Origin of the sequence: Brachyspira suanatina (genome assembly GCF_001049755.1) — a bacterium.
Classification (GTDB): domain Bacteria; phylum Spirochaetota; class Brachyspiria; order Brachyspirales; family Brachyspiraceae; genus Brachyspira; species Brachyspira suanatina.
The window spans coordinates 115,343-173,013 of the sequence record NZ_CVLB01000001.1; the positions used below are offsets into that span (position 1 = coordinate 115,343).

50 protein-coding genes and 1 rRNA gene (1 of these 51 cut by a window edge) are annotated in these 57,671 nt (G+C 28.3%); 31 read left to right on the plus strand and 20 right to left on the minus strand.

From position 1 onward, the window contains the following. The 3 genes in view from BRSU_RS00495 to BRSU_RS00505 are tightly spaced (at most 44 nt apart) and all read left to right on the plus strand, a layout consistent with a single transcriptional unit that may run on beyond the window. Window positions 1-764, plus strand: partial view of a TolC family protein gene (locus tag BRSU_RS00495; RefSeq protein ID WP_048593300.1) — the 3' portion only. The gene continues 634 nt to the left of window position 1, outside the view; only the last 764 of its 1,398 coding nucleotides appear in the window; its start codon lies beyond the left edge, outside the window; the stop codon is at window positions 762-764. 7 nt (window positions 765-771) lie between these two features. Continuing rightward, complete coding sequence (locus tag BRSU_RS00500) at window positions 772-2,001, plus strand: efflux RND transporter periplasmic adaptor subunit (RefSeq protein ID WP_157031436.1); 1,230 nt, start codon at window positions 772-774, stop codon at window positions 1,999-2,001. 44 nt (window positions 2,002-2,045) lie between these two features. Then, window positions 2,046-5,186 (plus strand): efflux RND transporter permease subunit, encoded by a 3,141-nt coding sequence (locus BRSU_RS00505; protein ID WP_048593302.1) that lies wholly within the window; start codon window positions 2,046-2,048, stop codon window positions 5,184-5,186. A gap of 385 nt (window positions 5,187-5,571) precedes the next feature. Here the strand turns inward: BRSU_RS00505 and BRSU_RS00510 are convergent, their stop codons facing one another. The 3 genes from BRSU_RS00510 to BRSU_RS00520 all read right to left on the minus strand — a co-directional run bounded on the left by BRSU_RS00510 (window position 5,572) and on the right by BRSU_RS00520 (window position 7,910). After that, window positions 5,572-6,210: a hypothetical protein gene (locus tag BRSU_RS00510; RefSeq protein ID WP_048593303.1), complete on the minus strand. Its 639-nt coding sequence runs from the start codon at window positions 6,208-6,210 to the stop codon at window positions 5,572-5,574. Window positions 6,211-6,356: 146 nt separating this feature from the next. Continuing rightward, a complete protein-coding gene (locus tag BRSU_RS00515; RefSeq protein ID WP_048593304.1) occupies window positions 6,357-7,001 on the minus strand; it encodes an outer membrane beta-barrel protein in 645 nt (214 codons plus the stop codon). Between the two features lie 378 nt (window positions 7,002-7,379). After that, window positions 7,380-7,910, minus strand: coding sequence for a hypothetical protein (locus tag BRSU_RS00520; protein WP_048593305.1), 531 nt, complete (start codon window positions 7,908-7,910; stop codon window positions 7,380-7,382). Between the two features lie 311 nt (window positions 7,911-8,221). Between BRSU_RS00520 and BRSU_RS00525 the strand changes: the two genes are divergently transcribed. From BRSU_RS00525 to smpB, 11 genes are all read left to right on the plus strand, one after another. Beyond that, on the plus strand, window positions 8,222-9,766 hold the full coding sequence (locus BRSU_RS00525; protein WP_048593306.1) for an acyl-CoA carboxylase subunit beta: 1,545 nt from the start codon (window positions 8,222-8,224) through the stop codon (window positions 9,764-9,766). Window positions 9,767-9,796: 30 nt separating this feature from the next. Beyond that, the gene (locus BRSU_RS00530) at window positions 9,797-10,117 is read left to right on the plus strand and encodes an OadG family protein (RefSeq protein ID WP_014489046.1); all 321 of its coding nucleotides are present in this window, start codon (window positions 9,797-9,799) and stop codon (window positions 10,115-10,117) included. 89 nt (window positions 10,118-10,206) lie between these two features. Then, window positions 10,207-10,608, plus strand: coding sequence for a biotin/lipoyl-containing protein (locus BRSU_RS00535; protein ID WP_048593307.1), 402 nt, complete (start codon window positions 10,207-10,209; stop codon window positions 10,606-10,608). A 15-nt stretch (window positions 10,609-10,623) separates the two neighbouring features. After that, window positions 10,624-11,751, plus strand: coding sequence for a sodium ion-translocating decarboxylase subunit beta (locus tag BRSU_RS00540; protein WP_048593308.1), 1,128 nt, complete (start codon window positions 10,624-10,626; stop codon window positions 11,749-11,751). 185 nt (window positions 11,752-11,936) lie between these two features. Further along, window positions 11,937-13,202, plus strand: a complete 1,266-nt coding sequence (locus BRSU_RS00545) for a M16 family metallopeptidase (RefSeq protein WP_048593309.1) — start codon at window positions 11,937-11,939, stop codon at window positions 13,200-13,202. A gap of 138 nt (window positions 13,203-13,340) precedes the next feature. After that, window positions 13,341-14,696 carry a signal recognition particle protein gene (ffh, locus tag BRSU_RS00550; RefSeq protein ID WP_048593310.1) on the plus strand — a complete coding sequence of 452 codons (1,356 nt, stop codon included), beginning with the start codon at window positions 13,341-13,343 and terminating at the stop codon, window positions 14,694-14,696. Between the two features lie 22 nt (window positions 14,697-14,718). Continuing rightward, on the plus strand, window positions 14,719-15,078 hold the full coding sequence (gene rpsP, locus BRSU_RS00555) for a 30S ribosomal protein S16 (RefSeq protein WP_020064809.1): 360 nt from the start codon (window positions 14,719-14,721) through the stop codon (window positions 15,076-15,078). Between the two features lie 32 nt (window positions 15,079-15,110). After that, complete coding sequence (locus tag BRSU_RS00560; RefSeq protein WP_008726607.1) at window positions 15,111-15,353, plus strand: KH domain-containing protein; 243 nt, start codon at window positions 15,111-15,113, stop codon at window positions 15,351-15,353. Next, window positions 15,350-15,859, plus strand: a complete 510-nt coding sequence (gene rimM / locus BRSU_RS00565; protein ID WP_048593311.1) for a ribosome maturation factor RimM — start codon at window positions 15,350-15,352, stop codon at window positions 15,857-15,859. The genes BRSU_RS00560 and rimM overlap by 4 nt, the downstream gene beginning before the upstream one ends. 139 nt (window positions 15,860-15,998) lie before the next feature. Continuing rightward, window positions 15,999-16,676 (plus strand): DUF305 domain-containing protein, encoded by a 678-nt coding sequence (locus BRSU_RS00570; RefSeq protein WP_083997849.1) that lies wholly within the window; start codon window positions 15,999-16,001, stop codon window positions 16,674-16,676. Window positions 16,677-17,179: 503 nt separating this feature from the next. Further along, window positions 17,180-17,668, plus strand: a complete 489-nt coding sequence (gene smpB / locus BRSU_RS00575) for an SsrA-binding protein SmpB (protein ID WP_048593312.1) — start codon at window positions 17,180-17,182, stop codon at window positions 17,666-17,668. 5 nt (window positions 17,669-17,673) lie between these two features. Here smpB and BRSU_RS00580 read toward each other — a convergent pair whose 3' ends face one another. The 4 genes from BRSU_RS00580 to BRSU_RS00595 all read right to left on the minus strand — a co-directional run bounded on the left by BRSU_RS00580 (window position 17,674) and on the right by BRSU_RS00595 (window position 20,311). Next, window positions 17,674-17,955, minus strand: coding sequence for a hypothetical protein (locus BRSU_RS00580; protein WP_048593313.1), 282 nt, complete (start codon window positions 17,953-17,955; stop codon window positions 17,674-17,676). A gap of 3 nt (window positions 17,956-17,958) precedes the next feature. Then, complete coding sequence (locus BRSU_RS00585) at window positions 17,959-19,188, minus strand: hypothetical protein (RefSeq protein WP_048593314.1); 1,230 nt, start codon at window positions 19,186-19,188, stop codon at window positions 17,959-17,961. Window positions 19,189-19,419: 231 nt separating this feature from the next. Then, entirely contained in the window at window positions 19,420-19,686 is a 267-nt protein-coding gene (locus BRSU_RS00590; protein WP_048593315.1) for a co-chaperone GroES, read from the minus strand. Between the two features lie 112 nt (window positions 19,687-19,798). Further along, window positions 19,799-20,311 carry an adenine phosphoribosyltransferase gene (locus BRSU_RS00595; RefSeq protein WP_048593316.1) on the minus strand — a complete coding sequence of 171 codons (513 nt, stop codon included), beginning with the start codon at window positions 20,309-20,311 and terminating at the stop codon, window positions 19,799-19,801. A 144-nt stretch (window positions 20,312-20,455) separates the two neighbouring features. Here BRSU_RS00595 and xylB point away from each other — a divergent pair, with 144 nt between their 5' ends. From xylB to BRSU_RS00610, 3 genes are all read left to right on the plus strand, one after another. Beyond that, window positions 20,456-21,970, plus strand: coding sequence for a xylulokinase (gene xylB, locus BRSU_RS00600; RefSeq protein WP_048593317.1), 1,515 nt, complete (start codon window positions 20,456-20,458; stop codon window positions 21,968-21,970). A gap of 95 nt (window positions 21,971-22,065) precedes the next feature. Continuing rightward, the gene (locus BRSU_RS00605) at window positions 22,066-23,517 is read left to right on the plus strand and encodes a hypothetical protein (protein WP_157031438.1); all 1,452 of its coding nucleotides are present in this window, start codon (window positions 22,066-22,068) and stop codon (window positions 23,515-23,517) included. A gap of 288 nt (window positions 23,518-23,805) precedes the next feature. Continuing rightward, window positions 23,806-24,444: a hypothetical protein gene (locus BRSU_RS00610; protein WP_048593319.1), complete on the plus strand. Its 639-nt coding sequence runs from the start codon at window positions 23,806-23,808 to the stop codon at window positions 24,442-24,444. Window positions 24,445-24,945: 501 nt separating this feature from the next. Here the strand turns inward: BRSU_RS00610 and BRSU_RS00615 are convergent. The 5 genes from BRSU_RS00615 to BRSU_RS00635 form a co-directional block, all read right to left on the minus strand. Further along, complete coding sequence (locus BRSU_RS00615; protein ID WP_048593320.1) at window positions 24,946-26,544, minus strand: peptide ABC transporter substrate-binding protein; 1,599 nt, start codon at window positions 26,542-26,544, stop codon at window positions 24,946-24,948. 569 nt (window positions 26,545-27,113) lie between these two features. Further along, window positions 27,114-28,454: an adenosylmethionine--8-amino-7-oxononanoate transaminase gene (bioA, locus tag BRSU_RS00620; RefSeq protein WP_048593321.1), complete on the minus strand. Its 1,341-nt coding sequence runs from the start codon at window positions 28,452-28,454 to the stop codon at window positions 27,114-27,116. Window positions 28,455-28,508: 54 nt separating this feature from the next. Further along, window positions 28,509-29,174, minus strand: coding sequence for a dethiobiotin synthase (gene bioD / locus BRSU_RS00625; RefSeq protein ID WP_048593322.1), 666 nt, complete (start codon window positions 29,172-29,174; stop codon window positions 28,509-28,511). 34 nt (window positions 29,175-29,208) lie between these two features. Continuing rightward, a complete protein-coding gene (gene bioB, locus BRSU_RS00630; RefSeq protein ID WP_048593323.1) occupies window positions 29,209-30,210 on the minus strand; it encodes a biotin synthase BioB in 1,002 nt (333 codons plus the stop codon). Window positions 30,211-30,227: 17 nt separating this feature from the next. Then, complete coding sequence (locus BRSU_RS00635; RefSeq protein ID WP_048593324.1) at window positions 30,228-31,211, minus strand: biotin--[acetyl-CoA-carboxylase] ligase; 984 nt, start codon at window positions 31,209-31,211, stop codon at window positions 30,228-30,230. 367 nt (window positions 31,212-31,578) lie between these two features. Here BRSU_RS00635 and BRSU_RS00640 point away from each other — a divergent pair, with 367 nt between their 5' ends. The 4 genes from BRSU_RS00640 to BRSU_RS00655 all read left to right on the plus strand — a co-directional run bounded on the left by BRSU_RS00640 (window position 31,579) and on the right by BRSU_RS00655 (window position 34,400). Then, window positions 31,579-32,034 carry an Hsp20/alpha crystallin family protein gene (locus BRSU_RS00640; RefSeq protein WP_048593325.1) on the plus strand — a complete coding sequence of 152 codons (456 nt, stop codon included), beginning with the start codon at window positions 31,579-31,581 and terminating at the stop codon, window positions 32,032-32,034. Window positions 32,035-32,148: 114 nt separating this feature from the next. Continuing rightward, window positions 32,149-32,595, plus strand: coding sequence for an Hsp20/alpha crystallin family protein (locus tag BRSU_RS00645; RefSeq protein WP_014489025.1), 447 nt, complete (start codon window positions 32,149-32,151; stop codon window positions 32,593-32,595). A 229-nt stretch (window positions 32,596-32,824) separates the two neighbouring features. Continuing rightward, on the plus strand, window positions 32,825-33,034 hold the full coding sequence (locus BRSU_RS00650; RefSeq protein ID WP_245158018.1) for a hypothetical protein: 210 nt from the start codon (window positions 32,825-32,827) through the stop codon (window positions 33,032-33,034). Between the two features lie 409 nt (window positions 33,035-33,443). Next, a complete protein-coding gene (locus BRSU_RS00655; protein WP_048593326.1) occupies window positions 33,444-34,400 on the plus strand; it encodes a D-2-hydroxyacid dehydrogenase in 957 nt (318 codons plus the stop codon). A 15-nt stretch (window positions 34,401-34,415) separates the two neighbouring features. On the opposite strand, the gene BRSU_RS00660 is transcribed toward BRSU_RS00655, so the two are convergent. After that, entirely contained in the window at window positions 34,416-35,402 is a 987-nt protein-coding gene (locus BRSU_RS00660; RefSeq protein ID WP_048593327.1) for an aminotransferase class I/II-fold pyridoxal phosphate-dependent enzyme, read from the minus strand. Between the two features lie 314 nt (window positions 35,403-35,716). On the opposite strand from BRSU_RS00660, the gene xerD reads away from it, so the two are divergent. Both xerD and BRSU_RS00670 read left to right on the plus strand, forming a co-directional pair. Continuing rightward, on the plus strand, window positions 35,717-36,649 hold the full coding sequence (xerD, locus tag BRSU_RS00665; protein ID WP_048593328.1) for a site-specific tyrosine recombinase XerD: 933 nt from the start codon (window positions 35,717-35,719) through the stop codon (window positions 36,647-36,649). 30 nt (window positions 36,650-36,679) lie between these two features. Beyond that, the gene (locus BRSU_RS00670; RefSeq protein WP_048593329.1) at window positions 36,680-38,953 is read left to right on the plus strand and encodes a hypothetical protein; all 2,274 of its coding nucleotides are present in this window, start codon (window positions 36,680-36,682) and stop codon (window positions 38,951-38,953) included. A gap of 243 nt (window positions 38,954-39,196) precedes the next feature. Here the strand turns inward: BRSU_RS00670 and BRSU_RS00675 are convergent, their stop codons facing one another. Further along, window positions 39,197-39,565: a heavy-metal-associated domain-containing protein gene (locus tag BRSU_RS00675; RefSeq protein WP_048593330.1), complete on the minus strand. Its 369-nt coding sequence runs from the start codon at window positions 39,563-39,565 to the stop codon at window positions 39,197-39,199. Between the two features lie 162 nt (window positions 39,566-39,727). Here BRSU_RS00675 and BRSU_RS00680 point away from each other — a divergent pair, with 162 nt between their 5' ends. Next, window positions 39,728-40,345, plus strand: a complete 618-nt coding sequence (locus BRSU_RS00680) for a hypothetical protein (protein ID WP_048593331.1) — start codon at window positions 39,728-39,730, stop codon at window positions 40,343-40,345. Window positions 40,346-40,432: 87 nt separating this feature from the next. Here BRSU_RS00680 and BRSU_RS00685 read toward each other — a convergent pair whose 3' ends face one another. The 4 genes from BRSU_RS00685 to BRSU_RS00700 all read right to left on the minus strand — a co-directional run bounded on the left by BRSU_RS00685 (window position 40,433) and on the right by BRSU_RS00700 (window position 45,697). Continuing rightward, window positions 40,433-41,884 (minus strand): HD-GYP domain-containing protein, encoded by a 1,452-nt coding sequence (locus BRSU_RS00685; RefSeq protein ID WP_048593332.1) that lies wholly within the window; start codon window positions 41,882-41,884, stop codon window positions 40,433-40,435. Window positions 41,885-41,970: 86 nt separating this feature from the next. Continuing rightward, window positions 41,971-42,348 carry a YkgJ family cysteine cluster protein gene (locus tag BRSU_RS00690; RefSeq protein WP_048593333.1) on the minus strand — a complete coding sequence of 126 codons (378 nt, stop codon included), beginning with the start codon at window positions 42,346-42,348 and terminating at the stop codon, window positions 41,971-41,973. Window positions 42,349-42,351: 3 nt separating this feature from the next. After that, a complete protein-coding gene (locus tag BRSU_RS00695) occupies window positions 42,352-44,952 on the minus strand; it encodes a LysM peptidoglycan-binding domain-containing protein (RefSeq protein WP_048593334.1) in 2,601 nt (866 codons plus the stop codon). Between the two features lie 4 nt (window positions 44,953-44,956). Then, entirely contained in the window at window positions 44,957-45,697 is a 741-nt protein-coding gene (locus BRSU_RS00700; protein WP_048593335.1) for a hypothetical protein, read from the minus strand. Between the two features lie 786 nt (window positions 45,698-46,483). On the opposite strand from BRSU_RS00700, the gene BRSU_RS00705 reads away from it, so the two are divergent. Further along, window positions 46,484-47,998 (plus strand): 16S ribosomal RNA (locus BRSU_RS00705). Window positions 47,999-48,194: 196 nt separating this feature from the next. After that, entirely contained in the window at window positions 48,195-48,926 is a 732-nt protein-coding gene (locus BRSU_RS00710; RefSeq protein ID WP_048595110.1) for a GntR family transcriptional regulator, read from the plus strand. Window positions 48,927-48,938: 12 nt separating this feature from the next. On the opposite strand, the gene BRSU_RS00715 is transcribed toward BRSU_RS00710, so the two are convergent. Further along, the gene (locus BRSU_RS00715; RefSeq protein WP_048593336.1) at window positions 48,939-51,641 is read right to left on the minus strand and encodes a YidC/Oxa1 family membrane protein insertase; all 2,703 of its coding nucleotides are present in this window, start codon (window positions 51,639-51,641) and stop codon (window positions 48,939-48,941) included. Window positions 51,642-51,805: 164 nt separating this feature from the next. Here BRSU_RS00715 and BRSU_RS00720 point away from each other — a divergent pair, with 164 nt between their 5' ends. Next, complete coding sequence (locus BRSU_RS00720; RefSeq protein ID WP_048593337.1) at window positions 51,806-52,480, plus strand: hypothetical protein; 675 nt, start codon at window positions 51,806-51,808, stop codon at window positions 52,478-52,480. Window positions 52,481-52,518: 38 nt separating this feature from the next. After that, window positions 52,519-53,082 carry a 16S rRNA (guanine(966)-N(2))-methyltransferase RsmD gene (gene rsmD, locus BRSU_RS00725; protein WP_048593338.1) on the plus strand — a complete coding sequence of 188 codons (564 nt, stop codon included), beginning with the start codon at window positions 52,519-52,521 and terminating at the stop codon, window positions 53,080-53,082. 88 nt (window positions 53,083-53,170) lie between these two features. Here rsmD and BRSU_RS00730 read toward each other — a convergent pair whose 3' ends face one another. Further along, entirely contained in the window at window positions 53,171-53,602 is a 432-nt protein-coding gene (locus BRSU_RS00730) for a PepSY-like domain-containing protein (RefSeq protein WP_048593339.1), read from the minus strand. Window positions 53,603-53,887: 285 nt separating this feature from the next. Here BRSU_RS00730 and BRSU_RS00735 point away from each other — a divergent pair, with 285 nt between their 5' ends. The 3 genes from BRSU_RS00735 to BRSU_RS00745 all read left to right on the plus strand — a co-directional run bounded on the left by BRSU_RS00735 (window position 53,888) and on the right by BRSU_RS00745 (window position 57,556). Further along, a complete protein-coding gene (locus BRSU_RS00735; protein ID WP_048593340.1) occupies window positions 53,888-54,889 on the plus strand; it encodes an FAD:protein FMN transferase in 1,002 nt (333 codons plus the stop codon). Window positions 54,890-54,981: 92 nt separating this feature from the next. After that, window positions 54,982-55,962 (plus strand): acetylxylan esterase, encoded by a 981-nt coding sequence (locus BRSU_RS00740; protein ID WP_048593341.1) that lies wholly within the window; start codon window positions 54,982-54,984, stop codon window positions 55,960-55,962. A gap of 130 nt (window positions 55,963-56,092) precedes the next feature. Further along, entirely contained in the window at window positions 56,093-57,556 is a 1,464-nt protein-coding gene (locus BRSU_RS00745; RefSeq protein WP_048593342.1) for an AlbA family DNA-binding domain-containing protein, read from the plus strand. Window positions 57,557-57,671: the final 115 nt, after the last annotated feature.

Consider the following 57,671-nt stretch of genomic DNA (forward strand, 5'->3'; position numbering starts at 1 on the left):
AAGTACAATATGAAACTACAAAACCTCAAGTTATAACTTTAAGCAATCAATATCAAAGTTTGAAATTAACATTTATTAGACAAATAGGATTAACTAATATTGCTGATGAGGTAGATTTAGTAGGAAATATATTGGATGCTACTAATATAGCATTGCCTGATATGGCTTATGATGATTTACTTACTGTTATAATGAATAATAATATAGAATTAAAAAATATGGCTAGTAATTTAGAGATGTTAGAGTATAATAGGAAAGTAGCAAGAAGTTATTTATGGCCGACTTTATCAGCAAATGCTAATGTAGGTATTACTACTGTAGATAAAATAAAAATGGAGAATGGTACATTTAAGAAAAATAGACAAGGTGAATTTAATTGGGGAGTTGGTTTTTCTCTTAATTATAGTCTTGATTCTCTTTTGCCATTTTCTTCTACAGCAAAAAATGCCGAAGAAATTGAACTTAGCATAAAGCAAATGGAAGTAAGCTATGATGAGTTAAGAGATACTATAGAAATAAACAGCAGAGATTTAATTTCCACTGCGAGATCTCAGGCGGTGAATTTACAGTCGCAGGCAGAAAATGCCAGAACAGCAGCTTATGCTTTACAGATGGCTCAAAGACAGTATCGCGGAGGTACAATATCTACACTTGAACTTAATGATGCTGAAATTACATATTTGAATGCTCAGCTTGCATATTTACAGGCTATATATGATTATTTTTCAAGCACTTTACAAATACTAAAACTTTTGGGAGCTTAAGGAGATTATGATGAGAAGAATAAGTATTATAATATTATCAATCGTTTTAATTTTATCTGTTTCTTGTAAGAAAGCAGCAGTAGATTTGAAGAAAAAAGAAAATCCTATAAGTGTATTGGTAGCAGCACCTATAAAACAGCCTTTAGAGGAATATCTGGATTTATCAGCAGAGATTAAAGCTATCAAAGAGGTAGAAATATCATCTGATGTACCAGGAAAAATCGCTAATATATTAAAATATGAAGGAAGTTTTGTTAATAAAGGCGATACAATAGCGTTAATAGATAGATTTGTAATAGGTGCTAATTATGCTTATGCTCCTGCAAGAACTCCTATTTCCGGATATGTTACAACTACATATATGGCAGTAGGTGCCTCAATAGCTGCTTCTACTCCTATAGCAAATGTTGCTGATATTAGCCAATTAGAAGTAGAAATACAAGTTCCTGAACGTTCTATCGCCGGAATAGAATTAGGACAAAAAGTAATTATAAGAGTTCCTTCAGCTCCTAATAAAGAAATAGAAGCTACTATTACTAAAAGAGATTATGCAGTTAATCCTTCTACTCGTACCTTGATGGTAAAAGCTTTAATAGATAATAAAGAAAGACTTCTATTACCTGGAATGTTTTCTGATGTATCAATACTTTTGAATTCTGCTGATAATGTATTTGTTATACCAAACAGTGCTATGTTCAGCGATGATTTAGGTAAGAATTATATATATGTTGTTAAAGAAGATAATTCAAATAACCCTCCATCAGAAGTTCAGGTAGCAAATTCAACTAATGTAAAATATAGAGCATATACAAGAGAAGTTAATGTATTATTCACTTCTAAGGATAAAGTAGCTTTAAGCGGCGGACTTGAAGAGGGAGAAGAGGTTGTAATGTTCGGACGTGAATTCTTAAAAAATGGATCATTAGTTAATAGAATAGAAAATGACCCTACTATTTTAGAATATATTACTCCTCCTACAGCAGTTGCTTCAGCTGATACTAATATAACACAAAAAGTACAGCAGTCTGCAGCAAAACCAGCAGCAAATACAAATACTACTGTAAAAAATAATACAGCAACTCAAAAACCAGCTACTACTGCAAAACCAGCTGCTACTGTAAGAAATAATACACCTGCTGCTACAAAGCCTAATACGGCAACTACAGTAGAAAAACCAAAACAAACTGAAACAAATACTTCTAATAATGATGATGCTATATATTCAATTGGAGGTTAATTTTTCTTATTATGGTTATAGTTTTAATTAAATAAGGAGCGATTATGAGAAGTTTTATTGAATTAATAGTAAAAAGACCCGTAGCTGTTTTTATGGGTATAGTTGCTGTTGTTATACTTGGTGTTGTTAGTCTTTCAAGGCTTCCTGTCGACTTTTTACCTGACATGGAATTGCCTTTTATTAGTATTAGGACAACTTATGATAATGCTGGTCCTGAAGAGGTAGAAAAATCTGTTTCTAGGATCATAGAATCAGCTGTTTCTTCAGTTAATAATATTAAAGAGGTAAGTTCCTCTTCAGAAGAGGAAGAATCAAGAGTTTTTATAGAATTTAACTGGGGAAGTGATTTAGCTTCTGCCACAGCTGATATTAGAGAGGCAATAGACAGAATAAGAAAATCTTTGCCTGATGATGCTGAAAGCCCTGCCGTTTATAAATTCTCCACAGATAATATTCCGGTTATGGAAATATCTTTCTATGGTACAGATAATTTATCCGCTTTATACAATTTAGTTGATAATCAGATATTAACTAGTATAGAACAGGTTGGCGGTGTTGCTATGGCTGAGATTAGAGGAGGACTTAAAACTCAGATTAAAGTTGATGTTGATATGAACAGACTTCAGGCTTACGGACTTGATATCAACTCTATAGTAAGCACATTAGCTATGGAGAATCAGAATATATCAGGCGGTGAAACTTATGAGGGAGTTTATAAATATACTTTAAGAACTACAGGTGAGTTCAAAACTGTTAATGATATAGGAAATGTTGTTGTGGCATTAAAAACAAATAGTACTCCTATAAGACTTAGAGAATTAGCTACAATTTATGAAGGTTATGATGAAGACGGCGATGTAATGAAAGTAAATGGTACTCCTGCCGTTAACGTTTCTATAAATAAAGAATCAGGTGCAAATACTGTTGCTGTTTCTGATGGTATAAAGAAAAGATTAGATTCTCTCAATTTACCTGAAGGTATAAAATATGAGGTATTATTCAATAGTGCTGATAATGTTAATAATGCAATAAAAGGGGTTCTTGATACTGCTTGGCAGGGAGGATTATTTGCTGTTATTATTCTTATGATATATTTATGGAATGTAAGAACTGTACTTATAATAGCTGTATCAATTCCTATGTCTATAATTGTTACATTTACTTTGATGTACTTCTTTGGAACTACTTTGAATATCATATCGCTTTCAGGACTTGTACTTGGTATTGGTATGATGGTTGATAACTCCATTGTTGTACTTGAGAATATATTCTTCTATAGGAATAATGGTTATGGTAAATATTCATCTGCTATAGATGGTACTTCTACAGTGGCACTTGCTATATCTGCTTCTACTCTTACTACAATAGCAGTATTTTTACCTTTCCTTTTCGTTGAAGGTCAAACTGGACAGATGTTCAGAGACTTATGTATTACAGTTACTGTTTCTATGATAGCTTCTTTAGCTGTTGCTTTGACAGTTGTTCCTATGCTTGGTGCAAGACTTGTAACTACTAAAAAATCTAAATTCTTATCTAAATTTGAGAATTTCTTTGATAAATATTTCCATTCTAAAGTGAATTATATATATGAAAAAGTATTAACTTTCTCTGTTCATCATAAAAACAGAGTATTAATTCCTGTTATAACTATAGTATTTGCTGTTATAGTAGTAGGATTAATATTCATAGGTAAGGAAGGATTCCCTGAATCTGATGAAGGTCAGTTTAGAGCAAGCATTACTATGCCTGTAGGTACTAGAAAAGAGCAGACTGGGGCATTTGTTGATAGAATGAGAAAAGATGTAGAGGAAGTTGTAGGAAAAGATTTAAGCAGAATTCAGACAAGATCAAGATCAGGTTCTGATGCCAACAGAGGTGAAATAAGAGCAAAACTTATAGATAAATCAGCTGGAAGAACTAAAGAAACAGAGGAATATGTTGAGCTTGTAAGGAAAAAATTAGCAAGCTATCCTGCTACTATCAATGTTGACTCTGTAACTAGTATGAAAGGCGGCGGAAACAGTGATTCAAGCGGTATAGATATAGATATAGTTGGTGAAGATTTGGTAAGAGCTAGAGAATTAGCAAACAATGTAATAGCAGCATTACAAGATGTTCCGGGACTTAGAGATGTTCGTCTTAAAAAAAGTGATGCTAGTCCAGAACTTAATGTTGTAATCAATAGAGATTTGGCTTCAAAGATGGGACTTAATATAAATACTGTTGCTAATTCTATTAAAACAAGTTTCGGAGGTACTACTGCTACAAGAATGACTCCGGATAATTCAGATGTTACTGATATTGATGTTATAGTAAGACTTAATGAAAGAGACAGAATAAATATAGAAGATGTTAAGAGAATGCTTATACCAACTCCAAGCGGTATGGTTCCTATATCAGCAGTTGCTAGTGTAGATAAAAATTTTGCTCCTACAGAGATAACAAGAAAAAATGACAGCAGAATCACTTCTATTACTGCTTCAGGTTATGGAAGACCTATGAATCAGATAATGAATGATGTACAGGCTGCTATCAATCAAAAAGTTTTTGTACCTTCAGGATTTACTATAGTTTATTCAGGAGATTATGAGGACATGCAGGAAGCATTCGGACAGCTTTTACAGGCTTTATTCTTAGCTTTAGTATTAGTTTATGCTATTATGGCTAGTCAGTTTGAATCTTATATAGCTCCTTTCGTTATCGCTCTTGCTATACCTTTCGGATTTGCTGGTTCTCTTGTATTGCTTCTCATTGCAGGACAAACTTTAAGCGTATACAGTGGTATAGGTGTTATAGTTCTTATAGGTATTGTAGTTAACAATGGTATTGTACTGATAGACTATATGAATCAGCTTATGCATGAAAGAAAAATCAATGGAGATAAAGCAGCTTTGATTGCAGGTCCTAGAAGATTAAGACCGGTTTTGATGACTTCTCTTACAACTATATTAGGACTTCTTCCTATGGCTTTATCCAACGGTGAAGGTAATGAGATGTATCAGCCTTTATCATTAGCTGTTCTTGGAGGTTTGACAGTTTCTACTATGTTTACTCTTGTTATAGTACCTACTGTTTATGCGGCTATTAGAAATAGAATACCTCTTAAAGACTATGATGCTAAAGACTTGGCTAGTGTTGAAACTGGTACAGGTATAGATGATGCTTTGAGTACTCCAGGTAAATAATAGATAAACATAAATAAAAGATAAGGGCTTGAGTATATACTTAAGCCCTTTATTTTTTGTATTTATTTTATTTGTTAAAAATACAGTTTTTATATTTTAACGCACGGTGAACAGAATTTCTAATATAAAAAAAATTAAATTACACATAATACTATATTCTTAATTTAGCTTTTCGTGCGGTGAGTAAAATAATAATTTAAAAAAATCTTGGGCGGGCAGCTAAAAAATTCTAATTAGGCATTGAATAAAAATTAAATTGAAATTGAAAATTAAAGCTATAAGCCTAAAGGGCGGGCAGTAAAATTAAAGTAAAAAATAATAGCATAAAAAAGGATGCATTATTTATATGCGCCCTCTAAACTAACAAAATTCAACAAATAAAATATTAGAATCTTATACCAAGTTGAGCACCTAAATCTACACTAGATAGTTTAAAGTTATGAGTTTTACTTTCCATAAATGGTATATCATAAGCAATATAAATACCAGCTGTTAAATTAAGAGGTAAAATGAAATCAAGAGCTACTTTTACATAAGGTATAAAAGGCTTATTAAATTCTTTGTATATAGTTTTTGTATCATACATACTAGCTTGACCTATACTGTCACTGCCTTCTTTACTGTACATAAGCCCGGCTATAGGAAATTTAAATCCTCCGCCTACACCTATAGATATGAAAGCTAAATCTATTCTAGGAAGCAAACCAAGATGGAAACTGTCAAAAGAAGCACCATATCTTCCTTTTTCTCCTTTTAATCCAAAAGCAAATACATCTTTTTGATAACCTATATCAAGTCCTATTCCTAAAGCTATATTGCTTATTCCAAAATAATATCCAGGTATAACATGAATACCAAATTCAAATCCCGCATCTGATTTTGTATATTTGGACGATGTACCAGTATATGTTCCTAAACTTACTCCGAAAGGAAATAGAACATTTACCTCAAATCCAGTTTTTGCCATCAAATTTCCGCTTAAGGCAATAATTAATAAGCTTGCAATTGTTATTATTTTTTTCATTTTTTATAGTCCTTTATATTTTATTGTCCTATATATTCGACAATAGCTATAATATATTTATAATAAAAAAATTATGATAAAAAAGAGGAATACATATCATTAAATATGCATTCCTCAAATATTATTTTCTATTAATTTAATTTTGATTAGAATCTTAATCCAATTTCAGCACCTAAATCGAAAGATGACATTTTAACATTATTGGCAGGGTCTTTATATTCAACTAAAGGTATATCATAAGTAGCATATACACCCAAAACCAAATTGAAAGGAAGCATAAAGTCAACAACTCCTTTAATATAAGGTATATATGGATTTTTAAAGTTTTCTTTTATTTTATTTAAATTATATTTTTCAGAAGTTTCTGAGCCATTTCCTTCATTAAAATAGCTTCTTCCTCCTAAAGGTATTTTTACACCAGCACCTACACCTATAGAAACAAAAGCAACATCTAATCTAGGAAGTACACCTATCATTAAACTGTCAAAAGTTACTCCGCCTTTTAAATTTTGATCCATTGCAGATTTGAATGCGAATACATCTCTGTTATATCCTAAATCTAAGCCTAAACCGAATGATAACATATCAAAACCAAAGTAATATGCAGGCTGAACATGTACTCCAAATTCAAATCCGACATCAGATTTTAAATTTTTAGCATCATTACCGCTAAAATGACTGAAACTTGCTCCAAGAGGCACCATTATACCTAAACTAAATCCTGTTTTTGCCATAAGTCCGCTGCTTAAGCTCATAATTAATATACTTGTTATTATAATTAATTTTTTCATTTTATTTTCTCCTAAAATAATTTATGTATCTATCTATATATAAAATTATAAGCATAAAAAATAAACTATATATAGTTTGTTTTTAGTTCATTTATTCTATATGCTATAATATAATTTGAATTATTTAATATAATTAAATTGTAAGAATAATCTAACTTTTTTCAAGTATTTTTTGTATATTTTTAATTTTCGACCGAATGGTTAAAATGTACAAAAGTTGTAGATATAAAATGAATATTTCTTTTTTAAGAATAGAACTTTAATTTTTTTATTATTAGTTAAATAAAAAAGGATATTTATTTATATAAATAAATAAATAAATAAATAAATAAATATCCTTTTGCTTTATTATTATTTTATTTAATAGCTATTAAAAAGTTACGTTATAGAATTATTCCAAATAAAATTATTAGGTGTTATTTCTATAGTAAATGTTATTTTTGAATCTGTAGTATTAACTGTATCAGTAAAACCTTTAGTTTTAAAACTGTCTATATTAAATTCATTATTTTTTGGTGTCATTATAATAGTAAATGATATTGGTTGTTCTGGATAAGTAGGCTTATCAGATGTGATTACTTGATAATTTATTTTGGAATTTTCCATTTGATTTAAGTAATAGTTTATAGTTTTTTGAACAGTTTCTACACTTGTAGAGCTAGTAGTTCCTCCGCTTTCTCCTGTTGCGCTAACTTTAAAATAGTTAGGTTTTTCTGAAGTAGTAAAATTTATATGATCTAATTTTATTGTACCATATTCAGCTAAGTTTAGATTATATAATCCTGATATTTCATTTTGAAAATCTTCAAAAGTAATTATTGTTGTTGTTGGTTCTGTTACTTTGTTTCTATTACAGCTGACAGCCAATATTAAAACAAATAAAAGAGATAAAAAAATTTTTTTATTCATAATTTCTCCAATATTTTAAATTATATCTTATAATATGTTATCAGATTATAGCTTAAAGTCAATATTTAACTTTATTATTTTTATATCAGAAATGTAATATTATCTAAGCTATATAAAGATATCTTATAACTTTATTTAATTTTTTTATGTATAATAAATTAAACTTTCGACTAAATTGTTAAAACATACAAAAGTTATGAAATACCATTGCAATAAATAAAAAATAGTTATATGTTTCTTTATCTAGTCATTTAAATTTTTGTTTAAAATCTCATAGTTAGATAAAAAATCTAATAAGGACTTAAAGAAATATGCAAGAAAAAATCAATGAATTAAGAAAAAGAAAAGAAAAGATAGAAGAAGGTGGCGGTAAAGAAAAAAACGAAGAACGCCATAAAAAAGGTAAATTAACAGCAAGAGAACGTATATTACAGCTTTTAGATGAAGGTACTTTCTGCGAGATTGATGCTTTTATAGAACATAGATGCAGTGATTTCGGTATGGAAAAGAATAAAGTTCCAGGCGAAGGTGTAGTTACAGGATACGGTAAAATAAACGGAAGACAAGTATGTATATATGCTCAGGACTTTACTGTTATAGGCGGTTCTTTAGGACAAATGCATGCTGCTAAGATTTGTAAGGTACAGGATATGGCTATAAAATTAGGATGTCCTTGTATAGGTATTAATGATTCGGGCGGAGCTAGAATACAAGAGGGTATTGATTCATTAAGAGGTTACGGTGATATATTCTATAGAAATGTTCAGGCTTCAGGAGTTATACCTCAAATATGTGTTATAATGGGACCTTGTGCAGGCGGGGCAGTTTATTCTCCTGCATTAATGGACTTTATATTCATGACTGATAAAGGTTCAAATATGTTTATAACAGGACCTCAGGTAGTAAAAGCTGTAACAGGCGAACAGGTTTCTGCAGAAGAGCTTGGAGGTGCTTTTGTTCATAGCAAAACTTCAGGAGTTGCTTCTTTGATGTTCCCTGATGAAGTTTCTACATTAGAAGGCGTTAAAAAATTATTATCTTATATACCTCAGAATAATTTGGAAGATGTGCCTTTAGAAAATACAGACGATGATCCTAACAGAGTAGATGAAGAATTATCAAATGTTCTTCCAGACAGTCCAAATAAACCTTATGATATAAAAGAAATAATAAAAAGAGTTGTAGATAATGGAGAGTTTTTTGAACTTCAGCCTTTATTTGCTACTAATATAGTTATATGTTTTGCCCGTCTTGACGGAAAATCAGTTGGTATAATAGCCAATCAGCCTAATTCTATGGCTGGAGTATTAGATATTAATGCTGCAGATAAAGCTGCAAGATTCATTCGCTTCTGCGACAGCTTTAATATTCCATTGGTTACATTAGTTGATACAGCAGGATATTTACCTGGTGTAGGACAGGAGCATAATGGAGTTATAAGACATGGTGCTAAACTTTTATATGCTTATTCAGAGGCTACTGCACCAAAAATCACTCTTATAATAAGAAAGTCTTATGGCGGAGCTTATATAGCTATGTGTTCTAAGCATTTAGGTGCTGATATGGTTTATGCTTGGCCTTCTGCTGAGATCGCTGTTATGGGACCGGATGGCGCTGCTAATATCATATTCAAAAAAGAGATAGATAATGCTCAGGATCCTAAAAAAGTAAGAGCTGAAAAAATAGAAGAATATAAAAAAGAATTTGCTAATCCTTACAGAGCTGCTGTTAGAGGTTATGTAGATGATGTAATAGAGCCTGAATATACTAGAAGCTATTTGATTAATGCATTGCATCTTTTAGCAAGCAAGAGAGAAACTAGACTTCCTAGAAAACATGGCAATATACCTCTATAAAATTTGATTTTAAATTAAAAGGAGAATTGAATGGAACATAATGCAGCTATTACCATATTTGGTATAATGTCTGTTTTTATAGTTGCTTTAGTTTTTTATATATTATCTTTAGTTTTGGGAATGATTTTCAAAACTAGAAATATAAAGAAAGAAGAAGAAATTATAAAAGTAGTAGAGGAAAGTAAAACTAAAGAAGAAGATTTAATAGATGATACTGAACTTGTAGCGGTGATTACAGCTGCAATATCAGCTTATACAGGTATGTCTAATAATAGATTTATTATTACATCTATTAAAGAATCTAAAACTCCTATATGGGGAATGGTAGACAGAGTAAATAAATTAAAATAATAATTAAATTGTAAAACTCTATTAAGTTTATTTGTTAGAGTTTTTAAGAGAGATTTTTTATATATAATATTTTTTTGGAGAATAAGATTATGACTAAGCAATATAAAATCACAGTTAATGGAAAAACTTATGATGTATCAGTAGAGGAGATAAGACCTGTAGCTTCAAATAAAACAGTATCTACTATAGTTAATACACCAGTAAATACACCAAAACCAGCAGCATCAGCTGCAGTACCAAAAGCAGCAGCAGCTCCTGCAATTCCAATAGATGAGAATGCTATATCAGTAAAAGCAACTATGCCTGGTACTATAGTATCATTCAGCGTTGCAGTTGGAGATAAAGTACAAGAAGGTCAGGTTGTAGCTATATTGGAAGCTATGAAAATGGAAAATGAAATTACTGCTCCAGCATCAGGAGAGGTAAAATCTATACATGTTGAAAAAGGTTCTTCAGTTGTAGAGGGTCAGGTTATATTACAAATTAAGTAATATAAAGGGGTGAATATGAATAAAGCTTTAGGTTTGGATTTTAACAATTTACTTACAGGTTTTTATCCGCCGACTATAGCCCAAGTTATAATGATGCTTTTAGGAGCATATCTTATATATATGTCTATATATTATAAGAAAAAGCCTTTGCTTCTTCTTCCTATGGGAGTTGCAATACTAGCTGCTAATATGCCTCTTCCTAAGATGACAGAAGATGTAGTAAGCGGTTTTTTGGGTTTAATGCATAGCGGTGCGGACAGCGGAGTTTATCCTGTATTGGTATTTTTTGCAGTTGGTACTATGATAGATTTGGGACTTGTGCTTGCAGATCCTAAAAATTTCTTTATAGGAGCTAGTTCTCAGATTGGTATACTTATAGTATTTTATATTATGAGTTCTTTAAATTTAGGAGAAGATTTATCTGCTGCTACTGCAATTATAGGTGCTGCTGACGGATCTTTGGCTATGTATATGTCTTCTTTGATTACAGAGCCTAGATATTTTGCTGCTATTGTTATGGCTGCATACCTTTATATGGAGCTTCTTCCTTTACTTCAGTCAGGCCTTACAAAAGTTTTAACTACTACAAAAGAAAGAAAAATTCCTATGAATTATTTAAGACAGGTTTCAAGAGGAGAAAAAATCATATTTGCAGTTATTGCTATGGGGCTTTGCGGAATATTTTTGGCAAACTCATTTCCTCTTATAGCTGCTCTTTTATTCGGAAGTATTTTGAGAGAATCAGATATTATAAAAAATTTCTCAATCAATTTGCAGAAATCTTTAACAGGAATACTTACAATGCTTATAGGTATAGCTATAGGTTCCTCTGCTTCAGCTGAATATTTTATGACATTAAATACAGTAATAATATTTGCTTTTGGTTTATTATCATTAATATTAAGCACTACTATAGGTATAATTGCTGCTAAAGTTATTAATATATTGTCAGGCGGTAAAGTTAATCCTATAATAGGTTCTGCAGGTTTAAGTGCTTTTCCTATTCCTGCTTGGGGTGCCCATGTTTACGGACAGGAGAATAGTTCATCTAACTGTCTTCTTCTTCATGCAATGGCAGTTAATATTTCCGGCATAATATCCGGTGCTATTGTTATGGGTATACTTCTTACTTTCTTTCATTGATTATATGATCAAATGATTATATAAAAAATAATTTAATAATATATATTAATGTTAACCCTATTTATTAATTAAATAGGGTTTTTTTATATAAAAATCATTAGTATTATATTTTATGTATTACACTGTCGAAAATTATAAAATTAATATATACTAATTTTAGTATAAAAAATATTTATGGAAAAAACATGGTAAAAAGATTAACATTAAAAAACGGCACAAGAGTTGTTTTAGAAAAGATGCCTATGCTTGATACTGTATCTATAGGTTTTATATTTTTAACAGGAAGTGCCAATGAAAAAAAAGAAGAAAATGGATATACTCATTTCATAGAGCATATGCTTTTTAAAGGTACTGATAAACTTAGTTCAAAAGAACTTATTAGAAATATAGAAGGTGTAGGCGGTATATTTAATGCCTTTACTTCAAGACATTTAACTTCATTTTATATAAATATAATATCTAAATATTTTGACAGAGCAGTTGATACTTTAGAAAATATTATGCTTCATTCTGCATTCAGAGAAGATGATATAAACAGAGAAAAAAAAGTTATCATTGAAGAGCTTAAAATGTCAAATGATACTCCTGAAGAAATATCAGCCAATCAATTTTTTGCTGCTGCCTATAAAGGTACTTCTATGAGCTTTCCTATAGGCGGAAATATTAACAATATAAAAAAAATAAGCAGAGATAAAATTTATTCTTATTTTAAAGACCATTTTAATTCTAATAATTTGATTATATCTATAGCCGGAAATTTTGATATTGATTATGCTGTGGAAAGATTAGAAAAAATTAAACTAGACAAAGGTACTAAAACAGTTAATGATGATCTTCCTTTTTATTATAAAACTATAACTAAAGAAAAGCAGGAAATTAATCAGGTTTATTTTTCTCTTGTAACGCCTTCATATAATGCCTGCGATAATAAAAAAAGATATGCTATGAATATAGTTAATGATATATTCGGAGGAAGTTCTTATTCAAGATTATTTCAATCAATAAGAGAGAATAAGGGACTTTGTTATAATATATACAGTTATAATTCAAGCTTTATAAATGGCGGTACATTTGAGATACATGGTTCTACTAGCTTGGATAGGTATGCAGAAACTATAGAAAGTATATATTATGAAATAGAAAAATTGGTTAATGAAAGAATATCAGAGGAAGAAGTAGAAGAGGCTAAAGAGAGTTATAAAGGTTCTATGGCTTTCAGTAAATTCAGCGCAGAGTTCATAATGAATAAGAATGCAAGGCATGAATTGTATTCATCTAAATATATTTCATTTAAAGAGCTTTATAATATAATAGATAAAGTAGATTTGAAAATGGTTAATGAAGTAATAGATGAAAAATTGATGAATAAAAAATTCTTTTTAACATCTGTAGGGGCAAGCGGTACTAAAGATATAAGTAAGGATTTAAGCAGCAAACTTAAATTAAATTGATAGTAATGTTTGAAATGTATTGAATTATTTTCTTGTTATTATATATAATTTTTTGTAAAATTGTGCTAAATATTGACTTTTTAAATATATTATGTATAATATGACTTGGAATTAATATGTTTATAAGGTTGTTTTTTAGTGTTTGGTAATTTAACTAAATCTATATCTAATGTATTCTCTAAAATACAAGGTAAAAAAGTTCTTACTGATAAGGATATATCAGATAGTCTTTTAACTATAAAAGAAGCACTTTTGTCTGCTGACGTATCTTTAGAAGCTGCTGATAAGTTTCTTGAAGAAGCTACCAACAGAGCTATAGGAAAAGAAAAATTAGAAGGTGTAGAACCTGCTAATCAATTTGTAGCTGATGTTCATGATACTTTGGTTAATATGATAGGAGAGGGTGAAAGCGGTTTAAAATTAGAACCTGTTGAGAAAACTACTATTACTTTGCTTTTCGGTCTTCAAGGTTCTGGTAAAACTACTACTTCTGCTAAATTAGCTAAATATTATAAAGATAAAAGACGTGTTATGCTTGTAGGACTTGACGTTCACAGACCTGCAGCTATGGAGCAGCTTGCTGTTTTAGCTAGAGAAGTTGGTGTTCCTTATCATATAGATACTAAAGAGAAAAAAGCTTATAAAATACTTAAAAAAGCACTTTCAATTGCTAAAAAAGAACAGTATAATATGATATTAGTGGATACTGCAGGACGTTTAGAGATAGACGAAGAAATGATGCTTGAACTAAGACGTGTTGTAAACTCTGCTAATGTTACAGAAAAATTATTGGTTGTGGATTCTACAGCAGGTCAGAGTGTTTATGATGTTGCAAAAAGTTTCCAAAGCAATATTGGTATAAATGGCGTTATACTTACAAAATTTGATTCCGGAGTTAGAGGCGGTGCCGCTTTATCTTTAAAATATGCTACTGGTTCTCCTGTTAAATTTGTCGGAGTAGGTGAGCATTTAGATGATATTGATGTATTTGATGCTAAGAGAGTAGCAGGACAAATACTTGGTATGGGTGATATAGTAAAATTGGTAGAGAAAGCCCGTGCTGCTATAAGTGAAAAAGAAGCTCAGGAAATGCTTCAAAAAGTTATAGAAAATAATTTCGATTATAATGATTTCTTGAAGCAGATAGAAGCTACTGCTAAAATGGGCGGACTTAGTAAAATGACATCTATGATTCCTGGCATGGCCAATGTAGATACAGAACTTTTAAGCCGTGAAGAGGAAAAATTTAAAAAGTATAAAGCTATTATACAGTCAATGACTAAAAAAGAAAGATTAGCCCTATTTCCTTTAAATAATTCAAGAAAAATGAGAATATCTAAAGGAAGCGGTCAAAGTGTTTATGATGTGAATCAGCTTATAAAGCAATTTACTATGATGAAAAACATGATGGGCAGTACTAAAAAGATGGATAAGCTCGCAAAGTCCCTAGAGGGTATGGGTATGTCTATAGATGATTTAAACAAATTAATGTAAATAAACTTGGAGGAAAAGAAAGGTGGTAAAATTAAGATTAAAACGTATAGGTCGCAAACATGAGCCTCATTATCGTATCGTAGCTGCAGATGCTCGTTTCCCACGCGATGGTCGTTTTATTGAAGAGCTAGGTTGGTTTAACCCTAAAGCTAAAGATGTATTATATAAGTTGAATGTAGAAGGCCTAAAAAAATGGCTTTCCAATGGTGCACAGCCAACTTATGTAGTAAAAAGTATTCTTGTTAAAGAAGGTTTGATGGAAAAAGATAAAGGTGCTCCTATTGAAAGAAAGAAAAAAAGAGCATTGAAAAATCCTGAAAAAAGGCGCAAACATCGTAAACAAGCTAAGCCTGAATCTGCTGAGGAGAAGAGCGAAGCTTAATTTACGTCTTATAATATATAAAGGAGTGTGCTATGACGGAAGAAAAAGAGCTTATTGAGTATTTGGCTAAAAAGTTAGTGGATGAGCCTGAGGGTGTTAGTGTTAAGGTTATTGAAGGTGAAAAGAGTACGATTCTGGAATTGAAAGTGAACCAAAGCGACATAGGTAAAATTATAGGTAAAAGAGGTCGTATTGCTCATGCATTACGTACTATTCTTTTTGCAGCTTCCATGAAAAGTGGTAAACGTGTAATGCTTGAGATTATTGACAATTGATGATTTTTTATGCCAAAATCACAGGTTTACATGGTTTAAAAGGAGAGGTAGAAATGGCTTTTACCGATAAAAGTTATTTCGCCTCTCTTCCTGTTTTAAGTAAAAATACACCTGTTATTATTAACAATCAAACATTTACTATATTAGATGTTAAAAAGAAAAATAAATCTTTTGTATTCCAGTTAAAAGATATCAATACTATAGATCAAGCTGAAAAATTGATAGGTCTTGATATATTTATTGATTCTTCACACTTACCTAAATTAGATGATGATACTTTTTATGAGGCTGAATTAATCGGATATAAAATCATAGATACAGATAATAATATTTATGGTGAAATAACAGATGTATATAGTCTTCCTTCCAATTATGTATTTGAAATTAAATTAAAAGAAAATAATAATATAGTTTCGATACCTTTCGTTAAAGCATATTTCGGCGATTCTGATAAAATAAATAAAACTATATGTATAATACAAAAGCCCATATTTGATGAGGATTAATATTTTCTATCATTATTTGAATCCTATTTTTTATAATGTAAATTTTTTAATTAGTATGTAAATATGATTTTATATTACAATCTTTTACTTTTTTTATATTCTAGTAGTTATTAGATTGAATAAAAATCAAGGATGGAAAATGGATAAAATGAAAAAAATTATAACAATATTTATTATTTCAGCTTTTGCCTTATTAGTTATATCTTGCTCAGGTAAGAGCGCTTCTACTGATACTGCAGATACTAATGCAAACAATATGGATCATTCAGCTCATAATGCACATCAGACTAGTTCTGAAATTATTGATTTAATGCATTATCCTATGATGGAACAGCCTTTTCAAAAAACTGATAATATAGATGCTGATTTTTTAGTTAATATGATACCGCATCATGAAGGTGCTATAATATCTTCTCAAAAATTATTAGAAACTACTAAAAATGAAAAGTTAATAGAATTGGCTAATAATATAATAGAAGAGCAGGATAAAGAAGTTCTAGAGTTTAATGAATTAGTTAAAGAATTAAATGCTAACAATACAGATTATAGCGATATAGATACTGAAGCTATAGGAAATGAGATGCAGCTTATTATGGATAAGATGATGAATGATATGTCAGCTATAGAAATAACAGGAGATAATGATATAGATTTTCTTAAAGGTATGATACCGCATCATCAGGCTGCTATTGATGTTTCAAAGAAAATATTAGAATATACTAAAAATAATAAAATAAAAGAAATAGCAAACAGAATAATAAAAGCACAGGAAAAAGAAATAGAAGATATGAATAATATGATTAATTCTATGATGTAAAATATATTTTTTAATGAGCCGGATTAAATAAGTCCGGCTTTTTTTCATATTAATTGAATAATTGACAAATTGATTTATTTTTGTATATACTGAAAATTTTAACTTTGTTATTTTTTATTGTTCTTTTTCCCGCCGCATACGAAGTACGCCTACGGCGAGAACCAAAAAGTGCAAGTATAAAATTAGTACTAAATAATACTAATTTCGTTTTACATGTAATATAAACTATCAAATTTAAGCTACAATATAGCCTTTCGCGAAGCGTATCCGAGCCTGTCGAGGATATAAGGTTCTTTGATGCTGTCGCTGTAAAAAGAATAATATAAATTATTAATTTTCGTAAAATAATAAGTAATCAGCCGCACGTATAGTTGGCTATCCATAATAATTTGCAGTACCGTGCGGAAAGCCCACACGAAGTGTACCCGTAGGCTATAGGCGAATATTTGACAAACTTAAAAATTTTCAGTATAATCTATATACTAAAATTATGGTAATGTATTATGGCTAGTAAAAAGGATAAAAAATCAGGCAGCAGTACTATTTCTTCCGGCGAGATAGTAAGAAACAAAAAGGCTTTATTCAATTATGAGCTTGTAGAAAAATTTGAGGCCGGTATTGTTTTGCTTGGTACAGAAGTAAAATCTCTTAGAGAAAGAAGTGTTAATATGGCTGACAGTTATGCTTCTTTTAAGAAAAATGGGGAACTTTTTATAGTTAATATGCATATATCTCCTTATCATTTCGGAAATAGAAATAATCATGAACCTTTAAGAGAAAGAAAACTTTTAATGAAAAAAAGAGAGTTGAGAAGGTTATATGGAAAGATCAAAGAACAAGGACTTACTTTAATACCTGTTAAATTATATTTTTCTAGAGGAAAAGTAAAAGTGGAATTGGCACTAGCAAAAGGTAAGAAACTTCATGATAAAAGGGAAACTCTAAAAAGAAAAACTTTAGATAGAGAAATGGAAAGATATATTAAAAGATAATATATTTATTTTTCGTAAGATAAGGCATTTCTTATATAAAATTCTAATTTAGCAATATTATTAGATACTTCTTTTATATTTATTTTTTTATCTTCGGAAGTTTTATATTGCTTTATTGAATTTATAAATTCTGTTAATAAATTTTTTATGTTTTCCATAGAAATTTTTTCAAATTTTTTCTCTAATATTTCTATTTTTTCTATAGTACTGTAATCTATATTATTTATACCGCTGAAAGATATATCTGATAGAAGTATTTCTAGATCTCTTAATAAATCAAAAATCATATATTACCTATTGTTGTCTTTTATTTTTAATAAGTTAAGTCTGTATAGGAAAGGTATATCTTTTTTTACTTTTACAATATAAAGAATAGAAGATACAAATATTCCAATTAAAGCTGTTACTAAAGATAAATTGCTTGTTACAAATACAGTTTGATATAATATCAGTATGCATATAGGTATATATATTCCTCCAGCTAATGCAGTGAGAATCAAAAATAAAAAGAATACAAATATAGGATTTCCCATAACTACATTATTGAATACACATTCTGTACCCATATGAATAGAAAATGTTTCAAGATACAAATATATCGTAGAAATACATGCTAAAATAAAAAACGCTATAGAATATATTTTTTCTCTTTTCATTAAGAATCCTGTTATAAAGAATGCTATAAGTATAACAGAGAAAATATAACTATCTAAAAAAAGAAAACTAGCAATTATTAATAGTTCTGTAAATATTATTAATATCATAAGAGCAAAATTCTTTTTAATAGATGCAAATCCAAAGAAAGTATATATGATGATTTTAGATTTACTGTTCCTATATTCTTCATATATGTGTTTAAAGTAACTTATAAATATTAATGCAATAGATACTAGAAATAGAGATGGAAACAAAGTTGATGTTATTAATATAGAACTTTTAATATTTACATTATCACCATCTCCAATTAATAATTTTGAAGATATTCTATTTTCTTTTTCTTCTTTTATATTCACATAGGCATATTCTTCATAGGATATATTAGTATTTCCTGTAGATCCTACATAAAGTATATGCATAAGTACAACGCCATTTCCAGGATTTTTTAAATTTAATTTAGCTTTTGCTACTCCATTTTCATCTGTAGGAACTACGTATATATTGGTATACATATTAGTTGATTCATTAGTATTTACTGCAGCTTCTTCATTTTGATCAATTTCTTTTAAAAGTATTTCTTCTTTTTGATTTTCATCTATTTCAAAATCAAACATATCAGGGTGTAATGATGTGAATCTTACCAATCTATTAACAAGAGGAAAGCCTCTTCTTTCAAGCATTATAGATATTTCATTTTGAGTATTTGTAATATCTGATTCATTAGTTTCATCTGATTCTTTATATATTGTAAAATTATTTTCTTTTTCGTAAGTGAATTTATATTCAGGATCTTTATTTGTTGTATTATCTTGAGCATATACTATATTTAATATTGCAAGAAATATTATTAAATATTTTAGCATTTATAAAAATCTCCTGATAAAGAAATGAAATTAATGATTATTTATTATCGAACAAATTAATAAAATTAAATAATATAATTTTTTATATTATTTAACCTTATTAATTCTTTATGATACGAAAAAGTTTTATTAACAATAATAAAAACTGCTAAAAAACCTAATTAGTAAAAAAGAACACCATCTTTTTTTAAAGATTAGTGTTCTTTATTTTTTTATTTGTATAGCTATTAATTATTTTATAAGAGCAACTATCTCTTCATTTTTTACTATTAAAAATTCAGTATCTCCTTCTTTGATCTGAATACCAGCATATTTATCATATATAACTATATCGCCTTTTTTAACTTTTATGTCTTCGCTGTCTCCTACTTCTACTACTTCTGCTTTTTGAGTTTTTTCTTTAGCTGTATCTGGAAGAAGTATTCCGCTTGAAGTTTTTTCTTCTTGTTCTAATACTTTTAAAAGAACTCTATCTGCTAATGGTTTAATAGATGACATATTTTATATCTCCTTAAAATGTATTTATTTCGATAATTTTTTTAATAATTTTTGATATATTCTATAATAAAAAATATTAAAAGTCAATAACTGCCTAAACACTAATGATTATTTAGTATTCTATAAGAACATTAACAGGATATTTTTCTATTTCTTTTCTTCCATTTAATTCTTTTAATTCTATTAAGAAAGAAGAACCTACAACTACACCTTCTAATTTTTCAACCATTTTGATCATAGCAAGTGCTGTTCCGCCTGTAGCTATTAAGTCATCTACTATTAAAACTCTTTCACCTTTTTTGATAGCATCTTCATGCATATATAAAGTATCTGTACCATATTCTAAAGCATATTCTTCTGAAATAGTTTTATAAGGAAGCTTTCCTTTTTTTCTTACAGGGATAAATCCGCAGTTTAGTTTATAAGCTAATGCTGAACCTATTAAAAAACCTCTGCTTTCTGCTCCAACTATGTAATCTATTTTTTCAGAGCTTATTTGTTCAGCCATTTTATCTATTGCATATTTGAAAGCATCTTTATTTTGAAGTAAAGTAGTGATATCTCTAAAAAGTATGCCTTTTTTAGGATAATCTTGAATATTTCTTATATAGTCTTTTAACTCCATATAACACCTCGTTTTTATTTAAAAATAGTTATGTAAACCATAACACAGTCTTTGATTATAATACTTTTGTAAAAAAAATCAATAAAAAATACTGCTTTTAATAAACTAATTTTAATATATTATATTAGGCAATAGGAGTATATTATGAATTATTATATTGGTATAGATTTAGGAACATCATCTGTAAAAACTTTAATAATGTCATCAAATGGAAAAATAGCAGCATTATCTCAAAAAGATTATGATTTTGATAAGCCGTACTATAATTTTTCCGAGCAAGATGTTGATATATGGTGGGAGAGCACTATATTTACTATAAAAGATTCTATAAATCAATTAAGGAAAGTAGATTCAAATTATAAAATATCAGGAATAAGTTTTTCAGGACAAATGCATGGACTTGTAGCCTTGGATAAAAATGGAAATGTTTTAAGAAAAGCTATATTATGGTGTGATTCAAGAAGCGTTAAAGAACTTAATTATATAAATAATATAGTAGGTTTAGAAAAAATAATGCAGATCAATCATAGTCCTATAGCTGTGGGATTTTTACTTCCTTCTTTGATTTGGATAAAAAATAATGAACCTAATATATATGAAAATATTTATAAAGTAATTCTTCCAAAAGATTATATAAGATACAAATTAACAGGTATAATTTCTTCTGATATAACAGATGCAGCTGCTACTGGAGTTTTTGATAGTGATAATTCTTCTTGGTCTGATTATATAATAGAAAAACTTAATTTAGAAAGAAAGATTTTTCCAGATATTTTTTATCCTTATGAGATATCCGGATATATTACAGAGAAAGCAAGTAAAGAAACAGGTTTAGAAATAGGAGTGAAGGTTTCTTATGGAGGGGCTGATCAAGTTATGCAGGCTATAGGAAATGGTATAATAAACACAAATACAGCATCCATTACTATAGGAACGGGCGGACAAATTTTAATGCCTATAGATAAGCCTATTTATGATAAAAAGAATATGGCTTCACATACTTTCAATTTTTTATTTCCTGATACTTGGTATTATTTAGGTGCTGCATTATCCTCTGGTTTGGCATTGAAATGGGCTAAGAATAATTTTTGCAATATAAATGAAACTTTTAAAGATATAGATTTAAAAGTTAAAGATATAAATCCAGGAAGTAATGGTATAATATTTCTTCCTTATTTAGCTGGCGAAAGAACTCCTCATATGAACAGTGATGCTTCTGCTATGTTTTTGGGATTAACTTTAAATCATAATAGATATCATATTTTAAGGGCAGTTATGGAGGGAGTTGTATATTCTTTAAAAGACTGCTTCAGGATTTTAACTGATGATTTAAATATAGAATGCAATAGATTAATAGCTTCAGGAGGAGGCTCTTATAGTGATGTATGGCTTCAGATTCAGTCTGATATTTTAGATAGGGAAATTTATGTTTCAAAAACTAAAGAACAGGCTGCATTAGGTGCTGCTATGACTTCTGCTATTTCAAATAAAGAGTATTCAAATTATGAGGAAGCTGTAAATAATATTATAAAATATAATGATAAACCTGTGATGCCAATTAATGAGCATGTAAAAATTTATAATGAGTATTATCAAATATTTAGAGAATGCTATCAAAATAACCATAAATTAATGCTTAAAATAAAAAATATAATATAGAAACAAATTTTGAAGTATTTAAAAAAGTTAATACTTCAAATGCAATATTGTATTTTTTATATATAATTACAGCATTATAAAAATGAGGTGGTTATATGAAGTTAAGAAATTATTTAATACTACTACTATTATTATTTATAAATGTATGTAATTCATTTTCCCAGAATGTTCCTAGTTTTTCTAAAATGGTGTTAACTATGAATATTGGTAATATTACTAGAAAGATGGATACCACTCCTAAAGAAATTATGAAAAGAATCATGGATAAAGGATCTTCATCTATAAGCATAACTGATTATTTGGCATTTGAAAGAATAATGGGATCTATAGATTTTTATTCTGATATGTATGTTATATTTTATAAATCAGATAGTAAATATGCAAAACTACAGAGTACGGTATTAATGTCCTATAATGATTTAAATACTTTAAAAAAAGCATTATATAGTTTACTTAGTCAATATGAAAAGCAAGTATATTCTTCAGGCAATATAGAATATATAGTTTTATTAAAAGAATATATAATTATAACATTGGGAAATGGTATATTTTCTATAACTTCATGTGATTACGATTCAGATTTTACATATATTGATGGTATATTAAATAATTCTTCCTATTTAACAGATAGGGGGTTTACTGAACTTCAAAATAAAACATCTGATATTAAGTTATGGCTTGATTTGTCATTAGTTTATGAGAGTGAATATCTTGAAGATCAAATTAATATTGATGTTGTTAGAAAATATTTTCAAAATTCATCAGCAACATTTTCTTTAAATTTAGATGATGAAAATGCTATATGTGATTTTGATTTATATTTACCTAATATAAATTTGTCTCGTATAAGTAAAAAGATGGATTACAGACTGATGAGGTATATAGATGGAAGTTTATCTTTTTTTACTATGGCATTAGATATAGATGGATTAAAAAAAACTATTAAAACATATTTTCCAGAATCAGAATTTGAAAGTGATTTTATGTATGATTATGGTAATGGATATAAAATAGATTTCTATGAAATATTTGATGGTAATGTTGTTGTTTCTTTTTTAGAGAATGATAATTATGTTATAGCAGCATCATTAAAAGATCAGGATAAATTATGGGATATATTTAAATCTACTCCTTATTCTTCTTTAAGAAAAATTGGATATGATTCATACATTATAGAAATAGATGAAGCTTATATTTGTGTGCATGATAATGTTTGTTCTATGTTTACTAAATCATTGTCTCTTGATTATATAGAAAATGTAATTAATGGAAATAATTCTTTAGAAGGTAATAATTTAAAAGTTTTTTTAAATAATGACTTTACATTTTATTTAGATATAGATAATGCTTACAGATTAGTTACTAATAGATATGATCAATATAATGAATATGAGGAATTTGATTTTATTATAAAAGAGTTAAAATATTCAAGCGGAAGTTTAAAGATAAGCAGTAACAAGATAGATTCTAGTGTTAGAATAAATTTCAAAAATGGAACAAAAGACGGTTTAATAAATATTTTAAATTCATTTATGGATGAGTTTTAAAATTAATAATAAGGGCGGGAAAATATAAGTAAAGTTTGAAATTTTCTTACATATCCCTCCCTTTATTTTTTTTATTTAATTTAAAATTTTTATATTTTATTATTATTTAAACTTAATCATAAAATAATCCCTACAAGTTTTTATCAAATATATTTTTTATTTTACTTATCAAACAATATTATATAAATAATTTTACATCTTTTTTGTGATTATAAAAATATTTTACAGATATTTAAATATATATGTTTATAAAATATTCTATGTTATCTAATTTAAGGAGATTTTTATATGAATTTTCAAAGAAAAATACTTTTCATACCAGCATTATTAATATTATTTTCTTTTAATCTTTTTGCTAATTTTAAATTTGGAATTAGTCCTAGACTTGGAGCTGATATAAATATAGCAGAAACTGAATATTATAACAGCGTATTATTAGATCCAAGATTGGATCTAAATTTTCAGATAGGATATGGATTTAAATTAAACAATATTAATTTATTAAGCGGTATAGATCTTTTATTCGATTTTGGAATTAATGAACATATGGTATCTATAATAGATAATGATACATCCTTAATTAATAGAGTAACAGCCTTTGGAATATATACAGGAGTAGCTTTAAAATTTGATTTAACTAAAAATAATCAAAATCTTCTTCTTGGAATATCCGCTGGAGTTCAGTTTAATCCTTTATTAGGTGTGGATTATAAATCAGTTCCTATATCTCCTTATGTAAGACTATCATTTGAAAGAAAATTCTTTGATACTGAAAAAATAGATTTTATCGCAGGAGTACATTTATCTTATGAGAATATGATTTTTAATGCCGATGATATGAGTAATATATTTATTTATCATAGTGTCAAGCAATATCATTCTGTAGGTTTGATGTTTAGTTTTGGATTTTTCTTCGAGAATAGATAAAAGTTTTAAACAGGCTTATAACTGATATGTTATCAACTGTTCTAATAATACAATTAAGAATTTTTTATATTTAATTATCTTATTAATTATAAAATAAAACTTATAGAACTATAAAAATACTTTAATATAAATTTGTAAAAATAATATGTTTTGTATCGATGGAATTACATATATAGTGCTGATAGAATTTTTAATGAAGTATCATTACTATGTGTGCTTTTGCAACTTTGACGAAGTCCGGGAAAAGTTGATATAAAATAAAATAATTTTTTAACTATATTTAAAACCCCGCCCTTTATTCCTTTTTATCTGATTTATAATTTTTAACTTTCATTATCTTTATAGCTTGTTTATAAACTTTAGCACCCGCCCAAGATTTTATTAGATTTAATAAATTATTTAACGCACGATAAACTGAATTTTAAATATGAATTTAATTATAAATATAACTTTAATTATATATAAAAATTCGCTTACCGTGCGTCTTGGAAATAAATAAAACTACTCTAAATATGCATTAAAAAATCTATATAAACCCTGAGAATCATATTCTACATTTTTTAATTTTGGTGAAACTAGTAATGCCTCAGAATAAAAATATATCGGTACTATAGCATTGTCATTCATAAAAACATTTTCCGCTAAGTGAAGCGAATGCATCCTTATCTGATTGTTTTTATTAGTAGATGCTATGTCAATGTAATCATCAAATGCCTTATTTGAATATGAGCCGTAATTGTTAGGAGCATCACTTTTAAAAATGTTTAAAAAGTTTATAGGATCATTATAATCAGCATACCATAAATAAACGGCTAAATCAAAATTTCTGTCATACATATTTTGAAGATAAGAAGCCCATTCATGCTTAACTATTCTCACATCAATGTTTAAATTCTCTTTAAGCATACTTTGAACGGCATCAGCAATATTTATGTCAAACTCTCTTGTAGCTATAAGCAAATCAATTACAGGAAAATTTCTTCCGTTTTTGTATCCTGCTTGAGATAATAATTTTTTAGCTTCTTCTATGTTTTTCTGATAGTTAGAAGATATTATATACTCTCCTGCTTTAGTTCTAAAATCTCCGTTTATATCATTAATACCATAAGGGACTAAACTTCCAGCAGGTTTTTCCCCGCATCTTGTAATTGATTTTACTATATAATCTCTGTCAATTGCTAAAGATATGGCTCTTCTTACCTTTTCATTTTTTAAAACTTCTTTGTTTAGATTGAATCTGTAATAATATGATGCAGCAACAGGTACAATATGAACTATTCCTTTTTGCTTTAAGCTTTCGATATCATTTCTAGGAAAAGGCTTTGCAAAATGAATTGAATTATTAAGCACACCTGCAAGCGAGGTATTAGGCTCTTCCATTAAAAGAAATGTTAATTTGTTTGGTTTTATATTATCGTTATTCCAATAGTTTGTATTTCTTTCTAGTATTATGCTTTTATCGAAATTCCTTTCAGTCATTTTAAAAGCACCATTTCCAATATATGTTGCAGGCTTTAGAGTCCAATCATCTCCATATTCATTTATTATATCTTCGCGTACAGGATAAAAAGGAGGATAAGCAGCAAGCTCTAAAAAGTATGCAGTAGGGCTGTTTAATTCCACTTCAAATGTATAATCGTCTATTGCTCTTACTCCAAGCTCTTCTATAGTTTTTTCGCCGCTTATAACTTCTTTTGCATTTTTTATCACTTCAAAATAATAGCTGTATTTATTGGCAGTTTTTGGATCAACGGCTCTCCTCCAAGTATAAACAAAGTCCTGTGCTTTAACTTCTTTACCGTCACTCCATTTAGCATTGGTTCTCAAATGAAAAGTGTAGATATTGCCTGCTTTATTAATATCCCAGCTTTCAGCAGCTCCGCCTATTATTTTATTGTTGGCATCTTTTTTTGTAAGACCTTCAAAAGCATGAAGAATATATATCATAGTGAGATTATCTGTGTTTAAAGTGGGATCCATAGTTAAAGGTTCTGGAGCAAGATTTATAACTATATCATTATTACTCATTTCTTTTTTTGAACAAGATACGAATACAATTAACAGAATTAATAAAATAGCAGTAATTATTTTTTTGAACATTCGTTTTTCCTTTGATTAATTTATAAAAAGTAAGCTTATATTTAATAATTACTTGTATACAAATAATTAATATATGCACTTTTGCCTGCTGACACCTGCCAAAGGCACGCTTCGCGAGGCGTACTTCGTATGGTTCTCTGACGAAGTCGAAGTAAAAAGAACAACATAAAAATTGAGAAACTTAAAAATTTTCAGTATATACCTAAACAATTACATTTTGTCAATTTTTATATTTTGTAAATATATTATCAACTTTTTTGTCGCTCAAAAAAGTTGCAAAAAACGCATATACTACGACTTAATATTTTAAGAATATGTATTAAATGTAATATAATACCATAGTTTTATGTCAGACCTAAAGGTGGACTTCGTCAAATGCAGTCTTTTTGGTTCTTTTGGTCACAAAAAGAACTTGGGGTGTGGGGGCAAAGCCACCACAAGCAATAAAATTAAAAATCTAAATTTTAAGTTTATAAAATAAAGTTTATACTGTCATGAATTTAATATATGCTTTTTTACTCATAAATAATACTTTATTATTATTGATAAAATAGTGCATTTAAAATTAATCATTTCAGTATATCATTTATAGAAGATACACATAAATCAACAGCCTTATCTATTTCATCTTCATTTATAATTAAAGGCGGATTAAAATAAATTACATTTCCCAAAGGTCTTAATAGAAGTCCTCTTTGAAGTGCCTTTTTATATATTTGATAACCCATTCTAAGTTTAGAGTCAAATCCTTCTTTTGTATTTTTATCAGTAACTAATTCCATAGCATTGATAAGCCCTATATTTCTAATCTCTCCTATATTTTTATGATCAAGTAATTTTTCTTTTAATTTATTATTTAAATATTTCGCTCTTACTTGAGCCTTGTTTATAATATCATCCTCCCTTAAAACTTTTTGTACAGCCAAAGCAGCAGAACAGCCAAGAGGATTTCCGCTATAAGTATGACTATGCATAAAAGCCTTTCCTTCATTATAGTCAGCATAGAAAGCATCGTATATTTTGTCGGTGGTTATTGTTATAGCCATAGGCATGTATCCGCCTGTTAAGCCTTTTGAAATACACATTATATCAAGACTTATATTAGCATGATCACATGCAAACATTTTTCCTGTGCGTCCGAAATTTGTAGCTATCTCATCAACAATAAAAACTACATTGTATTTATCGCAAAGATCTCTTAATTTTTTCAAGTATAGGGGAGGATATATTCTCATTCCTGCACTGGCCTGAAGCAAAGGCTCTACTATAATAGCACAAGTTTCTTCTCCGTATTCTTTAAACTTTTTTTCAGCATCTTCAAAACATTCGCATTTGCAAGTTTCTCTGTTTTGATTGTATTTACATCTGTAGCAGTCAGGTGCTTCTATATGTATAGTGTCCATTAACATAGGCTTGTATATTTTTGCATATAAGTCTAAACTTCCAACGGATAATGCACCGATAGTTTCACCATGATAACCGTCAGTAAAACACATGAATTTTATTTTTTTAGTATTTCCTATTTGATGCTGATATTGAAAAGCCATTTTTAATGCAGCTTCTATAGATGAAGAACCATTATCAGAAAAATTGAATTTACTAAGTCCTTTTGGAAGTATCTTTACAAGCTCTTCGCATAATTTAATAGCTCCTTCATGGGAGAAGTTTGCAAATATTACATGCTCTAATCTGTCAAGCTGTGCTTTGATATTGGCATTTATTTTTTCATTGCAATGCCCAAGTAAATTGCACCACCAAGAACTTACAATATCAATATACTCTTTTCCGTCTTTATCGTATAAATAAATTCCTTTTCCTCTGTCTATAATAATTGGAGGAAGTTCTTCATAATCTTTCATCTGCGAGCAAGGATGCCAAATATATTTTAAATCCTTTTCTTCTAATGTCATAATGAGTCCTTTATTAAGTACATATATTAAAAATAAAAAATTAAATAAAAAATATTATTCAAATAGAGTTTCTATATTTTTTTCATCTAGTTTTAAAATACCGTCTATAACAACGCCTATAATTTTTACTCCTGTCATCTCCTCTATCATTTTTTTATTATCATCATGCATTTCATTTGCCATTTCAAATCTATTTAATATTACGCCATTAACTTTTAGATTTTTACTTCTCATATATTCTATAGTTAAGACAGTAGAATTAATCGTGCCAAGTCCTGCATCTGCGATTATAAGAGAAGGTATATTTAATTCTTTTATGATATCTTCTAAAAATATTTTTTGATTATTATCATATCGAATAGGGCATATTATACCGCCGCTTCCTTCTACTATCATATAATTATGTCTGTTATCTATATTTTTATAAGCATTTTTTATAATCTCCATATCCGGAGGATTCCCCTCAATTTGGGCTGCCAAATGAGGGGAATAGGCATGCTTATAAGTGTATGACACCATTTCATCATAAGAATCTAATAAATCGGCTTGCTGTTTTACATACCAAGCATCGCTGTCTGTTATATCAAGACTTCCGCTTAATGCTGCTTTATAGTATCCGATATTCAATCCCTTATCTTTCATGTGTTTTGCAATTAAGCCTGATACATAAGTTTTACCTATATCAGTACCTGTTGCTGTTATAAAAATAGCTTTAGCCATAAATATTTCCTAATAAATTAATCTTTATTATAAATTAGTCTTCTTTTAACTCTATTTTATATCCTAATTCTTCAACCATTTTTTTATCTGTTTCTATTGAAATGCCTGCGGTTGTGAGCATGTCGCCTGTTATAGCTGCATTAGCTCCGGATAAAAAGCATGATCTTCCTTTATCTTTCATAAGTCCTCTTCCGCCTGCAAGTCTTATGAATGCTCTAGGATTAATGAATCTGTATATCGCAACAATTCTTCTCATATCATCTTCAGTAAGAGGTTCAATATTTTCAAAAGGAGTGCTTGCTATAGGATTAAGCATATTAACAGGTATTGACATTATTCCTAATTCTCTAAGCTCTATTGCCATATCGATTCTGTCTTCCCAAGTTTCGCCCATTCCCATAATACCGCCGCTGCATACAACCATTCCTGCTTTTTGTGCTGATTTTATAGCATTGATTTTATCATCATAAGTATGAGTAGTGCATACTTTAGGAAAGAAATTTCTTGAAGCCTCTAAATTATTATGAACTCTTTTAAGTCCTGCATTCTTCATTTTGCTGAATCCTTCCTCATCAAGCAAGCCTAAAGAAGCACATACATATCCTTCAGTTTCTTTATTAATGGTTTCTATTGCATCATAAACTTCATCAATCTCTTTTCCGTATAAAGCTCTTCCTGATGTTACTATAGAGTATCTTAAAACACCTTTATTAAAATCGCTTTTTCCTTGTTCTAATATTTTTTCTTTATCTAGAATATCGTATTCATCGCATTTTGTATCATAATGAGATGACTGTGCACAGAATTTACAGTTTTCTGAGCATTTTCCGCTTTTAGCATTTATTATTGAGCACATATCAAATATATTAGAGCAGAAATATTTTCTTATTCCATTGGCTACAGAGCATAAATCTTCTAATGGTGCTTCTACTAATTTCATGGCTTCTTCTTTTGTTATATCATAACCTTTTATTATTTTCTCTCTTAATTCTTCTAAAGATATTTCTTTTTTTATAATTAAATCTATATTGCTCATATATTATAACCTCCTATTTATGATACTCTATGATTTACACTCCCTGAAACTATTCTGTCTATTTTGCCGTCTTGAAATTCCGCTACAAGAGCAAAAGTTTTATCTATATCCAATACTTTTACTATATGCTCTTCATTATCTATATTAAGCGAAACTTTTCTTCCTATTAAAAAAGAACGTTTTTTGTATTCATCATAGAATGCCACATTATTAAAATAATATTCATACATTCTTTCTAATATCTTAGCTATTAAAATATTTCTTATATCTTTGTTATTTTGCATTTTATTTATAGAAACAGCTATATTATTAATTTCTTCAGGAAAACCATTTTTAGGGAAATTAACATTTATACCTATTCCTATAACAGCATAATCCAATTTACCGTCTTCAAAACTGAAAGCTCCTTCAGTAAGTATTCCGCATACTTTTTTACCATTTATAAATACATCATTAACCCATTTTATCTGTGTATTTTCATTTGAAATTTCTTCTATAGATTTTGACACAGCCATAGCGGCAGCAGTAGTGATGAATGAACTATTAAAAATCTTTTTCTCTTTTTTTAGATTGAGTATAATGCTCATATATATGCCTGTACCATAAGGCGAGAAGAAAGATTTTCCGTTTCTTCCGTATCCGCTTGTTTGTTCTTCTGCAATTACTACGGTTCCGCTGTCGGCTCCGTTCATTGCCATGCCTCTTGCCACAATATTTGTAGATTCTACAGTTTTATATATTACAAAATTGAATTTATCTCTATATTTAGGCATATTATCTTTTATTATTTTTGATGATAATATGTCTGTTTCTTTTGATAGAGCATAGCCTTTATTTGATACAGAAAGAATATCATAACCTTCATTTTTCAAAGATTTTATAACTTTCCAAACAGCAGCCCTGCTTACATTCAAATCATTTGCTAGCTTTTCTCCGGATATGAATAATCCTTTATTGTATTCTAGTATTGATATTATATTTTCTTTTAAATTTTTTCCCATAATTGAGAATAATAACATAACAATTATAATTGTCAACTTTAAAAATACAATAAGTTTACAATTAATATTTAAATTGTATATAGTATGAACAGCTATTTTTGATTAGGCCCTATATCGTATAATTGATATACATACTATAAAAATTCAATGTATCAATATTGTACATCTTTTATGATTTATATACTCTATACACTGTATTAATTATTAATAGTGTTTTATAAATATACAATTACTTAAAAATAATTGGTATATTTTTTGCATATATAATAGTGTAAGCGATGATGACTCGGTGAGAGTTAAAACAAATGATAGTTAATCGCTGATTAAATTTAGAAATATAAAAGTTTACATAAAAAGGAGTTTAATTATGACTAAAAGATTATTTTTTCCAGCTTTACATACTATGTTAGATGATTTTAGAAGTTTTGATGAGGCATTCGGCAGTTTATATAACAATGATGAGGTTAGAAAATTATCTCATTACAATATAGAAGAAGATGATAAAAGTTATACTATAGAAATTGATATGCCGGGTGTAAGAAAAGAAGATTTAGAAATAGGTATAAAAGAAAATGTGCTTTCTATATATGCTGAAAGAAAGAGAGTTAATAAACAAAAACTTATTGAGTCTTCAGCAGAAAATAGCGAGAACAAAGAAAATGATAATGAAGTGGTTGTTTCTAAATATGAACAAAGCTTTAATATCAGCACAAAAGGAATAGATGTTGAGAACATTGAAGCTAATTTAACAGACGGTGTTTTAAAAATAGTTCTTCCTAAAAAAGAGGAAGTAAAATATGAGAAAAAAATTAATATAGGTTAATCGTTTTATCATTAATTATTAATTAAATGAAGGCTATAAAATATAGAGGTTTATGGAAAATTATTAAAAATTAAAAAATAAGAGATAAGTTAATATAAATTAAGGAGTTTTAATATGTCAAGAAGAATATTTGTACCAACTTTACATTCAATTTTTTCAAATGCTAATAGATGTAATTCAACAGGAAACTGCGGTCATTATAATGGCTACAATGCTTATAATGATTATCATAATAGAGTATCAAATTACAGAATAGAGGAAGATGACAAAAATTACATTATAGAAATGGATATGCCGGGCGTAAAAAAAGAGGATTTAGAAATTGGAATAAAAGAGAATATACTTTCCATATCTGCTAAAAGGAAAAAAACTTTCAAATCAGAAAATGGAGAGTCAAGAGAGGAAGTTATTTCAAGCTATGAGCAAAGCTTTAATATCAGCACAAAAGGAATTGATGTTGAAAATATAGCTGCCAATTTGAATAACGGGGTTCTTATGGTAACACTTCCAAAGAAAGAAGAGCTTAAATATGAGAAGAAGATAGAAATCAAAGGAGAATAATTAAAGCCTATATGTAAATTCAATTCATAAGATATAATCCATAATAATAGGGACACAGGGTAAATAAAATATCCTGTGTCTTTTTTATTTTATAGTAATTTTTGTTTTTCATTTTTTCATTATAAAAGCAATATTAAAATAGTTTTAATTTTTTTATAATAGTCTTATAATTAATAAATAGCGATTCATAAAAAATATATATAATATTTCAATATATAGGTGTATTATTATGGGTGAATATTATTTAGAAAATGCATTTGAATTGAACAAGGAATATCCTGATACTTTTGAAATACCTTCCAAAGAAGAAATTGATTCTTTAAAAGTTAATGATTTAGTTAAATTAATTTTTGTTGAGAATAATGGCAGCACAGAAGCAATTCCTGAAAGAATGTGGGTAAAAATCATAGAAATAAAGACAATTTTGTTGGTATATTAGACAATAAACCTTACTATATTGAAAGTATAAAATATGGTGACGAAATAATTTTTAAAATAGAAAATATTATTGATATATACTGAAAATTTTTAAGTTTGTCAATTTTTATGTGTGTTCTTTTTCCCGCCGCAAAAAGAACCAAAAAGTGCAAGTATAAAATTAGTATTAAATCATACTAAAATTGTATTACATGTAAAATAATTGATTAAATTTAAGCCAAATATAGCCTTTTTGTTTCTTTGTGGCAATACCACAGGCACTTCCTTCGGTCGCAAAAGAAGTGGGGTTGTCATAGGCACGCACAGCGGTGGCAAAGCCCTGCAAATATTTTAAATTTAAAAAATTATTTTTGACAAAATATAGTTATTTATGTATATACTATAGATAAAAATGATAAAAGGAATTAAACATGAATAAACCAAAAATAGTAGTGCTTGACGGATTTATATTGAATCCAGGAGATATATCTTGGGAAGAAATAGAAAGCATATCAGATTTAACTGTTTATGATAGAACCTATTATAATAAAGTGTATGAAGCAGCTAAAGATGCTTGGGGAATATTAAACAGTAAAGTTGTTATAGATAGAAAATTAATGCAGTCATTACCTAATTTAAAATATATAGGAATGCTTGCTACAGGATACAATGTTGTGGATATTGAAGCTGCTAAAGAATTAGGAATTACTGTTACTAATGTAAGAGGATACGGCCCGCAGTCTGTGGCTCAGCTTGTAATGGCTTTTGTATTATCTCTTTCTTTTAGGATAGTTGAACATAATAATCAGGTTCATAATGGCGATTGGATAAAATGCAAAGATTATTCTTTTAGTTCTTATCCTTTAATGGAGATAGAAAATAAAACTATGGGTATATTTGGATTTGGAGATATAGGAAAAGAAGTTGCAAAAATGGCTGAGGCAATGGGAATGAAAGTTTTAGTTTATTCAAGAAGTAAAAAAGAAAATGTTGAAAATGCTTCTAGTATAGATGAACTTTTTGAGAGATCCGATTTTTTATCTCTTAATGCTCCTTTAAATAAAGAAACAGAAAATATTGTTAATATAGATTTGCTTTCAAAGATGAAAAAAACAGCATTTTTAATTAATACTTCAAGGGGCGGAGTGATAGTTGAAAAAGATTTGGCTTATGCTTTGAATAATGATATTATAGCAGGTGCAGCTTTAGATGTTCTTTCGAAAGAGCCTCCTACAGAAGATAATCCTCTGCTTACTGCTAAGAATTGTTATGTAACCCCGCATTTTGCAGGCAATACTTTAGAGGCTAGAATTAGACTTATGCATAAAGTTTATGAGAATATAAAAGCATTTTTGGAAGGAAACCCTATAAATGTTTTAAGTAAATAAAACAGATAATATTTTTTAGTCATTATATAGAATTTCTTTTAACTCATTTACAAATATGTTATTTATTTTATGAGTTGATACTGTAACCCTTAGAAAATTAGCTAGTATGTTTTCTTTATCATATTTTTTTACGAATATATTTCTTTTTATAAGTTCTTCGTATATATAATCAGATGTTTTATTTACATGTTTTATTAAAAGGAAATTCGCCCTTGAAGGCACTACTATAAAACCTTCTTTGCTTAGTAAAGTATCTAATCTTTCTCTCTCTAAAACTATATCGAATATATTATTATACGAAGTTTTTTCATCTCTCAAAGCGGCAAGCGTTATAGTTTCGGATATTTTATTTATTCCGTATTTCTGTCTTAATTTTGACATGTTTTCTATATTTTCTGAATTGGATATTATAAAGTTAATATTAAGTCCTGATAAAGAATGAGAATGTGCAATAGATCTTATTATAATTAAATTTTTATATTCATTAATTAATTTTATAGCACTTTCTCCGGCAAAGTTTATATATGATTCATCTATAACATATATTCCTTCATAATGTTTTAGGAACTCTTCTATTTCTTTTATATTTATGAACATTCCAGTTTCAGCATTAGGGTTGCTTGCTATTATTATAGAATTTTTATTTCTTATATGTTTTTTCAGACAAATATTATAATCTTCTCTAGCTTCAATTACCTCATAATGCATCTTATAATATAGAAAAATTCTTGTATATAAATCTCTGTAAGGCTCTTGAATAAATATTTTGTATTTATCATAAGAGTTGATAATACAAGCAAAAGCTTCATACATACCATTAACAGAAATTATATTATTATTTTCCACATTAAGATATTTAGACATTTCTTCATCTAATTGCTGAGGACTATACTCAGGAAAGAATCTTAGAGAATCAATATCAAATTTTTCAAGCTCTTTAATAATATTTTTGGACGGCTTGTATGGATTTTCATTTTTGTCTAAAAAAATTTCTTTGTTCATTATTGTTATGCTCGCCTACGCCTAAAGTATTGACTTAATAAATTAAGTCACACGCCTGTGTACCTTCGGTAATGTCTCTAGCTTACTTTTTTATATTTAGCTTTCTAATATTTAAAATATATCGTTTATAATTATCTTATTATTTTTAAATTAGTTTACACTTTTAAATTTTATGTTTAGTTAATGTAATATTTTTATTAAGCAATGTATTATGTTTAAATAAATGGTAAATCTTGTCGATAATTATTTTAGGTTGATTATTCACAATCAACTCAATTTTGTATATTATATCTTAAATTAAGAGGCAGATTTCAATGTCAGTTAAACAGGTTTCCGATCAAGAAATATTATCAATGTATTTAAATTATGAGGCGGTAGAGAAGGGTTTATCTTCAAATACTTTAGAATCATATAAAAGAGATATTGTAATATATCTTGATTTTTTAAGCAGAAATAAAAAATCTATTTTAAAAGCTACAAGAAAAGATATTGAAAAATTTTTAAGCGAAAGAAAAGAACAAGGATCAAAATCCAGAACTGTAGCGAGAAACAAAGTAAGTATAGTCAATCTTTATAAGTTTTTAGTAATGGAGAATTATATTTCTAAAAATCCTACAGATAATTTAGAAGTTATAAGATTAAAAAGAGTATTGCCGGAATCTCTTACAGATACAGAGGTAGATGATTTACTTGCAGTTCATAATGAGAAAACAGATAAAGGATTAAGAGATAAGGCTATATTTGAACTTATGTATTCTTCAGGACTTAGAGTAAGTGAAATTTGTTCTTTAAAAATTGATGATATATTTTTTGAAGGTAAGTATTTAAAAATATGCGGCAAGGGTAAAAGAGAGAGAATAGTACCTATTAATGACAGAGCTTTAGATATTTTACAGAGATATATTCAAACCAGTAGAGTTATAATGGTTAAGGGTAAAAAGACTTCAGAATTATTTTTAAACTTTAGAGGAGATAAAATTTCTAGAGTAGGTATTTGGAAAATAGTTAAAGAGGCTATGAAAAAAAGTAAAATAGAAAAAAATATTTATCCTCATACCTTAAGACATAGTTTTGCAACACATCTTATACAGCATGGCGCAGATTTAAGAGCAGTACAAAGAATGCTTGGACATTCTGATATTACTACAACAGAGATTTATACCCATGTTGATTCTACGCATTTGAAAAAACAAATAGCAAAACATCCTAAACATTCTAAACATGCTAGACAAAACACTAATATATAATAAAATACAACGAATTGGAAATAACAGTATATGAAAAGAAGCATAATAGCAACAACAATATTATTACTTGTATCTATATCATTGGTAGCATTAACTTTCGGTATAGGTGAAAGAATGACAATAGTCAGTTATAATGATAATAACACAGATTATCTTTTCAATGAAACAGAGAAGAATCATAGAATAGATATGTATAATCCTGATTCTCTCTCTCTTGTTACATCAAAGCCTATATATGATTATGATTTATCAGTAGATTTAGAGGATATATATACTGAAGAAGAAATTAGTGCTGATTCAGATATAGAATATTTGAATCAAAACATGCTTCTTAGTGATGAAGAGATGAGCAGTGAAATGCCTAATCCTAATATACTTCCTGCTATGGCATATAATGCTAATAATATAGATAAAGCAGCAGATAAACTTAGCCTTGCTGTGGATTTGGCTATACAAAATGCAAGAAACAGAGAAGCTCCAAGAGTGGCAATAGATTTATCCAAAATATCCGTATTCAGATATGAACCGGTAGTTATTAATGCTTCTGTATACACTGAAGATGTTGTAAAAAACATAAGTATATATGTAAGATATAAAAAAGATAAAATAGTTAGAATGAATGGAGATGAAAGACATTCTATCAATGTATTTAAAGTAAAAAATTCTGAATATAAAGGAACATATTTACATCCATTCGGAGGAGATTTAGGAGAATATCAGGCTGTTGTATTAGTTCAGACTAAGAATGGTGTATACGGATATACCAAAGATTTTACTGTTAAGGGAAGACAATCTCCTGCTGCTAAAGAAACTAAAAAGATAGCTACTTTAGAATATGCAATAGATTTAACAACTAAGAAAATTCCTAGTGTAGAAACAGGAGAGCCTACTAGTTATGATGCTATATACGACTGGATAAGATACATGAAATGCGATATGTTCTGGGCAATAGGTGGACAGACTACAGGTTGGACTGCAGGAATTACTCCGGAAGAGCCTTGGGCTAAAGCTATGATTAAGAATATAGAAAACCTTGCATCTAGCAAAGCCAAAGGAAATGTTGAGCTTGGTGCTTATGTTATGAGTTATTTTGCTGCAGGCGGTGGTGCTAGAAAAGGCGGTTATGAGGTTTCTATAGGATATAACTCTGCTACTCAAAGTCTTGTAGAAAGCAGACATATATCTTTAGATGATCCTAAAAGAGTTCAGGATATTATAGATATATTAAAAAGATACGATTCTAATCCTAATATATCATATTTGGGTCTTGACTTCATACGTACAGGTGAAGTTGACGGATATGAAATGGTTGATGAGATGGTTGAGCTTACAGGAGTTTATGTACCTGCCAATTGGTCTACTATGAGTAAAGCTGCACGTATGCGTTGGCTTGCTATTAATAGAGGCAGAAAAGAAGTAGGTATGAAATGGAGATGGTTCAGAGCTCATAAAGAAGCTTTAATAATAAAAGCCATAAAAGATTCAGGTATAAGAAAAAAATTATGGGCATTTACTTTAGGTTGGAATCATGGTCAGGAGCATGGACAAGATCCTTATATGTTCTTTGATGCTGGTATAGATTATGATGCAGTTATGATATATGAAGCTAGCCGTCCTCAGCATGTAAGTATGCTTACTGCTTGGCCTCAATATCTATCAGGCGAATATAATGTATTAGTTGGAAATATGATAGATAACAGACTTCAGGACGGAAGTTTAAGACCGGAGCTTGAATATATGAGAAGAGTATATGAATCAGAAGCTAAATTTAATAGAAGCAGCAGAATAAGAGGTATATTCTTCCATGATATATCAAGAATGCTATGGTCTAAATTTAGAGGTTCAGGAAATGGTATAAGAGAATGGGCTAATATAAATGCTTCTATTGTTTCAAGAATAGAAGAGAAATATTCTGAAAATCCATTCAATGTTACTGTTAAATTGGATGAGAGAAATAGAACAGGTGTTCTTACTATAGTTAATAGAACTTCTAAAATGCAAAATGATGTAACTATTAAAACAGATTTATCTCAGGCTTTATCTACTATAGTGCTTGATAATGAAACAGTTGATATTGGTCCTGGAGAAACTGTCGAGATAGGATTCAGATATGCTTACGGAAGAAGCAGATATTCTTCACTTATGGCATTTAGAGTAGCTTCTTCTTCAGGTGAAGAGAATGTGGCAGTTGCTTATACTTTGCTTAATTCTTTGAGAGCTAGACCTAAACAAGAAGAAAGCCCTGCTTTAGCTAAAACTACAGATGATAGTAAGAAAGAAGATGAAGAAGTAAAAGATAATTAATTGAAATATAATTGTAGTAAAAAAATAGGAAGTAATTTTTTTACTTCCTATTTTTTTATAAAAAACATTATGATAGTTTTATACTAACCTAATAAAAGCTTGGGCGGGGATGCTTTTCTTGTTGCAGTAAAAAAATATATGAAGTTATAATGCAAATAAAAATAAAAAAACAAAAGGGCGGGGTATGTGAATAAAATTTTTAAATATAAATAATTTTTATTTGCTATTTTATAAATTTCTTTTTTAATCTTTTATATAATATCTATATCCTGATTCTTTTATAGCATCTTCAAATATTTTATTATCCAGCTGCTTTTTAGTCAATATGATAGCTTCTTCATTATCAAAATTTACTTTTGCATATACATCTTCAATCTTGTTAAAATTGTTTTCTATTATTTTTGCACAATGTGTACAAGTCATTCCTCCTATTTTAATTACTTGTTTATATGGATAATTATTTTTATTTTTGTCTTTTACCTTTACTTTTTCTATAACTTGTGATGATATGCCTGATGAACAGCAGTTTCCTGATTTAATTTTTTTTATATAGTTTATTACGGCTATTATAGCTATTATAATTATGATTGATAGTATTATTATGCTTTCCATTATATCTCCATAGTTTTGTTAGTATTAAAAAATGTTATATCATTCTAACAAATATAATATGCTTGTCAATAAAATTTTATAAAAAAACACTCCTTACATTTAATTTTAAGTTTTAAATTCCGTATTTATTAACAGTATATAATTTTTTTTAAGGAAATTAAAATGAATAGATATATATTATTAATTTCATTTTTTATTATATCATTGAGTTCTTCTTTTCTATATTCTCAGGATAATTTAAATGATAATCCAACAAATGCTTTAAAGAGCAGATTATTTTTTACAGAGAGAGATAAATTAACTTCTAAAATTAATATATATACATCTTGGAAGGAAACATATAAATATTTAAGAGACAATAGATTTAGATTTTATAAAAGGGCAGGAAGAACTTTAACATTAGAATTTAGATATAAGTATTCTAGTCAATTATATGTAAATAGCGGTACTCCAATTATATTTACATTTGATGATGGAAGTACAATTCAATTGACTAATATACAAAAAGTTATATATAACCCTTATTTAATGGGAGATATGAATTATTATGATATTGAAGTGAGATATAAATTCAATCAGGATAATGAATTTGAAAGTTTTGCAAATAAATCAATATCAAATATAAGATTTAATTTTATCAATCAATTCGGTGAAGAAGACTATGAAGATATAGGAATATCTATATTATCCACAAGCAATTGGCAGGAAATATTTAGAGCATTTAAAGATGGTATTGATGCCCTAGAAGAAATACAAGGTACAAATGATAATAATTATTAATGATAAAATTATAAAATAAAAGCCAATCATATCAGTATATTTATAATTTCTGATTGATTGGCTTATTAATAATATCAAAAAAATTTTTTATATTAATTTGCATGACATTAAGTCTTGTTCTATAGAGTTGCTTAAGAATTCTACAAATACATCGTATAATATAGGATCCAATTTTACATGCTTTTCTATAAAATCTTCTCTCATAATATTAAGTGCTTCTTCAGGAGTGAATGTTTTTCCTCCTCTATATTTTCTTGCTGGGTCAATTAAAGCATCATATACATCTATAATTTCAAGCATTTTAGCAGGAAAATAAGCAAATGCCTCACATTCATCTATAGCTTTAGCATCATAAGTCATGATTCTTTGTATTTGGAAATTAGGATATTTTTTTAATTTTAAAGCATGTAAATGTTCATAAGGGCCATATCCTAATCCATAATATTCATGGTGCAAAGCCACTGTAAGTATAACTTCAAGAGGATATTCAGAAGTTTGACTTACTAAAGCATAGCTGTTAAACAAGTGTTTTTTTATTCTTTCATAATCTCTTCCATTAGCTCCTTCAAAATAGTCCAAATCTTTAACTTTTCCTATATCATGAAGTAAAGCTCCTACGGAATAAAGATTCATTTCTCTTTCTTCTATGATTTTTATACCTTTATCTATACAATCTTCAACAGTAGATAAATTTTTATGAATTCCTTCTTTGTTGAACATAGTTTCAACTTGTTCATAGAATTTTTTGTATTTATTTGTATATGATGTTCTTATTTTATGTACTAAATGTCTTCTGTTTATTAAGTTGTTATAAAATACCATAAAATTTACATAAGATATAAATACTCTGTTAGAGTGAGACATTACACCGCCATCAGAATAATTTCTAAGTTCATCAAATACTTTCTGTGTTTCAGTATTAGCAGCAAGCATATCAACTATAGTAGTAACTAAATTTGTAGTAGTTTCAGTGATTTCCTGATTTTCTTCTTTAGCCTGTTCCTGAGTGATTTCTTCTCCTTTAATCTTTTGAATACTCTCAAACATAGTAACCTTTGCTATTAATCCTACATCATTTCCAACATTTACTATTTGCTGAGCTGTATTTTTATTTATTCCTGTTTCTTTATCTACAGTAATTTCTTTTAATTTTTCATCATAATTTTTTATAGTATTAACTTTTTCCTTATATGTCATTTTAGAGATTTCAGATATTCTTTTACCCATCTCTTTTTCTGACTCTTTAGGTGTTCTAAATACATAAGGAGCGGATTCTTCGGAAGCATTGTTTGAATTATTTGTTTGTGTAATAGATTTAAATTCTTCTATGAACATAGAAAAATTTTTAGGTATATATATTTTTAAGTTGCTATATTTTTCATTATCAATTATTAAGCTTAATTGTTCAGTAGGAAATACTATAAGTTTTCTTTCTTTATCTAATCTAAACAATGGTATATTATGAGCAACTAACTGATCTTTTATTGATTTCAGATCTTTTACTGTTAAAATTTCATATTTTTCTATTAAATCATTCATTATAAAAAATTACCTCAAACAAAAAATTACATAATACCTTCGCTATATATTATATAATATTTTGAAAAAAAAAGAAATATAAAAAATTATTTTTTTGTTTTTACACCTGGGCAGGCTCTTTTGAATTTTCCAGAGATTAAATTTCCATTTTTATCCATATATTCTTTCCAATATGGAAAAGTAGCGCATTGATTAGGTTTTGAACTATTAATAGTACACCTGTTATTTTCATCAAGGAATGTACAAGGCTTATCATCTGTTACTTTTATATAATAACCATAACCTTCTTCATATTCTAAATATTGATTAATAAAAACTAAAGGAGAGATTTCTAAAAATTTAGATGCTCTTTTTATATCATCATCGCTAAAGAATACATATCCTTTTTCTTTACAGCATATACCGCATCCGGTGCATGAAAATGTTAATATGGAATTTTTATTTAATTTGTTAGATTTTTTCATTTTTTATTTTAATATAGAATCAGCCTGAGATTTTATAGAATTAGCTAGATTTTGTTTTCCCATTTTTAAATACATTTCAGACACTTTTATATAATCATTGTATAAAGATCTTTTTTCTGAATCATTCATATCTTCAATTTTTTTTTTTCCCCCATTAGGGATTTTGATATCTATATTAAATACTATACTGTCAGGATTATTTTTTATTATATTTTCGTTAAGTACTGCTATTGAAGGCCATCTTCTGCTGTCTCCAAGCTCTGCAGTGGCTATTGATGATAGTGTGTCAGTCCATTTTGTTTTATAAGTATCTGTATTATATGCCAATGTGTTATTATTTGCCTGTGTATTGTTAACAGCCGCATTTGTATTTGCAGTTGGAGGATTAGGCGGAGGTGTTGGAGGAGTAGGTGGTGTTATTTCCGGCTCTTTTGGAGGAGTAGGCGGTGTTACAGTATTAGTTTGCGGTCTAGCAGTATTAGTCTGAGTATTTACTGTATTGTTAGTCTGTGGTCTAGTAGTATTAGTCTGAGTATTTACTGTATTGTTAGTCTGTGGTCTAGTAGTATTAGTCTGAGTATTTACTGTATTGTTAGTCTGCGGTCTAGCAGTATTAGTCTGAGTATTTACTGTATTGTTAGTCTGTGGTCTAGTAGTATTAGTTTGAGTATTTACTGTATTGTTAGTTTGCGGTCTAGTAATATTAGTCTGAGTATTTACTGCATTGTTAGTCTGTTGTCTAGCAGCATTAGTATTTACCGCATTGTTAGTTTTTATATTATTAGTTTGTGGTCTATTAATATTAGTGTTTATATTGTTAGTAACAGATATAACATCATTTGTTATTAGATTATTAGTATTTAATGTATTATTATTTGTTACTTCTTCATAGAAATTATCATCTATTTCATTATTTCTTCCAGAGAAGAATTGTATGCCTAAGAATGATAATCCTAATATTATAATTATAATTCCAACTATAGGAACAATTTTATTAGATTTTTTATTCTCACTTATAGAATGATCAGGAGCCACATAAGGTTCAGCTGGTTTTTTTTCTATTTCAGGTAAAGAAGAAGTTTTTAATTCATCTTCTGTTTCTATAATTTTTATTTCTTTATCTTTTAATTCCTGAATTTTTTCATTGATAGTTTCTTTTAATTCTTCTATTTTTGTTTCTGATGCTGAAGAAGAATAATCTTTATAGTTTTCTACAGAAGTATTTTCATCTATTGTTGGAGCATCTTTTATTGCAGTATCTATTTCTTCTTGATTGAATTTAGATTTCTGTATATGTTCATCATCGTTAGGTATAACAACAGGTCTTTTAAATATATCACTTTTACTGTATGTAGCTTTTTCTTCTACTTTTAGAGTTTCCTCTTTCACTGTTTCTTCAATTTTCTCAACTTCATCAGTATCTGCTTCTGTTTTCTCTTCTGCGATTACATCAAGTTCTTTAGTTTCTTCTACTACTGTTTCTTCTTTAGTTTCTATTTCTTCACTTTTTTCATTAGATTTATCTTCAGGTATTTCTTCTATATTTTCATCTTGAGTATAATTATTTTCTTCTATCTTTTCAGTTTCTTCAATTTTTTCTTCTTCTTTTTCTCTATTAGTAGATTCAAATGTTTCAAAAGAATAAGGAAATGAAGCATTATTATTATGAACTATTGCTGATGATGCTATAGTTTCTGTATTTGATTCTTCAGTAGTAGCAGCTGCAGTATCTTCAATATACTCATTTTTTTCTTCTGCTTTTTCAGCTTCTTCTGTTTTTATATTATGTGCAGCAAATACACTGCTTATAACAGGTTTAGAAGTACTTATTTCCTCAGTAGTATTTCTAGTATTATCTAAATTATCATCATCATCTACATCTACTATAGCTATACGTTTTTTAACGCTTACAGGTCTTGATACATTCTTAGATTTTGCCTTTATAGCTTCTTTAAGAAGAGTTATAGACTCTCTTTCAGTTTTAGTTTCAGTATTTTCTGTCTTAATTGATTCAAGCTTTCTAACTGGAGTTGAAGTTTTAAGAACAATTTTTCTATCTGCAGTTTTTATTTCAGATGTAGCTTCTTTGATTATATCTTTTAAATCTCTTTTTTCATCATCATTTTTTTTCAGAATGGAAGTTAATGGCTTTGTTTCAGTTTTAGTTTCTTTTATTTCTGCTATTTTTTCTTCTGCTGTAGCAATTTCAGCAATATTTTTTTCAGGTTCTTCTTTCTTTTCAGCTTTTTCAGCAGTTTTTTTAGCTGCAGTTTTCTTTACAGGCTCTTCTTTCTTTTCAGCTTTTTCAGCAGTTTTTTTAGCTGCAGTTTTCTTTACAGGCTCTTCTTTCTTTTCAGCTTTTTCAGCAGTTTTTTTAGCTGCAGTTTTCTTTACAGGCTCTTCTTTCTTTTCAGCCTTTTCAGCAGTTTTTTTAGCTGTAGTTTTCTTTACAGGCTCTTCTTTCTTTTCAGCTTTTTCAGCAGTTTTTTTAGCTACAGTTTTCTTTACAGACTCTTCTTTTTTGTTAGTAGTTTTTTCAGTTGCAGCTTTTTTTGTTTCTTTAGCTTCTTCTTTTTTGTTTGTTGTAGTTTTTTTTGTTGCCATATTTTCACTCTGTTATATTTTGTTTTCTGTTTATTAATATACTTTTTATAGTATTCATTGTCTTTTCATCGAATATGTTTTCAGTTATATTACCTCTTTTTAAAGAATCTATAAGATATTTATTTAAATTTATATCTTTATTTAGATTTTTTTCTTTTGCTATATAAACATAATTACACATAGAAAGAATTATTCTAAGCTGATTTCCGTCAGAAGAATATTTATCTATTAATTTTTGAGGCTCATCTATACCTAAACAACTTAAATTATAACAAACTTTAAAGAAAAGTTTATTAGTAACTTGTTTAATTTGCGTATCTTTTTTAGTTTTTTTATTTACAGTATATAGTATAGAAAAGTCTCTAGCTTCAAAATTGCATATAGTAGCATAAAACTTTTCTTGATAAGGCATAAGATAATGATGACTTTTTGCCTTAGATTCTACTCTAGTAATAAAACCTTTCTCTTCTAAAGTATCCAATGATTTTACTATAGTAGCATTTCCGCCTATACCGGCTTCATTTAATATTTGAGAATGAGTTGTTTTAGCTATTCCAAGCTCATAATCATAATTAGCTACTAAAGTTCTGTATACTTCTTTAGCAGATAAAGGTAATTTCTTCCAAGTATTATTTTCTGTTATAGATTTTGGAATGAAAGAACACATTGATGCTATTGACAAAAATGTATCTTTATCTATTGTTTTTAATTGTGCTTTATTTATTATATCTATAATGTTTTCCAAAATTCTACTCCAGTATGTATATAATATATCTAAATTAATATAAAATCAAGTTTTAATAAAATATTTTATAAGTGTATTTTTTAATACTTTTATTTTATAAGTTAGACTTTTTTTATCGGATTTGTTTTTAATAATTTTATTTTGAATTTTTTATAAGAAATTTTCAAAATATATTTTTAGAAACTCCGCTGAATTTCATTAATTTTAATTTTTTATGAGTATTTTTTGGAAATTTAGTCTTAAAATTTCCTGAGATTTCTTGAATTTTAATTTTTTTACGAACTTTTTTTGAAATTTATTCTAAAAAATCCCAAAATTTTGAATTTTTCAGAATAAATTTTCCAAAAATTACCCAAAAATTCCCTAAATTTCAAGATTTTTAGGCTATTTTGGGGCTCATTTTTGGCAAAAATGGCAAAATATATTTTTAGCTAGCCTCAATATGTATTATATGTTTTATAAATACTGTATTTTAATAAAAAAGCCTGAAGTTTTATAAAAAACGCCCTTTTTAGCTATTGTGTTTTTTTAGGTGTATGCTATAATAATAAAACAGTTGATGAGAAACAAAAAACAAAACGAAACATCAGCTGACATAAACAAAAATAAAAGTTCTTTGAAATATGGATAGCAGAAGCAATTTAAGAAAAACAAAACACAACTGGTGTAAACGAACTTAATAAGTTCTATGACCCAACGGTTACAATTTGTAACATTTCTTTAAGTAAGTAAATCTCTATTCAGTAGAATAGAAAAATAAAGAATCATTTCAGATTCACAAAAGTGAGTATGGAGAGTTTGATTCTGGCTCAGAGCGAACGTTGGCGATGCGTCTTAAGCATGCAAGTCGAGCGGGCTTATTCGGGCAACTGGATAAGTTAGCGGCGAACTGGTGAGTAACACGTAGGTAATCTGCCGTAGAGTGGGGGATAACCCATGGAAACATGGACTAATACCGCATATACTCTTGCTACATAAGTAGAGTAGAGGAAAGGAGCGATCCGCTTTACGATGAGCCTGCGGCCTATTAGCCTGTTGGTAGGGTAACGGCCTACCAAAGCTACGATAGGTAGCCGACCTGAGAGGGTGACCGGCCACATTGGGACTGAGATACGGCCCAGACTCCTACGGGAGGCAGCAGCTGAGAATCTTCCACAATGGACGAAAGTCTGATGGAGCGACATCGCGTGAGGGATGAAGGCCTTCGGGTTGTAAACCTCGGAAATTATCGAAGAATGAGTGACAGTAGATAATGTAAGCCTCGGCTAACTACGTGCCAGCAGCCGCGGTAATACGTAGGAGGCAAACGTTGCTCGGATTTACTGGGCGTAAAGGGTGAGTAGGCGGACTTATAAGTCTAAGGTGAAAGACCGAAGCTTAACTTCGGAAACGCCTCGGATACTGTGAGTCTTGGATATTGTAGGGGATGATGGAATTCTCGGTGTAGCGGTGGAATGCGCAGATATCGAGAGGAACACCTATAGCGAAGGCAGTCATCTGGGCATTTATCGACGCTGAATCACGAAAGCTAGGGGAGCAAACAGGCTTAGATACCCTGGTAGTCCTAGCCGTAAACGTTGTACACTAGGTGCTTCTATTTAAATAGGAGTGCCGTAGCTAACGTCTTAAGTGTACCGCCTGAGGAGTATGCCCGCAAGGGTGAAACTCAAAGAAATTGACGGGTCCCCGCACAAGTGGTGGAGCATGTGGTTTAATTCGATGATACGCGAAAAACCTTACCTGGGTTTGAATTGTAAGATGAATGATTTAGAGATAAGTCAGACCGCAAGGACGTTTTACATAGGTGCTGCATGGCTGTCGTCAGCTCGTGTCGTGAGATGTTGGGTTAAGTCCCGCAACGAGCGCAACCCTCACCCTTTGTTGCTACCGAGTAATGTCGGGCACTCTTAGGGGACTGCCTACGTTCAAGTAGGAGGAAGGTGGGGATGATGTCAAGTCCTCATGGCCCTTATGTCCAGGGCTACACACGTGCTACAATGGCAAGTACAAAGAGAAGCAAGACCGCGAGGTGGAGCAAAACTCAAAAAAGTTGCCTCAGTTCGGATTGGAGTCTGAAACTCGACTCCATGAAGTTGGAATCACTAGTAATCGTAGATCAGAACGCTACGGTGAATACGTTCCCGGGGATTGTACACACCGCCCGTCACGCCATCGGAGTTGGTTTTACCTGAAGTCGTTAGCCTAACCGCAAGGGGGGCGGCGCCGAAGGTGGGACTGATGATGAGGGTGAAGTCGTAACAAGGCAGCCGTACCGGAAGGTGTGGCTGGATCACCTCCTTTATTCGGAGATTGTCCGACTTAAATCTTACTGCTATTCATATTTGAAAGAATTTTTCCATATTATATTTTTTATACCTCGTTAAATAAACTAGCCTTTGAGGCTGGTTTTTTTGTGTCTTTTTGGAAAAATATTTATATTTTTGACTTTTTTGATAATATGTCTATAATAGTTATAGTTGACATTGGAGATTTTTTTATGGCTGTGTTGCAAAAAGAAATTGATATGAATATGCAAGAACAAAAAATATACGAGTATAATAGAATATATGTCTATAGAGTATTAAAAGAAAATATAATGAAATTGGTACTTAAACCAGGAGAAAAAATCAGCGAATTAAATATAAAGAAAACCTTTAATGTAAGCAGATCTCCAATCAGAGAAGCCATTGTTAGATTGGTGGATGAAGAATTAATTGATGTTTTTCCTCAAAAAGGTACTTATGTTTCTTTATTGGATCCTAGCTTAATAGAAGATTCATTATTTATGAGATCTGCTATAGAGAAAGAAATAATGATATTATTATGTTCTAAGGATTTTAATTCTGAAAATTTGTTAATTTCTTTAGAATATATATTTGAAAAACAGAAAAAAATAGCAGCTAGTAATTTAAATAGAGATTCTATTATGAAATTTTTAGATCTTAATGAACAATTTCATAGCGAGATATTTAAAAATCTTGATAAGATTAATATATGGGAAAAAATTTTGAAATTTGGAACTCATTATGTAAGATTTCATATACTTGAATCTATATCTAAAACCAATGTAGATTTTGCTATAAAGCAGCATACTGATATTATAAATGCTATAAAAAATAAAGATTATAGTATAGCAATGCAGTTAGAAAATAATTTATTATCCAATTATAGATGTAAATTAAAAAAAGTATATGATCTATATCCTCAATATTTTAAATATAAAGTATAATTATATTATTTTTTAATCATTAGTAGTTTCTTCTTTGAATCCTAGAGATAAATCTATTTCCTTACTGTAATTGCTGTCATAATACCAATTGTATAGTTTCCAATTATTAGTATCAAATATATTATTATTTACATGATAATATGTATTAAAATCATAAGTGTTTGATGATTGATTTTCAGGCTTCCAACTTCTTATTCTTATTATATTAGCACCATTAGTTTTATAATCATTAGTTATTATTTTATTATTGAATATGTTTTTTATATCTTTTATATGATTAACTGCTAAATATGGCATATCTGCTACAGTCATAAAATTGGTATCAATATTTAATCTGCCTTTTGAATTAAAATCTTTGTACATTAATAAAGAATTATATAAAGCTATGAATTTGGTATTAGGCTTTTCAAAATATTTAGCGTTTATTCTATATCCATGATCTGAAATAATTATTATTTTTGTATTATCATAAACATTATTATCTTTCAAGAAATTTATAATTTTAACTATATTTTTCATTGAAGCAGCATTAGCATAAAAATGTCTTACACTGTTTGTATCTTTATATATTTTTAAATCATTTGTATCTATATAGTTCAAAGATACTGAAGGCAATAAATCAGGAAGAAAATAATGCGGTTCATGTGTGGTATTGTTATGCATTATATTATAATTATTACCATTTTCATCTATATTTATTAAATCTTTAATAGAATCTAGTAAGGCATAATTTTCTATACTTGTATTCATAATATTATTTTCGTTTATAAGCCATTTTCCGCCACTGTATAATGTTTTTCTTAGCCATAAAGGTATTATCCTAAAAAATGAAAATCTTATCAATTTATCATTATCTAAATTAGATGTTATTATATTATTTTCATTTGTATATTTGTTAATGCTGTAATCATATATATAATCTTTATTATATGCTTTGATATTACTGTAATTATTAAATATGCTTAGATCACCTTCAAAAGACATATTAGCATAAACAGGATCAAGTATATAAGATTTATAGCCGTATTTTTCTAAAGATAGAGGCAATGTTAATAATGCATTGTTATGAATATTTGTAATATTGTTTTTCTTATTTGTGCTTGTTTCGTATGGTAGATAATCATAACCTCCATAAATAGATGCTATTGTTATGGTATTATAATTGTATGAAACAGTATTAGGATAGAATGTAAAGCCGTCAAACATATCTTTATATTCTTCAAATCTATTAAAGGCATCAAACCAATATGAAGGTATGGCTCTATCCAATATTATAACGAATATATTTTCTCCATTTCTCGATATATTAAATATTTTTTCTCCGTTTTTTAATTTATATGATGTTTTTGTATATCTATCATCATAGCTTAATATCTTATATGTATAAAATATTGATGAGGCAATCAATACGAATATTATTATATAATCAATATTTACTAATACATAGGATTTGGATTTTTTTATAATGAAATAAATAAAAACGAAAGAAATTAATATCATTAAAGTATTGATTATTATATCTTTATTAACTATTTTAATAGAACTGTCAAACATAAAATCAGAGTTCATATTAGGATAATTACCAGCAAAAATGAATGTGTCTATTATGAATATTACAGACAAAAATATAAATGCTAATGTTATATAATTTTTTGTTTTATCTGAAAATATATTATATATAAACAAAGGATAAAATAAAAATATTCCTATACTCATTGAAAGATTATTTATTATTAGGCTTAAATGATTATTGAATTCTGATACTGAATTATTTATCAATGATGTAGGTATAAAGAGCCCTGAAAGTACGGTTATAATCAAACATGATAATATAAGTAGTTTATATCTGTATTTAATGAAATTATTATTTTTAATCAATGATTTTTCTATATAATCAAAGTTTAATGTCAATATTATTATTATAAAAAGAGTTAAAATATTTTTTATATCTATTTTATTTATAAAAGATATCACAATCAATACTATAAAAGCCAATATAACAAACACATTGCATATTTTTAATATTTTATCTTTATTTAATGCCTTATATAATTTATATTCCAAAACAATATTTTTAATTAAAGAAAATAGGCAGTTGATATTCCAATAAAATAATAATCCTGAAGGCGAATTATATAATATGATTAAAAATATTAATGAACTTATATATAGAGGCATACTTTCTTTTATAGTCAATTTTTTGCTGTAAACCATTCCTGCAAGTATACTGAATATAGTCATAGTAAATGGGAGTAAATTAATACCGTTTATTAAATTATCAGGCTTTGAAAAATCTTTTATGAAAAATAAATTTCCCTGAGATAAATCGGATAAACTGTATATGAAATTATATGCTGCAATAAAGAAAGGTATTTGTATTAAAAGCCCTAAAACTCCTCTGAAGGCATAAATTATTTTGTATCCGTTAATTCTATGACAGGTTCTTATTAGTAAATATCTTTGATCACCTTTATAAACGGCTTTTATATTATCTATTATAGGCTTCATTTTGTTTTGAATGTTTCTTTCTTTTTCCTGCCATTTTTCTGCTATATTATAAAGAGGGAGAGATAAAAAATTTACTGATAAACTTAATAAGAATATACTTGTACTATAAGATAAATTAAATATATTCTTAAATAGAAAAAATAAAGTTTCTATAATAAATTCTATTGGAAATATAAAAATATCAAAAAATATATCTGCTAATATCATATATATTATTTAAAATTTAAAAATTAGAGAATAATATAATAACATATATTTTATATTATAAAAGTATATTAACATAATATTAATAATTTTTATAAAACTCTTGTTTTTTTATTAATATTAGTTACTATATAAATAATAAATAAAATTATTTTGGGTTTTAATTTATGAAATTTATATTTTCCAGATTTTTGATAGGAAGCATTGTTATATTGATAGGTGCTTATATTCTGCTACAATATGTTTTTCATATTTATATTCCAGCACTTGCATATACTCCGGTATTTACTATAATAGTTGCTATTTTGATAATGGCTTGGGGATGTGCTATAGTTGTAGGCAGAGGTTTTTATGCATCTAAAATACTTTTAGGACTATTTGTCATAGGTACAGGAATATATGTACTTATAAGATACTGCTTTAATATCAATATGCCTTTTATATTATATACGCCAATATTTAGAATGGTTATAGGTATGATAATAATATTTTTGGGTGTTTATATACTATTCGGCATGCATTATGTAAGAGACAGTATACCAAAAAATAAAAAAACTAAATATAATGTTTATTTCAAAACTGATAGTATAGATTTATCAGAATTGGAAATAGACAGAAACAGAGCTATAGATATTAATACAATTTTTTCAGATACAGTTGTTTTTATAAGTGATAAGGTACAGGTTCATATAAAGGCTTCAAGTGCTTTTGGTTCTGTTTCTCTTCCTACAGGCGATAGTGTGAGTTTTGGTGAAACTAATTTTGTTATTGGCAACTCTGATAAAATACTTTATTTAAATGTAAGTTCAGCATTTGCTCAAATCAGGGTTCTTTATAAATAAATGTTTTATTAGAAATATTGTAAAAGAGTAATTAATTTATGCATATAATATCCGGAAATAAAAAGGGAAGAAAAATAATAACCCCTAAAAGAGATTTCAGACCTACACAGGGTAAGGTTAAAGAGGCTTTTTTTAATATAATAGATATAGAAAATAAAACTTTTTTGGATCTATGTTCCGGAAGCGGTGCTATGGGGTTTGAGGCTTTAAGCAGAAATGCTAAATTTGCTGCTTTTATAGAAATAGACAGAGAGGCCGTAAAAACCATATTTTCTAATGCTAAAGCTATATTCAATGATAATGAAAATATATATAAAATAAAAAGAGTATCGGCTGAAGATTATGTAAAAAAGACTAATGATAAATTCGATGTTATATATTTAGATCCGCCATACCATTCAAAGATATATTTTGATGTTGTAAATAATATAATAAAAAGAAATATATTAAATGATAATGGAGTTTTAGCTGTAGAGTTTGGTGCAGATTATTATAAGAAATTTTTAGAAAATGAAGAATTAAAAAATATAATATCCGGTATTATGGAATATGATATAAAAACTTACGGCGAAAGCGTTTTGATAATATTTAAGTATATATAAAAAAGAGATGCCTATTAAAAAGCATCTCTTAATAGTTTTTCATAAACCATTTAGCCGTAAAATATTTTCATAAACCTTAATCTATCTATTAATCGTCCCATTGCTGACCCATTAACTGACCATTAGCAGCTACATATATTTCCATCATATTGTTAAGTTTTATTTTGTAATTACCCCATTCTTTTTCAACATCTATCATTCTAGCCTGAGGATAAGTTCTTCTAACAGTATTAGCTACAGCCTGAGGTAAAACGCTCATAGGTACTCCGTTATATTCTCCATCTATATTAAGCCAATTACCATTAGGCATAAAATCTATAGAAGCTCCATTAGACAATTTAACTTCAAATTTGCCGTCATCTCTTTCAACTTTCCATATCTTAGCATTAGGATAAACTCTTCTTATAAAAGTCCTAGCTTTTTGAGGCAATGCTGAAGCTGGTACTACCCAATCAGCAAAAAGGCTTGATGTAGAAAGAATAGTTAAAGATATTAATAAAGCTAATAATTTTTTTGTCATAATGAATCTCCTTAATTTAATTGTATTTTTTAATAATCTCCTGTAAATTATCTTTACAATTATAAGTATAGCAGAAAAATGGTTTATGTCAATAGAATTTACTATTATTTTACAGTTTTTTTACAAAATATTATTAAATTAAGAATATTGTAAAACATATTGTACTTTAGAGCTCTTTGTATAAAATTAAATCTAATTATAGTAAATATTATTTACTTTTACAATTATTTTTTATGAATGGTTTATAATTAAATACATTTAACTTGAATGATGAGAGATTAGAGCATGAAAAAGAAGATTTATTTTTCTATACCAATAATAGCGGTTGCATTAATAATAGCTATTTCATTTTATAGATCAAAAGATAAATATGTAACAGCTACAGTAGTAATAAGCGATACTATACTTAATATAACTGCAGAAACTTCTGATAAAAATATGGATAAGCTTATAAGCAGTATTACAAACGAAATAAACAGAATGGATAATATAGTAAATCCGTATAATACTTCAAGCGAAATAGGAAAAATAAATAGTGAAAGTTTATCCGGAAAAACTGAAATAGAAATTTCAGATGAAATGGCACATATATTTACTACAGGATTAAAATATTCAAAATTAAATCCATCTTTTGATATAAGTGTAAGACCTTTGATAGAGTTATGGGGATTTGGGGTAAAAGAAAATCAAACTGTACCTTTAAAACAGGATATAGATAATGCTTTGGCTAATATAGATTATTCTGCTGTAAGCATAATTACTAATGATGATAATAAAAAGATATTGAAATTATCAAAGCCCTTAACATTTGATTTTGGTTCTTATGGTAAAGGTTATATAATAGAGAAATTAAAGAATGTATTTGCGGAGTACGGCATAAAAAATTATTTAATAGATTACGGCGGAGATACTTATGCTAATGGGGTTAATAGTAAGGGTAAGCCTTGGGTAATAGCTATAAGAAATCCAAGAAATGATGCTGACGGATATTTGGGACTTTTAGAATCTACAAATTATACTATAGTAACTAGCGGTGATTATGAAAGGTATTTTACTCAGGACGGAACTAATTATCATCATATAATAGATGCTGAAATAGGATATCCTACTTATAATAGTATATCTGCTACTATAGTTCATACTAATGCCGAAGAGGCAGATGCTTTATCTACAACAGCATTTTTGATGGGTACTAATTTCTTTACAAATGAGGCATTTAAGTATAAAGAGGCCTATATTGTAACCCCTCAAGGTGAATTATTTATAGTAACTAATGATAATTTTTAAATATACACTTTAAATTGCAAAAAATATATATATACTATAGAGCATAATAAATGAATTATGTTTAATTTGATTTTTTATTATAGAGGTTTTATATGGCTTTTTTTGATTTAAGTTTAGAAGAACTTTATAAATATAAGGGAAGCGGTGAAGAGCCTAAGGATTTTGATGAATTTTGGCTTAATACTTTAAATGAAAATAATCATAAAACAGAGGCTGAATATACTTTAATAGATACCTATTTAAAATTATTTGATGTATGGAATGTATCATTTAAAGGGTATTCAAAGCATGTTATAAACGGCTGGTATATAGCACCTAAATATGCAAGGGAAAATAATGAAAAATTGACTTGTATAATGCATTATCCGGGATACGGTGGAGGAAGAGATTATCCAAACAGCCATTTACTTTTTCCTTCAGCAGGATACAGTATATTTGTTATGGAGGTAAGAGGACAAGGGGCAGAAGGTGGAAACGGAGCAACAACTCCCGATCCTGTAGGTTCAACTCCTCATGCTGACGGTTTTCTTACTATGGGAATATTGGATAAAAAAGACTATTTCTATAAAAGAGTTTTTGTAGATGCATTTAAATCCATTGAAGCTGCAAAGGAGCATCCTCTTACAGGAAAAATTGCTGTAAATGGTACTAGTCAGGGCGGAGGCATAGCACTTGCACTTCTAGGACTTTCAGCACTAAAAAATGAAAAAATTGAGGCTGCTATGATAGATGTGCCTTTCTTATGCGATTATAAAAGGGCATGCACTATTACAGATACTTTGCCTTATAATGAAATAGCAAGATTTTGCAAAACTAATAGAATGTATGAAAATAGAGCATTTGAAACTTTATCATATTTTGATGGGGCTTTCTTTGCTAAAAGGTCTAAAGTGAAGGCTTTATTTTCTGTGGGGCTTATGGATATTTTATGTCCTCCTTCTACAGTTTTTGCTGCTTATAATAATTATTCCGGTGAGAAGTCTATTAATGTTTATACTTTTAATGGACATGAGGGCGGAGATAATGAGCAGAGTGAAAGAAAATTGGAATTTTTGAATTCTTTAAATTTATAATTTCATAATTATAATATTATACATATCATACATGTATGATATGCTATTATTTGTAAAAATAAAATAGGTTGATAATATTTGTATATATGTTATATTATTATATACAATAATAGGTATTAATGGATATGGTATGAAGATTATATCTGGCAGATTTTTTTCTAAATCTGAATTAAGAAATAGAATATTGAGAGATGTGGTTATTTCTATTTTGTTCTTATTTATAATCGTTTTGGTTTATATGCAAATTAGAAATCCTATACCTATAAAATTTATTTTTAAATCTCTTTTTCAAGATGTTAAAACTTCAATAGTAGAGGAATATTCTAAAATATTTTATCCTACCTACTATTTTTCTATGCAAATGACTCCTATATTCGATATAGTTAATCAGGCTCCTGAAGCTTATAAAATTTTAATAACTAATTTCTTCCCAAAGCATACTTTTATAGAAAAAGCAGCTATGCAGGTTGGTAATAACTACATGTCTATTACTAAAGAAGGCAACGGATATAAAGTCGTCGGGCATATTGTAACGAACAGCAGCAGTAATCTATATTCATCTGTACCATTTGAACAGCTTAGTATTGATTCTTTCTATATAAAAGATGGAAAACCTTATATACATTTAATATACATAGCTAATGAGAATGTTGCTTTTGAATATATTTCTCAATTTAATGTAAACTTCAGTGATGTAGAGCTTAGAGATATTGATAATATGCATGCATACCTTATAACAGGAAACAGTAAAATTACTTTTCCTATATCATATTCTGATACAAATGCTGTAAGAGATAATTTAGATTATAATGTTATAGCTGATATTATGACAGAAGAATTTGATGGAACTAATGAGGATATGATAAAAGTTTCATATAAGGATAATAATTATTGGGGATATAAAGGCACTTTTGCCGTAGCAAATAATAATATACAAATAGGTATAATCATTCCTGAAAAGGATTTAATAAATAAGATACAAATACCTATAATACTATTCTTAGTTATATTTGTAATTGTTACTATAGTGATAATAGTAATGCTTGCTATACATTATATTAGAATGATTGAAGAATTAAAAAGAAATCATATGAATATAACTAAGATTATAGAAGACGGTGAAAATACTAATGTAGAGTTTAAATCCACATTAAGATATGACAGTAATACAGAGAAAATAAATAAGGCTTTAGAAGAAGTTATTATGAAGTCTATTGCGGCATTCAGCAATACTGAAGGCGGAAGATTATTCATAGGTATTACTAATGATGGGGAAATAATAGGGCTTGAGCATGATTATTCTACATTAAGACAGCCTAATAGAGATTTCTTTGAGCTTCATCTTAGAACTCTTATAGAAACATACTATGGAAATGCTTTTTCTGCTGAAGGTATAAGGATTGATTTTGTAACTCATGAAGGTAAAGATATATGTATTGTTTATATAAGAAAGGGAAGGGAGCCTGTATATACTAAAATTACAAATAAACAGGGTGCTAAAGAAGAAAAATTCTATATAAGAGTAGGAAATTCTTCTAGAGAGATTGCAAATGCCAGCGAGATAATAGCATATGTAAAAAAACATTTTAAGTAATTGAAATGTTTGTATGTAATTAAGAAAAAACATTTTAAATAATTAAAATATTTAAATGTTTGATGTATCTAACTTGACTATTAAAATATATATTATATAATAATGGTTACTAATA

Bases quoted from the DNA above. Each gene is read 5' to 3' on its own strand.
- BRSU_RS00615 (WP_048593320.1), bottom strand. From the start codon at position 26,544: ATGTTCAAAAAAATAATTACTGCTATTTTATTAATTCTGTTAATTGTA.
- smpB (WP_048593312.1), top strand. From the start codon at position 17,180: ATGGCTAGTAAAAAGGATAAAAAATCAGGCAGCAGTACTATTTCTTCC.
- BRSU_RS00635 (WP_048593324.1), bottom strand. From the start codon at position 31,211: ATGGGAAAAAATTTAAAAGAAAATATAATATCAATACTAGAATACAAT.
- BRSU_RS00605 (WP_157031438.1), top strand. From the start codon at position 22,066: ATGAAGTTAAGAAATTATTTAATACTACTACTATTATTATTTATAAAT.
- bioB (WP_048593323.1), bottom strand. From the start codon at position 30,210: ATGAGCAATATAGATTTAATTATAAAAAAAGAAATATCTTTAGAAGAA.
- BRSU_RS00520 (WP_048593305.1), bottom strand. From the start codon at position 7,910: ATGAATAAAAAAATTTTTTTATCTCTTTTATTTGTTTTAATATTGGCT.
- rsmD (WP_048593338.1), top strand. From the start codon at position 52,519: ATGCATATAATATCCGGAAATAAAAAGGGAAGAAAAATAATAACCCCT.
- BRSU_RS00610 (WP_048593319.1), top strand. From the start codon at position 23,806: ATGAATTTTCAAAGAAAAATACTTTTCATACCAGCATTATTAATATTA.
- BRSU_RS00645 (WP_014489025.1), top strand. From the start codon at position 32,149: ATGTCAAGAAGAATATTTGTACCAACTTTACATTCAATTTTTTCAAAT.
- BRSU_RS00505 (WP_048593302.1), top strand. From the start codon at position 2,046: ATGAGAAGTTTTATTGAATTAATAGTAAAAAGACCCGTAGCTGTTTTT.
- BRSU_RS00560 (WP_008726607.1), top strand. From the start codon at position 15,111: ATGACGGAAGAAAAAGAGCTTATTGAGTATTTGGCTAAAAAGTTAGTG.
- bioD (WP_048593322.1), bottom strand. From the start codon at position 29,174: ATGGCTAAAGCTATTTTTATAACAGCAACAGGTACTGATATAGGTAAA.
- BRSU_RS00675 (WP_048593330.1), bottom strand. From the start codon at position 39,565: ATGGAAAGCATAATAATACTATCAATCATAATTATAATAGCTATAATA.
- BRSU_RS00680 (WP_048593331.1), top strand. From the start codon at position 39,728: ATGAATAGATATATATTATTAATTTCATTTTTTATTATATCATTGAGT.
- BRSU_RS00500 (WP_157031436.1), top strand. From the start codon at position 772: ATGATGAGAAGAATAAGTATTATAATATTATCAATCGTTTTAATTTTA.
- BRSU_RS00660 (WP_048593327.1), bottom strand. From the start codon at position 35,402: ATGAACAAAGAAATTTTTTTAGACAAAAATGAAAATCCATACAAGCCG.
- BRSU_RS00735 (WP_048593340.1), top strand. From the start codon at position 53,888: ATGAAAAAGAAGATTTATTTTTCTATACCAATAATAGCGGTTGCATTA.
- BRSU_RS00650 (WP_245158018.1), top strand. From the start codon at position 32,825: ATGGGTGAATATTATTTAGAAAATGCATTTGAATTGAACAAGGAATAT.
- xerD (WP_048593328.1), top strand. From the start codon at position 35,717: ATGTCAGTTAAACAGGTTTCCGATCAAGAAATATTATCAATGTATTTA.
- BRSU_RS00595 (WP_048593316.1), bottom strand. From the start codon at position 20,311: ATGGAGTTAAAAGACTATATAAGAAATATTCAAGATTATCCTAAAAAA.
- BRSU_RS00690 (WP_048593333.1), bottom strand. From the start codon at position 42,348: ATGAAAAAATCTAACAAATTAAATAAAAATTCCATATTAACATTTTCA.
- BRSU_RS00545 (WP_048593309.1), top strand. From the start codon at position 11,937: ATGGTAAAAAGATTAACATTAAAAAACGGCACAAGAGTTGTTTTAGAA.
- BRSU_RS00585 (WP_048593314.1), bottom strand. From the start codon at position 19,188: ATGCTAAAATATTTAATAATATTTCTTGCAATATTAAATATAGTATAT.
- BRSU_RS00740 (WP_048593341.1), top strand. From the start codon at position 54,982: ATGGCTTTTTTTGATTTAAGTTTAGAAGAACTTTATAAATATAAGGGA.
- BRSU_RS00570 (WP_083997849.1), top strand. From the start codon at position 15,999: ATGGATAAAATGAAAAAAATTATAACAATATTTATTATTTCAGCTTTT.
- BRSU_RS00580 (WP_048593313.1), bottom strand. From the start codon at position 17,955: ATGATTTTTGATTTATTAAGAGATCTAGAAATACTTCTATCAGATATA.
- BRSU_RS00590 (WP_048593315.1), bottom strand. From the start codon at position 19,686: ATGTCATCTATTAAACCATTAGCAGATAGAGTTCTTTTAAAAGTATTA.
- BRSU_RS00730 (WP_048593339.1), bottom strand. From the start codon at position 53,602: ATGACAAAAAAATTATTAGCTTTATTAATATCTTTAACTATTCTTTCT.
- BRSU_RS00640 (WP_048593325.1), top strand. From the start codon at position 31,579: ATGACTAAAAGATTATTTTTTCCAGCTTTACATACTATGTTAGATGAT.
- bioA (WP_048593321.1), bottom strand. From the start codon at position 28,454: ATGACATTAGAAGAAAAGGATTTAAAATATATTTGGCATCCTTGCTCG.
- BRSU_RS00530 (WP_014489046.1), top strand. From the start codon at position 9,797: ATGGAACATAATGCAGCTATTACCATATTTGGTATAATGTCTGTTTTT.
- BRSU_RS00540 (WP_048593308.1), top strand. From the start codon at position 10,624: ATGAATAAAGCTTTAGGTTTGGATTTTAACAATTTACTTACAGGTTTT.
- BRSU_RS00510 (WP_048593303.1), bottom strand. From the start codon at position 6,210: ATGAAAAAAATAATAACAATTGCAAGCTTATTAATTATTGCCTTAAGC.
- xylB (WP_048593317.1), top strand. From the start codon at position 20,456: ATGAATTATTATATTGGTATAGATTTAGGAACATCATCTGTAAAAACT.
- BRSU_RS00655 (WP_048593326.1), top strand. From the start codon at position 33,444: ATGAATAAACCAAAAATAGTAGTGCTTGACGGATTTATATTGAATCCA.
- BRSU_RS00515 (WP_048593304.1), bottom strand. From the start codon at position 7,001: ATGAAAAAATTAATTATAATAACAAGTATATTAATTATGAGCTTAAGC.
- BRSU_RS00745 (WP_048593342.1), top strand. From the start codon at position 56,093: ATGAAGATTATATCTGGCAGATTTTTTTCTAAATCTGAATTAAGAAAT.
- BRSU_RS00710 (WP_048595110.1), top strand. From the start codon at position 48,195: ATGGCTGTGTTGCAAAAAGAAATTGATATGAATATGCAAGAACAAAAA.
- BRSU_RS00720 (WP_048593337.1), top strand. From the start codon at position 51,806: ATGAAATTTATATTTTCCAGATTTTTGATAGGAAGCATTGTTATATTG.
- BRSU_RS00695 (WP_048593334.1), bottom strand. From the start codon at position 44,952: ATGGCAACAAAAAAAACTACAACAAACAAAAAAGAAGAAGCTAAAGAA.
- BRSU_RS00685 (WP_048593332.1), bottom strand. From the start codon at position 41,884: ATGAATGATTTAATAGAAAAATATGAAATTTTAACAGTAAAAGATCTG.
- BRSU_RS00535 (WP_048593307.1), top strand. From the start codon at position 10,207: ATGACTAAGCAATATAAAATCACAGTTAATGGAAAAACTTATGATGTA.
- BRSU_RS00715 (WP_048593336.1), bottom strand. From the start codon at position 51,641: ATGATATTAGCAGATATATTTTTTGATATTTTTATATTTCCAATAGAA.
- BRSU_RS00525 (WP_048593306.1), top strand. From the start codon at position 8,222: ATGCAAGAAAAAATCAATGAATTAAGAAAAAGAAAAGAAAAGATAGAA.
- BRSU_RS00670 (WP_048593329.1), top strand. From the start codon at position 36,680: ATGAAAAGAAGCATAATAGCAACAACAATATTATTACTTGTATCTATA.